Below are 56402 nucleotides of genomic sequence, written 5' to 3'. Positions count from 1 at the left end.
CAATGCGTGCCACCTTCGCCGCGAACTGTGCCGCTGTCCAGCTGGCAGCGGACTGTGTCACGGTCGCGACCGTGGAGGACCCGAACGAACCGACCCCACCGTGCGGGGATCTGGAGCATCCGACTCCCGACGGAACTGTCTCTTTCGTGCGGATGTCGCCCGTCCCGCCCTCGGCCGGGAGTAGTCCGGAAACAATCAATTCGGGCGAGACGCTGACCGTCTTCACCAGGAAATGCCGCGCGGAGGACACCGAGAAAATCCCGCCGCCGGTGGTGACGTCGGAGGAGCCGCCGCCGGTGACAACGACGACAGCCGCACCGGTGACGACAACGACGCCGAGTACAGCGGCCCCGGCGGCAACGGCTCCGAAAGCCACTGCGGCCCCGTCGGATACGATGACGGAGCGCAACGGTGGCTGACACCGAGCCGACAGGTCGACGCGAGGACGACGGCTCGGTGTTTGCGGGCCTGCCGCAGATGGCGCAGGTGGTCGGCCAATTCGTGGCGCCAGCGACACTGCTTGCCGGGCTGCTGTTCTACTGGGGGTTCTTCCACGCGCGTGGGTTCTGCGGATACTTCGGCATCGACTCGGCCGTGCTCGGGCTGAGCACCACCGACTACGTCATGCGCAGCGCGGACGGATTGTTCGTGCCCCTCGCGGTCTGCGCGATCGCGACGCTCGCCGTGCTGTGGGGGTGGGTGGCGCTACCGAGCTCGGTTCGGCAAGGCCGTTGGCCGAGGTGGTTCCTGCCGGTGGTGGTCGTCGTGGGTGGACTGCTGGTGCTCAACGGATTATCCCGATTGTGGTTCAGGACGTGGATCAATCGGCCGTTGGGCGTTGCGCCGTCCTGTGTGATCATCGGGCTGTTGCTGATGTGGGGGGTCGTGGTGTCGCGCCGTAGAAGACTCGCGACCGAATCGGCAACGACAGTGCGCCCGACGGCACCGGTCGAGTGGGGTTTGATATTTCTGCTCGTCGGCGGCAGCTTCTTCTGGGGCGCGACGGATTACTCGCTCGCGGTAGGGCGTGGACGCGCCATCGAGTTCGAGAAGGAGACCTTGCGGCGGGCGCCAGGTCTCACCGTGTACACGGAGAAGCCGCTCGAACTGAACGTCGCCGGAGTCAGGAGGATCGCGTGCACCGATGCGAGCGCCGCCTACCGCTACCGCTATGACGGGTTGGTCTTGGTCATGACCGCGGGGGATAACCTGGTCGCGGTTCCGCGCTCGTGGACCCATGACCAGGGCACCGCAATTGTGTTGCCCCACACCGGACCGGGCGCGGTCCGGCTGGAATTCACCGCGCCCTACGCGAGGACGTCACCGGCCGTGTGCTGAACCGTCTCGCCGGACATTCATGACCTGAGGGCAGGTTCACCTACGGCCTCGACGACTACCTCACCGGCGATGACAGCAACAACGTCGGTGCCGAGACCATGGGGCGCAACAAGTTCGGCCCGCACCGCGGACCAGGCAAGCCGCGAGCAGGGCGGCGCGGCTAGAACTCGTCCGCGCAACCGCAGGAACCGCGGGTCTTCAACTCCGCGGCGAGGCTGCGGACGCCCGGCTCGGTGGTGCCGGTGTCGATCTGTTTCAGTAAGATTTCCACTGCCAGCTCACCCATTCGCCGGGTCGGCTGGACCATGGTGGTCAGCCCCGGCCGGGTGTAGCGGGTGTACTCGATCCCGTCGAAGGCGACGATCGCGAGATCGTCTGGGACGCGCAGGCCCGCGTCGTAGGCTGCGCGGAGCATCCCCATTGCCTGGAGGTCACTTGTCACGAATACCGCGGTCGGTCGGGGAATGCCGTTCATGATTTCGCTGAGTGCGCGATAGCCTGCGGCGCCACCGAATTCGGCGCGCACGATGACATTTTCGGGCAAACCGGCGTGCTGCAGCGCCTCGCGGTAGCCTGCGACCCGATCGTCGGCGGTCGACACATGCGGTCCACTGAGGCACGCGATATCGCTGTGCCCGTGCGAGATCAGATGGTCGACAGCGGTTCTGGCTCCAGCGAGGGAGTCGGACATCACGTGCGCGCAGCGTGCCGGGTCGATGATCCGGTCCACCGCGACCAGCGCCATGCCGGCGGCCGAGCACGCGTCGGCGATGCCCGATTCCCAGTACGAAGAGATCGCTAGTAGCCCTTCGACACGACGGTCGATGAAAGCGCTCACGTACGCCCGTTCCCTGGCCTCGTCGCCGGCGGCATTTCCGACGATCAGCGGATATCCCCTGGCGAACGCCGCTGCTTCGACTACCGCGGATAGTTCGGCGAAGAACGGATTGGACCCGTCGGGGATGACCATGCCGAGTGCGTGTCCGCGGTTCATCCGGAGGCTGCGCGCCGACATGTTGGGCCGGTAGCCGAGTTCGGCGATGGCGGCTTCGATGCGGGCGCGTGTCGCCGGTGCGACCTGCCGCGGACCGCCGTTGAGGACGTAGCTCACGAGGGCGGGGGAGGTGCCCGCGAGCCGGGCGACATCGGCTCGGGTGACTGCCATCGAAACTCCTAAATCCTGATAATTCTCGCGAGCTGCCGGAGAACCCCTTGACAGCTGGTGAGTCAGGTCACACACTACACATCAATTCGAGTTGTCAACACGAGTTGAAACTCAGTCCAGGATAGGTCGAACAACAGATGAACTCTCGATTCAGGTATGCCACCGCCGGCATGGCCCTCGTCAGCGCCCTCGCTCTCACGGTCGGCTGCGGTCGCGGCGACAGCGAGTCCGCGGACTTCAAGATCGCGGTCGTCACTCGCAACTTCACCAACCCCTATTGGGCGGCGCTGCGTGACGGCGCGCTGGCCGAAGGCAATCGGCTCGGTGTCAAGGTCGCGGTGCAGGCCGGACAGTCCGAAACCGACGCCGACGGCGAGAATGCCCAGATTTCCACGCTGGCCGCGCAGGGCTACGACTGCTTCGCCGTGGTGCCGGTCAACGGCACCAACGTGATCACGCCGCTGGTTCCCGTGGCGCGCAATAAGACTCCGATTCTGAACCTGGACACCCAAATCAACGTGGATGCCTCGAAGGAAGCCGGGGTCGACTACGCGAGCTTCATCGGCTCCGACAACCTGGCCGCCGGCCGGATCGCGGGCGAGAAAATGCTGGAGGCGCTCGGCGGTAGTGGGAAAGTGGTTGTGCTGCAAGGTATCGCGGGCGAGCAGAACGGGATCAATCGCGACAAGGGCTTCGCCGATGCCGTCGCAGGCAAACTGGAGATTGTCCAGCGCGCCCCCGCGGACTACGAACAGGACAAGGGACTCACGGTCACCGAGGCGATCCTGAAGGCACACCCCGACATCACCGGTATCTTCGCTGCCAACGACACCATGGGACTCGGTGCGGCACAAGCGATCAAGAACGCGGGCCGTACCGCGCAGGTCAAGGTGATCTCGGTCGACGGTATCCAGTCGGCTCTGGCGGCGGTGAAGGCGGGCACGCTGTACGGCACGGTTACTCAATACCCTTACGCCGAAGGTGAACTCGCGGTTCAGGGCTGCCTCGCACTGCATCAGGGCAAGAGCATTCCGGCTCGTGTGGTCGCACCGATCGCATTCATCGGCCCGGACAACGTCGAGCAGCAGATCGCCGCATTCCCCAAGCCTGTCGCGGCTTTCGACAACCCGTTGGCGGGACTGGTGAACAAGTGAGCGAGCGTAGCGAGGGAGCCATGTCGCAGTGCGTGTCGCGCACGGTGGAACCGAGCGTTGGCGAGGTGGAAGTGTGAGTGACACCGCCCAGGTCGCGCAGGGCCGCAGGGCCGACCGGCGCATTCCCGCCAAGCTGGCCGACTTCGCCGCGCCGATCGCCTTGGTCGTCGTGTGGCTGGCGTTCTTCATCGCCACCCCGAATTTCTTGACCGCCGACAATATCGACGACTTATTGGTCGCCTCGACGATCCTGACGGTCTTGGCACTCGGACAGCAGTTCGCGGTCGTGGTGGGTGGTATCGACCTCTCGGTCGGCGCCACGCTGCCGTGGTCGGCGGCATTGCTGGGTTATCTGACCAGTCATGGATATCCGGTGACGGTCGGCATCGTTGCCGCGATTCTGGGCGGCTTGGTGGCGGGGGTGGTCAACGGCGTGCTGATCGGTCGCTTTCAGATGACCGACTTCGTCGTCACCCTCGGCACTTTGAGCGTGCTCAGTGGGTTGACATTGCTGCTCACCAGTGGCAACAGCATCCCGGTGAACTCGGCGTTCCTACAGAGTCTCGCCTTGGATGGCGCCGGACCCTTCCGCTGGTTCTGGTTGTTCGCACTGGTCGCCGCGCTCGGGGTGGCGGGCATCTTGTTCCGCACCAGGGTCGGGACACACCTGCTGGCCACCGGTGGCAATATCGACTCGGCGCGTGAGACCGGAATTCCGGTGCGCCGCATCCGATTACTCGCCTACGGCGCATGTGGGTTGTTGTGCGGTGTCGCGGGCGTGATGCTCGTTGCCCGCAACGGCGGCGCCGACCCGTCCCTGCAAACCACCTATCTGTTGAGTTCGATCGCGGCAGTGGTGCTCGGAGGTTCCTCGCTCAGCGGCGGCAAGGCTTCGGTGCTCGGCACCGTGTGCGGCGCGATACTTTTCACCTCGCTGATCAATGGGTTCACCATCCTGGGCATCTCGCAGTACTACCAACCGCTCGCGGTCGGTGCGGTGTTGCTGCTGGCGGCCGCGATCTCGCGATTCCGGAAGTGAACGCCATGACGAAACCGATGCTCGAGGCATACGACCTCACGAAATCGTTCGATTCCGTCCGCGCGTTGGATGGTGTCTCCCTGACCATTCCTGAGGGCGAGGTCACCGCGCTGGTCGGCGACAACGGGGCCGGGAAGTCCACGCTGGTGCGCTGCCTGACCGGCGTCCACCCGCCCGACTCTGGAAAGATCCTGTTCCGCGGGGAGCCGGTTCGGCTCGGATCGCCGGAGGACGCCCGAAAGATGGGTGTGGAGACCGTATATCAGGATCTCGCTCTCATCGACGATCTGACGGTCTGGCAAAACCTGTTCCTCAACCGGGAACTCGTGTACCCGTTCTGGCCGATCAAGGTTGTGAACCGTAAGGAGATGATCGCCAAGAGTGGCGAGATCCTGAGTGATCTGGATGTGGACGTGCCCTCGGTCCGCACTACGGTTCGGCGGATGAGCGGTGGCCAGCGGCAGAGTATCGCCATCGCCCGCGCAGTGGCCTGGGGCAAGGCGATGGTGATCATGGATGAGCCGACCGCAGCACTGGGCGTGCGCGAGACCGCCGCGGTCGAGAAGCTGGTTCGGGGTCTGCGCGACCGCGGGGTCACTGTCCTGATCATCAGTCACGACCTGGCCCAGGTCATGCGCATCTGCGACAACGTAACCGTCCTGCGTCGTGGCCGCTCGGTGGCCGCGCACAAGGTGGCCGACGTCGACGGCGACCGCTTGGTCGCGCTGATCACCGGCGCCGCACCGGGCAACCTCGAGGCGATTTCCGCTGCGGAAAGAGAGGTTTCGTGATACGCGGCGGGCGAGTCGCGGTCATCGGTTCGGTCAACCAGGACGTCGTCTGTGAGGTGGCGCGGTTGCCAGGACCGGGAGAGACGGTGCTGGCGAGCGCTTCTCGAACGAACCTGGGAGGCAAGGGATCCAACCAAGCGGTGGCCACGGCGAAAGCGGGCGGGTCCGTGCAGTTCATCGGCCGAATCGGTCGTGATCCGGTCACCGAGTCGTTGCGAGGGGCGATGACCAGGGCCGGTGTGAAAACGACCGGATTGCGCGAGGTTCCGGATGTGCGAACCGGCACGGCCTATATCGCGGTGGCCGCGGGTGACAACCAGATCGTGGTCGATCCCGGCGCCAACTTCGTGTGGGAATCCGACGCCGAGTTGACTGCCATGGCCGAGGCCGAGTTGCTCGCGGCGGCCGACGTGGTGGTAGCTCAGTTCGAGATCCCGCTGCGGGTGGTCACCTGGGCCGCGGGCCTGGCCGGTCGGTTCGTGCTCAACGCCGCCCCCGCCGCGCAGTTCGATGACGAGCTGCTGCGCCGATGCGATCCACTGGTGGTGAACGAGCACGAGTTGTCGGAGATCAGTGGAATGCCGACGGGAAGCCGTGAGCAAGCCGGCTCGGCCGCGCACTCGATGTGCCTGCGCGGGGCTCGATCTGTCGTCGCCACATTGGGTGCGGCGGGTTCGGTGTGGGCTCGTCGCACGGACGGACCGCACGAGGTCGAGGTTGTGTATCAGCAAGCACCACAGGTTGTCTCGGTGGATTCGACCGGGGCCGGCGACGCGTATGTCGGTGCCTTGTCGAGCGCACTCGCCGCCGGGCTCGATCTCGGCGAGGCAGTTGGCTTCGCCACCGCGGCCGCCTCGATCTCCGTCCGGTCGACGGGCACCCACACCTCATATCCCACGCACGCGCAGGTTGCCGCCGTACTGGCCGAGGTGCCACCGGCCCGACCGATCCGACTGCCCTATCTCATCGAGACACGCTTTACCGCAATATGATTGGAGCACCTCAGTGCGCACCAGTGGACTGATCCACGCCGAACTGATATCGGCACTCGTCGCTCTCCGTCACACCGACACCTTCGCCGTGAGCGACTCCGGCCTACCGGTGCCGGCCGGAGTCCGCGTGATCGATCTCGGAATCAGCTACGGATTACCCAGGTTCTTGCCGGTGGTCGAGCTGATTCTCGATGAAGTCACCGTGGAGGCCGCCTGGGGAAGTGCCGATGTCGCCACCGCGAACCCGGAGGCGGTCGACTTGCTCACCAACCGCCTCGATGCCGAGCTGATCGACCACGAGGAGTTCAAGCGTCGAATCGGTGACTGCCGCTTCGTTGTGCGCACCGGCGAGGCGAAACCCTATGCCAACGTGCTGTTGCGCGCAGGCGTGCCATGGCTGCGCTGACGGCGAGGGTGCTGATTCGTCAACGGTCAACCACTGAGTGAGAAAGGGAGATTCGGCAGCATCGCCATTTGTTGTCCCGGTTGAAGGATGACCGACCGGCCGTGGCAGTCACCGGTCTCCCAGAATGTCTGCGGAACAGTGCTGTTGTTGGCAGCCGACCCGGCCCCTTTCGGCCCAAGACTCCTGACACCGAGTTCCAGGCAACTTCCGGGTGCGATGGGGGGTACTTCACCGTGCGGCAAAGAGGGCAGCAGGTCCTTGAAGTCGAACATGTCCCACCAGCACACGATGCCGTCGGGGCAGCGCTGTGCCAGAACCTGTGTCGGTGGTATTTGTGTCGGTGTGGCAACCGCCGCCGATGGTGCGGGGGTGATGGAAATTCGAGACATGCCGGCTTGGACGGTCGATGTCGATATCGATTGCGCGTCCGCGTTCAGATTGTCGCTTCCGTGGCCGGACCACGGCGCCGCGTAGATGAGCGATGCGCCGATCACACCGGCGATGAGGAATCCGCCCGCCATCGCGACCTTTACGGTGCGTCTCTTCTCCTTCGTACCCGCACGGCTTTCCTCCGTGTCGCGTTTCCATACGCCCAAGTTGGTCGTGGACCGGACCTGGCGGGTGTACGACTCGTTTTGCTTGCTGTGCTGCTGGGCATCCAGGTTGGCCTGACCCTGGATGTGCCCCTTCGGGTCTCGCTCGCCGGATGGGAGGTCTCCGCTCACGGATAGAGGCTAGCCCTTATCCGCGTGTACGGGCACCGGAACCGGGGCTCACTCAGCGGGAAGTTCAGGTAGCAGGGTTTCGATGATCCGAGTTATCCGGGTAGCACGATTGCTCGGTGATTTCGCCTTCATCAGGTGCAGGAGCAGACCGTATCGATGGGTGCGGTCCAGCAGTTCGAACTTCTCTCGCGCCCGCTCGTTGCGCGCGAGTGCTGCCGAAAGATCGTCCGGCACTGTGGCGTTGCGCTGTGACTCGTATGCCGCATCCCATCGTCGGTCCGCTCGAGCGGCTCGGATCGCGGCGTATCCTGACTCTTGCATGCGTCCGGCGGCGATCAGTGCCTCGGCCTTGTCGACGTTGACCCGCGACCAGTGGCCGTTCGGGCGTCGCGCGGAATACCGCTGCAGATAGTAGTCGTCGTCGAAGGCTTTGCGGTGGCTGTCGATCCAGCCGTAGCACAGGGCGACATCCAGTGCGTCGATGAGAGCGATCGTCGCCTTGTCCGAATGCTTCTTGGCGATCTTCATCCACACGCCGTTGCTGTCGGCGTGATGGGCTGCCAGCCAGGACTCCCATTGTCCTGGATCGGCGAAGGTGAACGGGTCGGCGTGCTCGAGGTGTGCCATGAGATCTCCGTATTCCAGCATTTCTGTCTACTTCGTCAGCTCGTTGTCGTTGATAAACAAGTATCTCAGTCAAAGTGCTCAATGAATGAGCACTTTTCTGAGGAGTTGTTCTCCGAGCGGTGGGCCGTCCGAACCGAGTTGGATCCCATGAAGATCGCCGTGCCACTATGGGACCGCTGACCACTCGATAACCGTCGGGGTCACGTGCTTGCGCAGATACCACCTCGATATCGGACGGGCAGAAACGGTGCAGGATATGGAAAGCGGCGATAGCAACGGCGCGGCCACGCCGTCCCGCGCTGTGACCGGGTGGACGGTGGGTCTTACCTGTGTGGCGATCGTGGCGGCCGGTGTAATCGTCGGTGGGCTGCTGCACGAGCCGCAGCTGGAACTGACGACCGCACCGCTTACCCCGACCGCGTCGGTGCCGCCGGAGCCGGTCGAATACTCGTATGTCACTGCGCCTGTTACATTTCCGGCTCGGATCCCCGGCTGTGATGTCGTCGAGCCCCCCGGGAAGGGGCGATCGTTCATGTCGGCTTTTTCCGACGAGTTCGGATACGACAATCCGTCCTATCCGTGGTTCTCCGGCCGCAAAGCGGTCGCGATGACGCAGGCACTGCGTGACGCGCTGCCCGAAGATGTGGTGGTCGCCTTCGCATCCGTGGATCAGTCGCTGTTGTTCCAGCCGATCCTCGGTAATCCCACGGAGTCCGAGGGATTCGGCGGTTGGACAAATGCGCACGCCACGCTATTGCGCGGTGCCCGAGCGGGCGCGCTGTCGGTGACCGTCCGGCAGTCCACCGCGCCGATCCCACCGTGTGTCGCAGGCGATCTCGACGAACGGCGCCACCTCATCGACGGCACAATCGTCGACACTCATGACACCTGGTCCGAGACCAATGGGGTACGGACCCTCGCACGCACCGCTAGCGCATATCTGCCCGACGGCTCCATCGCCCATGCCAACGCCGACGATGTTGCCGCGGGCGGCGCCGGCCACACCGGCGCCGTCCCGCTGAGCGTTGATGATCTCGTCGCCCTCGTCACGGCCCCCGGGCTCGCGGTCACCGCCTCGGTTGCGCCTGGGACGCCGAATCCACCCGAGTCCTGCAACGCGGGCTCGGAGTCCTCCGCTGCCGTCGATCAGGCGGATGCCGATCGGCTGGACGCGGTGCTGGCGCGGATCCCGCTCGACGGCCTCACCCTCGACCAGCCGCTGGGCGCACTGCGACCCACCGACGAGGGTGGGGTATGCCAGGCTGTCCGAGTCACTACGCCCGGACGGCAATCGCGGTTGAGCATTGCGATTACCACCGGACAGGTCCTCCCATCGGAGTCCGACACTTCACCGGATAACGGCGCGGAACACGCGACGTCACGGCGGTTAGCGGACGGGTCGGTCGTCGAGAACCGGGAATGGCGGACCACGATGGCGGATCCGACGGCCCAGCCCTCATCGCAAAGCACACGCATCGTCATCGTCACCCGCAGGTCGGGTACTCGGGTCCAACTCGCCTCCGCCGCCGACGCTCTCGCGGAACCTTTGTCGTTCGCGCTACTCGAGGCGATTGCCCTGACCCCGGGCCTCGAGGTGCCGTGATGACATCGATCCCTGGCCTTCGTAACTTGGTGCTCGCCGCCGCGGCCGCCGTAATCACCAGTGCCGGTGCGGTTATCGTGCTGCTGAACCCAGATGACAGCACGCGCAAGATCACCGGTACCAATGACTCCGCTCCTGGGCTCGCATGGTCGGTCGACGCCGCTGCCACCTACGGGCGGGGGTTCGCGGAGTTCCGCGACCCCGCTTCCGGTACCGAATACGACATGGGCGGTCCAGGATTCGTCGATGCCGGTGACACGCTCGTGACTGTGATCGGTGTGTCGAACGGCGGCATGTCCTTGCAAGGTCCGATGCTGGTCGGCATCGACGCGGCCACCGGCGCGCAGCGCTGGCAGACTCCCGCCGCGGACCTGGGCGGTTGTGGTTCCACCCCGGTCGATGGTCGGCTCGTATGTTTCACCTCCGCGCCGGAGCTGATCGGCTACGACATCGCCACCGGGAAGATCACTCGTACGCCGACGGATTGGAATATCTTCGCCATCGCGACGGCTGATGATCGCGTGTATCTCGCCGAGGGCGACGTCGAGTCCGATGATGTGCGCGTCCACGCCGGAACCCTCGCCGATCCGGATGCCTATTGGTCCCGTGCGTTCACCATGGGCACCGCCTGGGAAGACCTCCCCGCCAACGCATTAGAGGTGTCCCACGGGCAGGGCGTGCTGGCTCTCGGTGCCGATCTCGCCGGATTCGACCGCGCCAGTGGCGATCCCCGCTGGACCGTCGGCCTGGACGGGTGTTCCGACGCCACCGAAACCAGCGGCGCATTAGTCGTGCGCATCCGAACCGAATGCCGCGGTTACCGGATCGTCGGCAGCGACTTGATCGACCGCACAGGCCGCACCATTGCCACCACCGACAGCGAGATCGCCCATACCCTTTCGATCGATCTGCCGGTCGACGAAACCATTCCCGTGCTACTCGGCGACAGCGCCCACGACCGTCACACCGGGAACCGGATGTGGACCAGCCCTGATCTGATCTCCACGCCCCGCGAGACGAACGACCACAACGTCGATGCGACGGTCGGCACCGCGACGGCGATTCTCGGCGACGTCGCGCTGCTGCGGGATACCGTCGCACACACCACAACTGGCCTCGACATGCGCACCGGACACCGCTTGTGGCAGGCCGAGACCGACCGATCCGGCACGATCCACGGGTGGGACGGGCACACCGTTGTCCTCTCCGACTACACCGGACTGTGGGCGGTAAACCCGTGGACCGGCGAAACGGTGTGGGATATCCCGTTTCTCGCCGTGAACGCCGACCACGCCGCCATCACCGACGGCGGTCGGCTCGCCGCGCACAGGAGTGGTCGCTACACCTACGCCTGCGCCCGGACGATGATCGGGCTGCGCCCCCTCAACCGCTAGGGCGGTAAGCCCCAGCCGCTCAGAGCGGAACCGGTCGTCGATTCACCGAGGCCGGGCGGTGTGGATGATCTCTCGGGCCAATGCTCGGTATTGCTCGGCACCGACAGATTTGGGTGCCCAGGTAGTGATGGGTTCGCCTGCGATACTGGCGTCGGGGAACCGGACGGTTCGCGAGATCATCGTGTCGTAGACCCGCTCGCCGAAGGTTTCGGCAACCCGTGCCAATACCTGACGCGAATGCAGGGGGCGGGCATCGAACATGGTGACCACGATTCCGAACAGGCTCAACCGCGGGTTCAGCCTGTCGCGAATCTTGTCCATGGTGTCGATGAGCAGCGCGAGCCCGCGCAGCGAAAAGAACTCGCACCGCATCGGGATGATCACACCGTCCGCGCAGGCAAGCGCATTCACGGTGAGCAAGCTCAATGCGGGCTGGCAGTCGATGAGAATGTAGTCGTAGCGGTCACGAATCGGATCCAGCACGCGCCGTAGCGATTGTTCCCGACCGACCTCGTTGACCAGTTGGATCTCCGCCGCGGACAGATCGATATTGCTGGGAAGAAGATCCATGTGGTCGACGCTGGTTTTCATCAGCACCTCGTCGATCGGCGGCGCCGCCCTGCCGAGCAGGTCGTATAAAGTCCAACTCACGTCATGGGGAGCACCCAACCCGGCAGACAGCGCCCCCTGCGGATCGAGGTCGACCACTAGAACACGCCGACCGCATTCTGCGAGCGCAGCGCCCAGATTGATAGTCGAGGTGGTCTTGCCGACGCCGCCCTTCTGATTACACAAGGCAACAATCTGTGCTTCGCCTCGGGATACCTCGGTCTCCCTCGAGGCTGCGGACGCATCGACCACACTCAGCATCCGCCGACGCTCCTGCCGGTTGCTGTCTTCGACTCACTTTGACTGCGGGGCAGTTCAATAGGTGACAGATCGGTTGCTGACATGTCGCTAGGTTAGCCGGAGGTTCCCAACGGCGGATCAACAGGGCGGGTGAGTGTTGCTCACGAATCACTCCCTCGAACTTGCCTGGAGTGTTGTCGCCCTCAGTGTTCTCGGTGGCCACCGGCGCTCAGGCCCGCCTCTTGTGACCGCGCGGGTAGTTGCACCGTGACACGTAACCCGCCGGCGGGGCGGGGGATGAGGGTGAGAGTTCCGGCGTGTGCTCGGGTGATGCTGGGTGCAGGACTACGCGTACTTCCGCTAGCCAGGATGTGACGGCCTGGACCAAGGATCAGCCTGCACGCCCGGGAACCGGGCAGGCGTCGGCCGCCTCGGCGACGACCTGGGGTTCGATGGATGCGGCCGGGCGTTCGCCGCGTTCCCAGCTTTCGCCGGTCACGGCCGCGACAGTGGCTAGCGCGTTCAGCTCTGTTGGCTCGAAAACCCTTCCACGACTGAGGAATCGGAGCCCCTCCGGCGACTCCAGGCTGAAGCCGGAACCTCGTCCCGGCACGACATCGAGCACGAGCTGGGTGTGCTGCCATGCGGCGAACTGCGGGCCCGAGATCCACACCGCCGCGATATCGTCGGGTTCGGGCGGCGTTTCGGAAAGTTCGCCGACCTGCAACCGAAGATCGAGCAGTCCGAGCAGCACATCGCGATCGCCGATCACGAATTCGCCTGCGGGATAGCACATCGGGGCCGAACCGTCACAGCAGCCGCCGGACTGGTGCAGCATCAGCCGACCGTGCATGCCGCGGAGGCGACGGAGTAATTCCATCGCCGCCGCGGTCGCACGCACACGCCGGGGAATGGCGTCGGCCATCAGAAGAAGCCTTGCGCCTTGGACGCGTAGCCGACCAGCAGGTTCTTCGTCTGCTGGTAGTGATCGAGCATCATGCGGTGGTTCTCCCTGCCGATACCGGACTGCTTGTAGCCGCCGAACGCCGCATGCGCGGGGTATTGGTGGTAGGTATTGGTCCATACCCGTCCGGCCTGGATATCGCGGCCAGCCCGGTAGGCCACCGCGCCATCGCGCGACCACACGCCCGCGCCGAGTCCGTAGAGCGTGTCATTGGCGATCTTGATGGCGTCGTCGTAGTCCGCGAACGGGGCCACCGAGACGACGGGACCGAAGATTTCCTCCTGGAAGATCCGCATCGCGTTGTTGCCCGCGAAGACTGTCGGCTGCACGTAGTAGCCGCCGGACAGGTCGCCGCCGAGGTCGGCACGCTCACCGCCGGTGAGCAGCGTCGCGCCCTCGCCTTTGCCGATCTCGATGTAGGACAGGACCTTTTCGAGTTGGTCGTTGCTGGCCTGCGCGCCGATCATGGTGTCGGTGTCGAGCGGATCGCCCTGCCGAACGGCCTTGGTGCGCACCACTGCCGAGGCCAGGAATTCGTCGTAGATATCGGCTTGGATGAGCGCGCGCGACGGGCACGTGCAGACCTCGCCCTGATTGAGCGCGAACATGGTGAAGCCCTCGAGTGCCTTGTCTTGGAAGTCGTCGTTCGCTGCGAGCACGTCGGAGAAGAAGATGTTGGGGCTCTTGCCGCCGAGTTCCAGGGTGACCGGAATCAGGTTCTGCGAGGCGTATTGCATGATCAAACGGCCGGTGGTGGTCTCGCCGGTGAAGGCGATCTTCTTGATCCGTGGGCTCGACGCCAGCGGCTTGCCCGCCTCGACGCCGAAGCCGTTGACGATATTGAGCACGCCGGGCGGCAACAAGTCACCGATGAGGCCGATCAGGAACAGGATCGAGGCGGGGGTCTGCTCGGCGGGCTTGAGGACGACGGCATTGCCCGCGGCGAGGGCGGGTGCGAGCTTCCAGGTAGCCATCAGAATCGGGAAGTTCCACGGAATGATCTGGCCGACCACGCCGAGCGGTTCATGGAAGTGGTAGGCGATGGTGTCGACGTCGATCTCCGACAGCGAACCCTCCTGGGCGCGAATGGCGCCCGCGAAGTAGCGGAAGTGGTCGACCGCGAGTGGGATGTCGGCGGCCAGGGTCTCGCGTATCGGCTTGCCGTTGTCCCAGGTTTCCGCGAGGGCGAGGGCGTCGAGGTGTTCCTCCATCCGGTCCGCGATCTTGTTGAGGATGACCGCGCGCGCGGCGACCGAGGTCTTGCCCCAGGCCGGTGCGGCGGCATGCGCTGCATCGAGAGCCAGTTCGATGTCCTCGGCGGTGCCTCGGGCGACCTCGCAGAACGGCTGACCCGTGACCGGGGTCGGATTCTCGAAGTACTGACCCTTGACGGGCGCTACCCATTCGCCGCCGATCCAGTTGTCGTATCGGGCCTGGAAGGACATGGCGGCATCGGGTGTTCCCGGGCGGGCGAAGACAGTCATCGAGGGCTCCTCGTTCTGCGGACATTTCCTGTATCAGGTGTGATCCGGAACACTACGAGCCAGCATGTTGCACGACAGTTGCAACAAACTGGTCAGATGCCCAATTTGCGATCCAGTAGCGTCAGCTGCGTTCTGACCTGGGCATACATCGAGGACCGCCGGTCGAGTGAGGCAAGGTAGGCGGTCCACGCCGCAATATCTTCGCGACCGTCGACCGAACTGGTCCAGCGGCGGAGCAAACGGCGATCACCCGCCCTCAGCAGGGCGGCGCGCAGGCGACCACGCAACTCGACGCGACGTTCCTCGATGCCGGGTGCGAGCGAGCGGGGCAGAATCGGGCCGGAGTAGGCGCGCAATGCCGCCGATGTATCGCCGCGTGCCAGTGCCCGCTGAACCTCGCCGACATCGGTGTCGAGATCCATCAGCAGTCGGTACGGGCGTGAGCCGAGAGCATTGGCGCCCAACATCTTTCGCACCCGGGACAGCTCCGCTCGCACCGTCACCGGGTCCAACTCCGATTCGTCGAGCAGCATGGCGAGGTGGTCGGCGCTCAGGCCCTCCGGATGGTCGGCAAGAAGCAATAGGATCTCGGCATGCCGCTGCGAGAGGCGGATGCGCTCGCCGCCACGAGTCAGCGACGGGCGGTCCGAACCGAGCACCTGTAGGCGTGCGGCCGCCGGGTGGGGTGGTTTCGGCGAGTTGAGCAGGTGTAGCCGGAGCTCGGATTCCGCGGCGAGCACCGTGGCCCTGATCAGCGAAAGTACCTCGGGCACAGCGACTCGCGGGCCACCGGTGATGTCGATGGCGCCGATGATCCGGCCGCTGAGCGGATCGTGCACTGGGGCCGCGGAGCAACTCCACTCGTGCACCGCGCGGCTGAAGTGTTCGGCTCCGAAAATCTGCACGTGGTGATCGAGGGCGAGTGCCGTGCCGGGTGCATTGGTGCCTACCCGGTCCTCGCTCCAATCGACGCCTTCGACGAAGTTCATGGCCAGCGCCCGATCCTTGACCTTCGAATCACCCTCCACCCAGAGCAGCCGCCCCTCGGCATCGCTGATCGCGACGAGTAGCCCCGCATCGGCAGCATCTTCCACCAGCAATTTCCGCACCACCGGCCGAATCAGCGCCGTCGGATGCGCGGCCCGATACCGCTGGAGTTCCAGACCATCGAGATCCACCGCATCGCCGAACCCGTCCGGGTCGACGCCATTGTCGCGACTGCGATGCCAGGAATCGAGAACCACCGAGCGCACCGAGTCACCATCGGAGCGCAGCGACGGCAGCCGGTCGACACCTTCGACGAAGGAACGATGCGCGAACGACACCCGCCGCGCCAGCTGCGCGACGTCATCGCCCGGTCGCACGGCGACCCAGGGATTTCCGTGCGCTGCTGTGCTCAATCGGTTTCCTTCACCTCTGCCCCGCAACCACTGTAACGCCGGTCACATCCGGTGTATGCGAGGGTGACAAAGATGGACCGTGGCCACCGGTTTCGAGCTAGTCCCGGATGGGGTTCGGCGGCTCGTCGCGGATCGATGCGCCGGTGCTCGCGAGAATTGTCCTGGCGACCAAGTCCGGATTGTCGATCATCGGGACGTGTCCTACTGCGGGCAGGATCTCGAATCGCGCTTGCGGCAGTCGTTCTCGGGCGATTCGGCCGTTGACTTCGGCGGGCACGATGGCATCGTGCGCCGACCATGCCAGGGTGATCGGGCAGGGGAGTGGGTTCAGCGGCGCTATCTGCTCGGAGGTTGTCAGCAAGTCCTCGGTGATCGAGCAGTGCAGCAGGTCGGTCGCGGCATCGAGTGCGCGAGCCGGTGTGAGTCGATCGGCGTGTATGGCGATGTCGCGCATGGCCAGCCGCCGGATTGTCGCGGACTCGAGCGCGAGGGGTTGTATCCGGCGCGTGATTCGGGTGAGAGCGGCTATACGTCGCAGCCTGCCGACGCCGCCGGTTTGCCCGTGTGTGCCCGCGTCCCAGAATCCGGCGGGCGAGAGTGCGCAGACACTGCTCGCGCGCCCACGCCTGGCCAGTTCGATGCCCATCCATCCACCAATGGAATTGCCGGCGATGTGCGGTCGGTCGAACCCTAGGTCGTCGAGCATGCGCTGTGCGGCGTCGATCAGGTCGCTGACCCGAGCCGGGCGCCGTGTCGGAGGGGGGCCGCCGCGATGCCCGAGGGCGCTCAGCGCGACAACCTCGTGATGTGGCGACAGCAAAGGAATGAGCTCATCCCATACCTTCGCGGACATGGTGACGCCGTGTAGCAGAACCAGTGGAGCCTTACCGGAGACCATAGCGGAGTTTGGCATGCCTGCCGCACGCGTGTACGGGGTGACCTCCGCACATCGATGGCCGCCGGTGCGATGGTCCGACGCTCGTGCATGGTGCGCCGGTACCGTGTGAGCATGGCCCTCAGTTTGCAAGAGCGACAAGAGTTCCTCGCGCAGCCGCATATCGGCGCGCTTTCGGTTTCGGCCGGTCAGGACCGAGCTCCGTTGACCGTTCCGATCTGGTACGAGTACGTCATCGGCGCCGAATTGTGGGTGCTGACGGGCGTCGGTAGCAAGAAGATGAAGCTGCTCGAGCAGGCTGGTCGATTCAGCCTGATGGTCGACACGGTGAAACCACGTGTTCGCTATGTGACGGCGTCCGGTCCGATCACGCGGGTCACGCCGATCACTGACGAACAGCACCGCGAAATGGCGGCGCGTTATCTACCTGCCGACAAGGTCGAGGCCTACCTCGCGGAGGCCGCGACCTTCGGTGCACAGGTCGCGGTCTATATGCGCCCGGAGCATTGGTTGTCGGCCGATCTCGGCAGCGGGTAGGCGGCGGTAATCGTCATCGCCGGTCCGAGCCGACGATGTGCAGAGCGAATCCGCTGGTGCCGGGAGATTCTCGACCCGATACCAGCTCCGAACCGTCCTGGTATGTCACGCCGGTGTAGTCGCCGCCGGACTCCTGGCGGTACGGGATCGGTTCGGCGGTGAATGCGGTCGCGAGTCGTTGCCGGTAACGTTCGGCGATCTCGGTGTAGCGCTGGTCGTCCAGATGGGCCGCGCTGTGCTCGACGAACGGCTTCAGCACATCGAAGCCGGTGAAGGACAGCACGCCGTGGTTGATCGGGAAAAGCAGGTCGTCGATGGAGCCATTGACTCCCCGCTCGGTGTAGTGCCCGATCCTGCCGCCTGTGATGGTGGCGACCAAGGCGCGTTTGCCGGCGAACGGCCCCGCACCATAGCGCGGCATCTTCGCGCCGTACGCGAAGTCGTAGGTGAATACTCGGTCGATCCACCCTTTGAGGATTGCGGGCATAGTGAACCACCACAGCGGGAACTGCAGGATGACCAGGTCGGCGTCGAGCAATTTTTGTTGTTCGGCGCGGATGTCCTCGATGAGTCGCCCGGATCGGTAAGCCTCTCCCGAGGCATGCATGAAATCCGGACCGGTGATGCCGTCGAAGTCTGTGAAGTCGGCCGCTGCCTGCCATTTCATGGCGTACAGGTCGGTGACAACGACATCATGGCCGTCCGCGCGCAGGGTGCTGACGGCGAGGTCCTTCAGGGAGCCGGTCAGCGAGTTCGAGTCGGGGTGTGCGTAGACGATCAGTACGTTCATACTGGCGATCCTGCGCCCGATGCCGGACACCGACCAGAGACTGATTGTCCGCCGGACACGGATTCCTGGGACTGGCAGGACCACCATCGTCACGACCGATCCGATTGGCCCATGAACGCCCGCACCCACCGCCGACTCGGTTCCAGATATCGCTGTCGAGCCTCGGCGAACAGGTGCACACTGGCGGGGCCAGGCCAGTCGGGTGGCAGCATCTCGTCGGGGAGGCCGGGGTCGATGTAGGGGATGATGCGCCACTCGTCGAGCACGGGGATGAAGTGCGCGAAGGCATTCTGGTCGGTGGTGTCCTCATGGTCGAGGATGTCGCGGTGACGCTGGTGGAAGGTTCGGTGCCGGGCCGCGAGATCCGCGAGGTCCCACCATTGCGCGGCCGCTTCCCGCAGGGTGCCGGGCACGGCAGGGTCGGTCGCGCGAAACGATGTCACGTAGTCGTCGAGGTTCAGTGCCGCGACGATCGCGGCTGCTTCTGCCGCGAGATATTCCGGGTAGATCCACAAACCCGCCGATACCGTACCGCAGCCGATCGACGAGAGGCGTCGCCGAAGTTGGTGCCGGGCTGCGCGTTCGGACTCCGGAATGCCGAAGGACATCAGTCGCCAGGCGTCGCCGGGGGCCATGTGGCGGAAGCCGAAGATGCGAGGATCGCCGCGCGAGTACATCGCCAGCGCGGCTTCGGTCAGCGCGTAACCGTTGCGCCCGCAGCGACTCTCGGCGCGCAGCACGCCTCTGCTCTTCAGGCGCGTGACCGCGGTCCGGGTGTTCTGTGGCGGAACACCCAGCAGGGCAAGCAGTTCGGTGAAATCAGCGATCGCGATCCACCCGCCGAGGTCTCGGACGTATGCGCCGAGCACGGTGCGGGCCAGGGAGGTCGCGCTGCCCGGGCGCGAATCGAGGTCGTCGAGAACGGCGCCCGCGAGCGCGGGCCGCCGATCAGTGTGTGGTGAGTTCATCGCGGATGGCCCGTACTCCGGCGAGGACCTCGCCGAATGTCGTGCTCAACGGGCTCATGCCCAGTCGAATCCCTTGGGGCGGACGGAAATCGGGAATAATGCCACGCTGCCACAGCCGTGCGGTGATCTCCTGGAATCGGGGATGGTCGATCGTCACGTGTCCGCCTCTGCGTGCGGGGTCCAGTGGTGACGACATCCGGACCTCGAGCGGGAGCAACCAGGTCTGTGCGAGTTCGACGGCGAATTCGGTGAGCGCGACCGACTTCGCTCGAACGGCCGCCATCCCGACCTGCTCGATCAGGTCGAGGGTGTCTTGGATCGGGATCATTCCGACGATCGCGGGAGTCCCGCTGATCACCCGTCTGATCCCCGCGGCGGGGACGTAGCCCTGCGCCATCTCGAACGGCTTCTCCCGACCCATCCACCCCCAGATCGGCTGCGTGAAATCGGCCTGGTGCGCGGCAGCGACATAGGCGAACGCCGGTGCGCCGGGACCGCCGTTCAGGTACTTGTACGTGCAGCCGACCGCGAAATCGATAGCCCACCTGTCGAGTTCGATCTCCACCGACCCCGCCGAATGGCACAGATCGAGGAGCAGTAGAGCCCCGGCCGCATGCGTGGCCGCGCACACCGCGGCGGCGTCGAGCAGGTATCCGGACCGGTAGGCGACGTGACTGAGCACGACGAGCGCGGTGTGTTCGGACACGGCATCGCCAACGGCCCGTGCGGTGACGCCTCCTGCGAAATCGGTCTCGATCCACCGCAGCGTCAAGCCCAGGTCGCTCGCGATGGACTCGAGCAGGTAGCGGTCGGTGGGAAAGTTGTCCCGGTCGAGGACGATCTCGGTGCGGCCGGGCCGCAACGCCATGGCGCCGCGGGCGAGCTTGTACAGCAGCACGGTGGTGGAGTCGCCGACCGTGGTCTGCCCGGCGGCCGCACCGAGGACCGCTGCGCCTATCCGGTCGCCGATCGTCAGTGGTAGATCGAACCACTGCTCTTCCCAGCCGCGAATGAGTCGACCACCCCACCCCTCGGTGAGGAACGCCGCGAGTCGCTGCGCTGTCGCCCTGGTCGGTCGCCCGAGGGAATTGCCGTCGAGGTAGGCGACGATCTCCGGGTCGTCGCTGCCGAGGAACTCGGCGGGATAGTCGCGCAGCGGATCTGTCTCGTCGAGTTGGCTCGCACGCGTGGCGAAGTCGGACATCATGGTCACAGGTTCAGCGACCTGTCTCGGTGCGCACGGCGAACAGTTCGGGAAAGAAGGTGAGATCGAGTGCGCGTCGCAGGAACCCGGCGCCGCTGGATCCGCCGGTGCCGCTCTTCATTCCGATCACGCGCAGCACTGTGCGCATATGCCGGAACCGCCACAGCTGGAAGTTCTCTTCGAGGTCGACCAGCTCCTCGAACGCCTCATAGGCCGACCAATGTTCTTCCGGGGCTTCGTAGATGGACTTCACCAGCTCGAGCAGATTCGGGTCGAGGACGTAGGCCTCGGTGACGTCTCGATCCAGTGTCGAGCGGGGCACGTCGAGCCCGACGCGGGAGAGGTGGCGCCAGAACGCGTCGTAGAGGGTCGGCTCGTGCAAGAGCGTTTCCAGCTCGTCGTGTGCGAGGGGATCTGATGCGAAGACGGGCAGCATGGCGGCGTTCTTGTTGCCGAGGATGAACTCGATGGCACGGTACTGATGGGACTGGAAGCCCGACGAGTCGCCGAGGAAGTCACGGAACTGGGCGTATTCGGTCGGCGTCAGGGTCGCGAGCACGGACCACTGTTCGGTCAGGGTCTTCTGGATGTGTTTCACCCGCGCAATGCATTTGAGCGCCACGCCGATGTCGTCGGCGTCGAAAGCCGCACGGGCTGCCCGTGTTTCGTGCAGGACGAGCTTGAGCCACAGCTCGGTGGTCTGGTGCTGAATGATGAACAGCAACTCGTCGTGATGAGCCGGTCGGCTGACGGGGTGCTGTGCGCTGAGCAGGGCGTTCAGGTCGAGGTAGGTGCCGTAGCTCATGCGGGAGCTGAAGTCGGTGACGATGTCTTGCTCGAGCGCGCGAGTGTTGCTGTGGAGAGTCATGGGTGTCCTCGTCGTTGCGCTGCGATCTATATGTTCATCGTATGGCATTATCATGACGGACGCTACGGTAATGTTATACGCATGGTTGGGACGAGTCGGCGTGCGCTTCGCGTTGTCGCCGGTCCGGATGCCGTCACGGACCTGCGGACCGCCGATGAACTGCTGTCGCGAGCGTGCCGAGCCAGGGGAGTGGCAGGCGAACTGGTGTCGACGACAAGTGCGGCGGAGTTCTACGCCGCCGTCGAAGCCGCCGTACCGTTCGGTGAGTTCGTCGTGGTGCCGGGTTCGTTGTCCCGCAATTTCGCCGATCTAGAAGTCATCCGGGTGGATTTCGGGCAGCGCGAGCCCGATCGCAGCGCCGGAGTGCGCGTCCACATCCGCGGGCGCGGGCTGGACGGTCTCCGCTATGCCGTCGACAGCTGGTACTTCCATCGCTTCCATCCGTCGACCACCGTCGCGTACGGGCAGCACGCCCAGCAGCGTGTGGAGATGCGAATCCCGACAGGCCGCGGTCCGTTTCCGGTGGCCGTGCTGATTCATGGCGGATACTGGAAGCCGTGGTGGGACAGCGATCTGATGGACGCGATGGCGGTCGATCTCACCGCCCGCGGCTACGCCACCTGCAATATCGAGTACCGCCGTCCCTCTGAATCCAATTGGGCCGCAACAACAAGCGACGTCGAATCGGCTTTCGGCAGCCTTACGACAACGCCGGAGGCGCACCGCCTCGACCTGGATCGTGTTGTCGTGATCGGCCATTCAGCCGGTGGGCAGCTGGCGGTTCGCATGGCGGCCGACACCGCGGCCGCACCATTGCGACCAGCGTTGGTGGTGAGCTTGGCGGGGGTGTTGGACCTGCGGACCGCGGACCAGCGCGGGCTCGGAGACGACGCGGTATCAGCGGCACTCGGAGGCAGGTACTCGCCCGCGTCCGAGATCCACCGCCGGGCATCGCCGATCGAGCGGCTGCCGATCGGTGTGCCACAGCTGGTGGTGTGCGGGCTCGACGATGAACCTGATCTGCTGGAGATCAGTAGGCATTACAGCGACCGCGCGCGACTATCGAACGATCGGGTCGCCACCCTCGAGTCGCCCGGCGACCACTTCGCAGTGATCGAACCGCGCAGCGAGATCTGGCAGCGGACCGCGGAGTGGGTAGCCGGAATGGTGTGAAGGCCAACGTTGGCAGGCATGCGGTGTGGTCGAGAGCCGAACTGGCCGAAGGCACGTGAATGGCGCGGCGCGGGTGGTGCCGGATCAAGCGATGGCTGATGTCTCGGGTTGGTGGACGAGGTTCAGGTGCATCTGGATGGTAGTGCCGTGCTCGCCGGTGTAGATGCGGACGAGATCGATGAGGTGGTTGACCAGCAGCAGGCCGCGGCCTCCTGGTCGGAGCGGATCCGCGGGTAGACGGCCTGCCAGTGGATCCGAGATGTGCCCGGCGTCGCGGACTTGGCAGAGCAGTTGGTCTGCCTCGATCCAGATCGCCATTGTTCCCTGCCCGCCGCCGTGGACCACGGAGTTCGTGGTGGTCTCCGCGACAGCCAACTCGATATCGATGGTGCGGTCGGTACTCAGGCCCATGCTGCGTGCGATTCCGGCAGCGAGGTGCCGAGCATCGGGGAGGGTCGCCGCATCGAAAGCGAGGACCGCGGCTGCCGCGGGCGGTTCGGGCAGCGGTTGGTTGTACCGGTCCACGATGTGGTCGGGATCGTATGTGCGGCTTGCTCGTTCGCCGTCGGCGTCGATCACGAGTGGGTGGGTCGCATACGCGTCGGCCAGTACCGAGAGTTCGAGGCGTTCGGTGTCATAGGGGCACAGAATGGTGACTTCGCGGCCGGTGAAGGCGGCGTTGATCAGCGCTTCGTGCTGCGCGCAAGCCGGATATTCCGTGGCTGAGCGTTCGGCCCAGATGGGTTCGCCGATGATCCGAACCCGCCCGGCCGGATGGCTGTCGGCGAAGGCGCGAAGGACCCCCGGGATAATTCTGCCGGGATTGCGACCTTCGACGGTCATGTCCATCAGCCGGACCTCGGCGGCATCGGATCCGAGTTCAGTGCGAATCAATGCCAAATTGGGTCCGGGCACCGATACCGCGACCGGCTCGTCGGCGGCCAGTCCCGCTCTGATAAATCCGACGGTTCCCGCGAGATACTCCTCGGTGTCGCGGTAGAACAGCGCCGGATGCACAAACGGTGCTGCGAAGCCGCTGGGAAGAGTGGCGGTCATGTGCGGTGTGTACCTCGATCGTCTGCCGGCCGTGGAAGTGGCATGTCCGTGTGGGCCCGGGGAGGCATATCGACCGATCCCGGCCGTCATGGCGCTGTATAGCCGTGATGGCGCTGTATAAAGGCCCTCCGGGCCCACAATATCGAGTACCCAACCTCATGGTGCCCACACACGCTCGCGTGGCGGCGCCCATGCGGTGCCGGACGCCGCCACGATGAGGGTCACGAATCCAACGCCTTCCTCACTCCAGGGTGAGCACCTTTGCCTGTCCGGACACCACGACGTCGCTTTGATCGACCAGAGCCGCCCGCACCTGCACACCCGCACCCTGCGCCAACGGCGGCTCGCCGCCGGCCGCGGTCAAGGCGACGGTGGCGACCTGTTGGGTGCCGTCGCAGGTGAGGTTGTTCTGAGCACCGATCGCCGCGGGACGGTCCGTGGTGGGTTCCCCCGCCATCACTTGAAGGCTCGTCACCCCGGCGGTGGCCTCGCAGTTGTAGTCGACCTCGACACTGCTCGGCGCGGCGCTGGTGATATCGACGGTGTTGGCGGCGTGGGCGGGAGCGGTGGCAAGTATCGAGGCCGCCGCTATCGCTGCGAGGGCAGTCGCGGCGCGGGCACAGCGCTGAGAATTCGGAGCAGTCACCATGGTTCGTTCCTCCTGGGTGGCAGAGACGGATCACTGGACACAACGGAAAAGAACGCGGCCATCGGTGCGCCGCGCCATCCATGGTCCAGCCCGCCGGCCGCCCGCGTGGGAGAACCGCTCCAACTGGTGCGCCGCGGACGAAGTAGAGTCGACGCGAATCGGCAATCGCCGCAGGTCCATGCGCCGGAGCCAGTCGCCCTCGGCCGCCGTCGAGACCGGATTCGACGTCCGGGACACCGGATCGAGGCGGGGGCCACATCTACCCGCGTGGAGTCGGTTATCTCACAAGCTGCGATATTCGGTAGGAAGATCGGCCGATCCATGGCATGGTTGAGCAGTGAGATCAGGCTTATCGCAGTGATCCGCTTGGCTCATCTACAGAAAAGAATTAAAAAGCAATGACTCAAGGCAGTGTGAAGTGGTTCAACAGCGAAAAGGGCTTCGGCTTCATCGCACAAGACGGTGGCGGTCCTGACGTCTTCGTTCATTACTCCGCCGTGTCCGGCTCGGGATTCAAGTCCCTTGAAGAGGGACAGCGCGTGGAGTTCGAGGTCGGCCAGGGACAGAAGGGGCCGCAGGCCCAGGACGTCCGCGCCATCTGATCGACGCAGCGTGTAAGACCCCGTGCCCTTTGGGTGCGGGGTTTTTGCTTTTTCGGTCGATGACGAAAGTCTGACGCTGGTGCCCGGCTCCAGGGCAAAACGCCGGTGAGCAGGCAAGATCAGATCATGACTGCAGCCCCGACGTCGAACCCTGTGTTCGCGACTTCCGTCGTCCCCGCCGAATCGATATGAGCGCCGTGCGGGTCTTACTGACCGGCGCGGCCGGTTTCATCGGATCGCACATCCACCGCGATCTGATCGCCGCAGGCCATGACGTAATCGCGGTGGATGTGATGCTGCCTGCCGCACATGGACCAGACGCGCCGCCGCCGGACGGAGTGCGGCGCGTGGACGTGCGCGACGGCGACTCGATGCGGTCATTGCTGCGTGGGGTCGACGTCGTATGCCATCAGGCGGCGGTCGTCGGCGCCGGGGTGAGCGCCCAGGACGCGCCCGCCTACGCCAGTCACAACGACCTGGGCACCGCGATCCTGCTGGCGGCGATGGATCGCCTCGGGTGCCGCAGGCTGGTGCTCGCGTCGTCGATGGTGGTGTACGGCGAGGGCGGCTACCAGGGGGCGGGGTGCGGTCCGGTCGAAGTCGGGATCCGCCATCGCGAGGATCTCGACAACGGCATGTTCGAGCACCGCTGCCAGGAGACCGGCGAGGTGCTCAGCTGGGCCCCGGTCTCCGAAGACGCTGCGCTGCGACCACGGAGTCTGTATGCGGCGAGCAAGGTTTCGCAGGAGCACTACGCGCTCGCGTGGGCGGCATCGACGGGATCGACCGTCACCGCACTGCGTTATCACAACGTGTATGGCGACGGCATGCCAAGGGACACACCGTATTCCGGCGTAGCTGCGATTTTCCGGTCGGAGCTGGAGGTGGGACGACCACCGCAGGTGTACGAGGATGGCAGGCAGACAAGGGATTTCGTGCACGTCGCCGATATTGCCGCCGCGAATGTCGCCGCGGTGGAGCAGCCGCTGTCAGGGTTTGTCCCCCTCAATATCGCCTCGGGACGTCCGATCACCATCGGCGAGGTCGCCTCGGCCCTCGCCGCCGCGCGCGGCGGTCCCGCACCCGTGGTAACGGGCCACTACCGAGCAGGCGACGTGCGCCATATCGTTGCCGATCCGGATCGGGCACGGCGTGCCTTGGGATTTACCGCGCGGGTCGATCCGATCGACGGGCTCACCCGGTTCGCGTTCGCGCCGCTTCGGCCTACCGCCGGAGTGGGAGCGCCGACGATCTAGTGGCGCTGTCAATTCTCGGTCAGTGGTAGGCGGACTTCGAAACGGCAACCCGTGTCACGGTTTTCGGCGGTGATGTCGCCGTGGTGGGCTTCGACCAAACCCGCGGCGATGGCCAGGCCGAGGCCGCTGCCGGTCGGCACACCGTCGGCGGCGACCGGGGAACGCGCGGTGGTGCCTCGGTAGGCGACCTCGAAAATCCGTGGCAAATCCTGTTCGGCGATCCCCGGCCCGGTGTCTTCGACTCGGGCCCATGCCTCGCCGTTGGAGCAGCCTGCGGAGATCGCGACCCGGCCGCCGGGTGGGGTGTGCGCGATGGCATTCGAGACCAGGTTGGTCAGCACTCGTCCGAGCGCGTGATCGTTCGCCGCCACCACGATTCGAGTGTCGGGTTGCTCCGCGTGCAGGGCGACTCGAGCTCTTTCCGCGGTCGTACGGTTGGCGGCCAATACCTCGTCGATCAGCTCGCGCAAGTCCACCGGCTCCAGCTCGAGGCGAAGAGCACCGGAGTTGATCTTCGACATTTCGAACAGGTCGTCGACCATCCGCGACAGCCGATCCGTCTCACAGCCGATCTGCTCGGCGTACCGCGCGAGGTCGGCGCTGTCGGTGACGACGCCGTCCAACAGCGCCTCCGACATCGCGCGAATCCCGGCGAGCGGGGTGCGCAGATCGTGGCTGACCCAGGCGACGAGCTCGCGGCGGGAGCGTTCGGCAGCCCGTTCCTGCTCGCGAATCTGCTTTTCCCAGACAGTCTTTCGCGCCTGCTCCCGCCCGAGCACGATGGCAGCGGGTACCGTGACAGCGGCGACGACAGCCAGCACGACGGCGGTGCGCTGTAGTTCGTGAGTGAACATCAGTCCGCTGACCCCGATGATCCCCGCGAGGGTCGACAGCGTGGGAATCAGTACCAGCACCGCCATGCTGGTAGTCAGTGAGCGATTACTGGTGGCGCGCAGGATGACCGCGCCGATCAGCACCACCGGTACCGAACAAGCCAGCGCGAAGAAGATGAGCTGCATAGTGTCCTCAGGCATGGCAGGCTCCGTTTCCGTCACGGCCCCAGGCGTATCCGCGTCCCCACACCGTCTCGATCCGGTGCCGGTCGCCGAGCTTGGCCCGGAGTCGTTTGATGTGCACGGTGACCGTGGACAGGTCGCCGAAGTCCCAGCCCCACACCTGCGACAGCAGTTCCTCGCGGCTGAATACCTGTTGTGGATGGCGCAGTAGGAACACGAGTAGGTCGAACTCGCGTGGGGTCAGCTCCACCGGCAGGTCGTCCACCAGCACCAGCTGAAACGCCGGTCGCACCTCGATACTGCCATCGCGCAACGTGATTCGCGTTGTGTCGTGCGTCTGCGTCGCTCGGCGCAACACAGAGGCGACCCGCAGCGCGAGTTCGCGTGGGCTGAACGGCTTGGTCACATAGTCGTCGGCGCCCGCCTCGAGGCCGAGTACCCGGTCGTCTTCGTCGCCGAGCGCGGTGAGCAGGATGATGGGCATCTGCGGGCGTGGTCCTGATCGGACCGCACGGCAGATATCGATACCGTCGGGGGCGGGCATCATGACATCGAGCACGGCAAGCTCGACCGCCCCGTCCGGCAGATCGGCACCGGCCAGCGCGGCCATGGTGGCGGGGCCGTCGCCGGTCTCCACAACGGTCAGCCCGTCGCGTTCGAGATAGCGCCGCACCACTTCCCGGACCACGGGATCGTCGTCGGCGATCAGGATGCACATCGAAGTCACCAATTCGTCAGGATCGTATGGGCTATGAGCAGTGTTCCAAGCGCTTGCACGGCCAGCCAAGCTCTGGCGCCGGATTTCGGCAAGAACGCGGTCGCGGCAACCAGCCAGATGGCGAACGGCAGCCAGATGCGTTCGGTCTCCGCCTTGCTCAAGCCGCTCACATCGGCGATCAGGATCGCGCACAAGCTCGCGACCACCAACAATGCTGTCGGGTCGAGCGCGCGCAGCGCATTCCGGGACAGTGCGCGATGCAGTGCACCCACGGTTGCCGCGCCGACCGAGCACACGGTCGCGGCGAGATTGCCCCACGACCAGTACACCAACGGCCGCTCGGAGGCGATGCCTTGGTAATAGCGTTGCACCACAAGGTGATAGCCGTCGACCCACCAGAACCCGGACATCGTGAACGCAACGCAGACCGCGAGCGCACCGGTGAGTGCCGGTAGTAGTGGCCGCATGGTTCGTCCTGCGATGAGAACGGCCACCGCGGGGATCGCCATCAGCACCAGCCCGTAGCTGAGATAGATGCCGAAGCCGAACAGCATCCCGGCCGCCGCCGCGACGATCGGCCGACCCGATGGCCGGGCGGCAATGGCGAGCAACGCGACCGCCCAGGCGGTGACGCCCGCGAAGATCGCATCCGCGGACACGGCGAGCCAGAGCGCGGCCGGTGCCAGCGTCAGGAACGGCAGCGCCGCGCGGGCCCGGTCCTCGGCGCCGAGCGCCGACAGCGCGACGGCAACGGCGACTACCGCACTGCATCCGATCAGCATGCAGGCCAGTCCCGCCCAAGCGCCACCGCCGAGGCCGGCACGATCCAGCAGCACGAAGAACAACAGCGCCCCCGGTGGATGTCCGGACACATGTGTGGTCCAGGAATCCGGCTGGAAGTCGAGGATTCGGTCGGAGAATCCGCGCAGCATGGCCGGAATATCGGTGACACCGCCGACCTCGTGCAGGTATTCGTTGGGGTCGGTGAGCCGCCCGGCGAATCCACGCTGCCAACCGTCGACCATCGCGAGGCAGAACGCCCACCCGATCGTTGTCACCCAGGCGAGTACGAGCAGGCGTCGAAAGGGGAGACGCGCGGCCAGCTCCGCGCCGTACATCACCACTATGGCCGCGATAAGCAGTGCGGGCACCGTGCCCCAGCCGATGTGCGGCAACCAGTCACCGAAAAGGGGCGCCGCCCCAGCGTAGAGGGAGTCACGCCATTGTTTGCTGGCAATTCGCGGAACAACGAATGCCGCGGTGACCAACGCCGCGCCCGCGACGGCGCCGATAATGTCGCCTCGGATTCCGGCGCGCGGCGGGTTCGCGACCTCGGTGACGTCATGCACGCCTCCAACAATAGGCAGGCGATCCGCCGGTAATCGCAGATCAAGCCACTATCTCGGGGACCGTCACTGTTTTGTCACAGGTTTTTCGGTCGCCGGAAGGTCGCCGCGGTTTAGCGTCGAAAGCATGACAGAAGCTCTGGCTGATCCAGGTAGCGTGACTGTGGTGATCCCGTGCCGGGACGAAGCTGATGCGTTGCCTGGAGTGCTGGCCGCTATCCCGCCCGGCTACCACGCGCTGGTAGTCGACAACGGCTCGACGGATGCGACCGCAGCGGTCGCGCTGGCTCGCGGTGCGCGCGTGGTGTCGGAGAAAAGACCAGGCTATGGCGCCGCGGTCCAAGCGGGGATCGCCGCCGCGAGCACCGAGCTGGTCGCTGTGCTCGATGGTGACGGCTCGATGGACCCCGCCGAATTGCCGGGCCTTGTCGAACTGGTGCGGGCCGGTGCTGATCTTGCGGTCGGCCGCCGCGTTCCGTCGCAATCCGGTATCTGGCCGTGGCACGCCCGCCTCGGCAACCGGCTGATCGCCCGTCGACTGCGCCGCAAATATGGTCTGCCTGTGCACGATATCGCGGCGATGCGGGTTTCCCGTCGCGCCGCGATGCTGTCGCTCGGGCCGCTGCACAACCGCTTCGGGTACCCGTTGGAGTTGCTCGTGGGTGCGGCCGGTGCGGGCTGGCGGGTCGTCGAACGCGACATCACCTACGGGCCGCGCACCGGCGGGGTCTCCAAGGTGTCCGGTTCGTGGCGCGGATCGTTGATCGCCACGCGCGACTTCTTGACGGTGCTGCGATGACCGACGGTGCAGAGATAACACAATGCGGCATGACGACCCAGGCCGTGACCCTGCTCGTGATGGCGAAGGCCCCGGTCGCGGGTTTTGTGAAGACTCGGTTGACACCGCCGCTGACGCCGAGGGAGGCGGCCCGAGTCGCGGCGGCCGCGCTGCTCGACACGCTCGAATCGGTGCTGCGTTGCAATGTGATCCATCGGGTCGTCGCGCTCACCGGAGAACTTGCCGATGCGGAGTCTCGGCACGAATTGGCCAGGGCGCTAGGCGAATTCGATGTCATGCCGCAGCGGGGGACCGGGTTCGGTGCACGGTTGGCCAACGCGCACGCCGACGCCGCGCGCCTCGGGTTGCCGGTGTTGCAGATCGGGATGGATACCCCGCAGATCGGACCGGCGGTGCTGACCACGGCGGCCCGGCGGCTGGCGGCGGGTGCGGAAGCGCTGCTCGGCCCCGCCGAGGACGGCGGCTGGTGGGCGCTCGGGCTGCCGGAGCCGCAGGCGGCACGGGTGCTGGCCGAGGTGCCGATGTCGACCGACCGAACCGGTCTGCTGACACGGGAAGCATTGCGACAGTGTGGTAATCGGGTCCGATTGCTACCGGTATTCGGCGACGTCGACACCATCGAAGACGCGCTGCGGGTGGCGGCCCATTGCCGCGGCCGCTTCGCGGAAGTCATGGCCGAGCTGCGTGATCGACGGCTGGTGCGGCAATGAGCACGATGGAGTCCGAGGTTTTCGATCGGGCATTGGCGGGTGAAGAATGCTGGGTGCGCGCCACCGATGGCGGAAGGCATCGGCTGCATGCCCGACAGTGGCTGGGGCTTTCCACCGCGGATGCCGGAGACCGTCGCGCCGATATCGCGTTGACCTGCTGTTGTGACGGACCGACCGTGGACCTCGGTTGCGGACCCGGCAGACTGGTCGCCGCTCTCTTGCAGCGCGGCATCGCCGCGCTCGGCGTCGATATTTCGCCGATGGCGGTCTCCGTCACCCGATTTCGCGGCGCTCCCGCGCTGCGGCGTGACCTGTTCGGGCCACTGCCAGGCGCAGGTCGGTGGTCGTATGCGATCCTGGCCGACGGCAATATCGGCATCGGCGGCGACCCGGTGCGGATTTTGTCCCGCGCAGCGGAACTCCTCGCCCGCGACGGCGTTGCCGTCGTCGAGTTCGCAAGGCCGGGAACGGGTGTGGTGAACCGGACGATCCGGCTGGAAACCGCTACAAAGGTCGGGGAGTGGTTCCCATGGACGCGCGTCGGTATCGACCATGCGGGCCAGGTGGCGGCGGCCGCGGGGCTGCGGGTGCTCACAACGGCCGACGTTTCGGGGCGACATATTGCCTGGCTGCATCGCGGTGACTATGGGGATCGGCCGCAATGAGCGAACAGGCCAATGCCGAAACGGACTCGGTGCACACCGCGCGCGGTCCCGAGGTGGCGAGCCGCGTCGGTATCGCGCTCGGTACCGCGTTGCTCATCTGCTTCGTGACCGGGCTGATCAGCCATGGGATTCAACATCCACCGAGCTGGTTCTGGTGGCCCGCCAACCCGGTCTGGTTGTATCGGGTCACCCAGGGCACGCATGTCATCTCCGGCGTGACCGCGATCCCGCTGCTGCTGGTGAAGCTGTGGGCGGTGTATCCGAGGCTGTTCGAGCGGCCGTTGCTAGGGTCGCCGATGCGCGCGCTGGAACGCGGGTCGATCGCGGTCCTGGTCGGGTCGACAATCTTCGAGTTGTCGACCGGGCTGCTGAACATCGCGCAGTACTACCCGTGGAAGTTCTTCTTTCCCACCGCCCATTACGCGATGGCCTACGCCGCACTCGGGGCACTCGCGGTGCACCTGGCCGTCAAGCTACCGGTGATACGCGAGGCGCTCGGCCGCCCCGTGAATTCCAACGCAGGGTTGGCCGACGCGGATATCATGGCAACCCGGCATGTTTCACGCCGCGCAATACTTACCGCGGCAGGCGTCTCGGCAGCCGCGGCCGCTCTCGCTGTTGCCGGGCAAACCGTGCCGTTCCTGCGGTGGGCGGCTGTGCTCGCTCCGCGCAGTGGGCATGGGCCACAAGGGGTTCCGGTCAACCGATCGGCTGCGGCGGCGGGGGTCGGTGACCGCGCACGCGATCCCGGCTACCTACTGACTGTGGCGGTGGGGGAGCGGCGGCGACAATTCAGCAGGGACGAGCTGCTTGCCTTGCCGCAGGCCCGTGCTCGGCTTCCGATCGCCTGTGTCGAAGGGTGGAGCGCTTCGGCGGACTGGTCCGGCGTGCGTCTTCGTGATCTGCTCGCGGTCGTCGAATCCTATTCGGGCGGAGATGTCCGGTTCGAGTCGCTCGAGGGCGGCGGCATCTACCGCAATTCTGTTCTCCCGCAACGACATGTGGTGGACGACAGAACCCTCATCGCGCTGTCGGTGAACGGTGAAACACTCGACCTCGATCACGGCTATCCGTGTCGTCTGATCGCACCGAACCGTCCCGGCGTGCTCCAGACGAAATGGCTCTCGACGATCGAGGTAGTGACATGACCGCGGTACGTGTCCTATTGCTGCTGATCGGCCTGACGTCGGGGTGGTACGGGATCACACTGATGCTCGACTTCGACACCTCCGACCTCATGTCGATCGCGCTGTGGTTCGGCGGTGGAATCCTGTTGCACGACGCGGTATTCGCACCATTGTGCGCCGCCGTCGGTATCGGCGCACGCCACCTGCTGCCGCCCACCTGGTGGGCGCCTGCCGCCTGCGGGGCGGCCGGCACTGTAGCGCTGGCGTTGATCGCCGCGCCGGTCCTCGATCGCGGTGGGGCGATGCCGGACAACCCCTCAGTTCTCGATCGCGACTATGTGACCGGGCTCGCGCTCGCCCTGGTCGTGGTGTGGGCACTCGTTGTCCTCGCCATCGTTACCCGCCGCCGTATGGAACGAGGGTTTTCGCGATGACCTACTAGATCTGTGAGGAGTTCACTCTCATGACACAATTCGACGACCTTCGGGCGCTGTTCATCAACTGCACACTGAAGCGCTCCCCCGAGCCGAGTAACACCGCGGGCCTCATCGATGTGAGCGCCCGAATCATGGAGAAGAACAATGTCTCGGTCTCCCACATCCGCGCCATCGACCACGACATCGCGACCGGGGTGTGGCCGGATATGACCGAACACGGCTGGGCCGCCGACGCGTGGCCCGCGTTGCAGCGGCAGGTCATGGACGCCGACATCCTGGTTTTGGCCGGGCCGATCTGGTTGGGGGACAATAGTTCCGTCACCAAACAGGTCATCGAACGGCTTTACGGCAACTCCTCGGTCCTCAACGAGCGCGGCCAGTACGCCTACTACGGCAGGGTCGGCGGGTGTTTGATCACCGGTAACGAGGACGGTGTCAAACACTGCGCCATGAATATCCTCTACAGCCTCCAACATTTGGGCTACACCATTCCGCCGCAAGCCGACGCGGGCTGGATCGGCGAGGCCGGACCGGGCCCGTCCTATCTGGACCCCGGCTCCGGCGGACCCGACAACGACTTTACCAATCGCAATACCACCTTCATGACCTGGAATCTGATGCACCTTGCCCGGATGCTCAAGGACAACAACGGTATTCCCGCGCACGGCAATCAGCGCTCCGAGTGGGACGCCGGGTGTCGGTTCGACTTCGAGAACCCTGACTACCGCTGAGCCCGAAGCAGCTGAAATGCCTGGTCGAACGCTTCTCGAGGTTGGGAATAGTCAGTTTTACGGCATCGGGCAGGGACCGGCTCGGTAGTCGAACGCTTGCGTGAGTTCGTGCCTCGTAATTCGGCGCTGCGAAATTGGTTGGGTCCCATTGCTTTCACTGTGCTGCGCAAAAGGGGAGGGCGTCGATAAATGATCTTGATTACTGGGTCACTCCGCCTGATGCGAAGGTTGCGGATACGCGCAATGCGCGTATATCGGGCGTAGGCTCCGCCCACGTTGCAAGCAATAGGGCTGGCTTTCAGTCTCGGCAAGAATGGAGGAAGGTCATGGCTGTAGGGACCTTCAATTATCAAAACGCTTCCGGATACTCTGAACGGATCGAAAACCCGGCTGAGTATCAGAACTACAACCTGATCGTCGGTAATGGATTAGTGGACAACCAGACGAGTGCCACCGTCACGCTCTACTCCGACCTCGATGGCCGAGGGGACTCCGACTATCTGTACCCGAATAGCAGTAGATATCTCAGCCGGGGCTATCGGAGCTTTAAATTCACCAGCTAGTTGTTCGCCTGACGTCCATGTGCGCCAGCGGGATTCGCCCGCGCCGTCTGGTCGTCGACGCGACTCGACGGGACCTCGCGCGCGGTGCGGCACTGTGGGCTCGGTCACCTGGATTGTAATGATAATCATTTTCATTATAGAGTGACCGCCATGGATTGGCGGCTCGCCCCGTTCGCGGTGGCTTCTGTACAGCGGGCGCTGTTGGTGCCCGGACTCATCGCATCGGCCGTGGCCCTGAGTGGTTGCGGCACAGACGATTCCGAGTCCGCACAGGCACCGGGCGGTAGCCCGATCGCGGTCACCTATGACGGCGGCATCTATGTCTTGGATCCGACGACGCTCATACAGACCGGCGAGGTTGAACTCGACGGCTTCAATCGATTGAACCCGGCAGGGGACGATCGTCACCTCATGGTGTCGACCGAGAACGGCTTTCGGGTTTTCGACGCGGCGGACGCGGAGTTCACCGGCGCCGAATTCCCTGCTGTCGAACCAGGTCACGTCGTGCGGCACGCGGGCCGCACGGTGCTGTTCGATGACGGTACCGGCGAAGTCACCTCCTTCGACCCCGACAAGCTCGGCGACGGCAAACCGGAGACCGAGGTCTACCGCGCTGCCGCACCGCATCACGGTGTTGCTGTCGAACTGGCGAACGGCGAACTCGTCGTCACTCTCGGCACCGAGGACAAGCGCGTCGGCATCGCAGTGCTGGACAAGAACCGTGTGGAGATCACCCGCAACGAGGATTGCCCCGGCGCGCACGGAGAAGCCGCCGTCAAGGACGAAGCCATCGTGATCGGCTGCCAGACCGGAGTTCTCGTCTACCGCAACGGTGTCATCACCAAGGTCACCAGCCCGACCTCCTATGGCCGTATCGGCAATACGGCAGGCAGCCCGACCTCATCGATCGTGCTCGGCGACTACAAGCAAGACAAAGACGCAGAACTCGAACGCCCGCAACAGATCTCGCTGATCGACACCTCCAACGGCACCCTCCGCCTCGTAGATCTCGGTACCAGCTACACCTTTCGATCGCTGGCCCGTGGTCCGCAGGGGGAGGCGCTGGTCCTCGGCACCGACGGCCACATCCACGTAATCGACGCGGTAACGGGCACCTTCATCCGCACCATCCCGGTCATCGACCCGTGGCAGGAACCCCTGAAATGGCAGCAGCCGCGCCCCGCGCTGTTCACCCGTGGCGCCATGGCCTATGTCTCCGATCCGGCCACCAATCAGGTGCACCGAATCGACCTCGCCACAGGCGCGGTCGCGGCAACCACCACATTGGCCGCGGCCCCGAACGAACTCAGCGGCGTCGCCGGGCACTGACGTGAGCGACCCTGTCGGGGCTGCGTAGCCGCGCCGCCGCCGTTATCGTGCGCGCGGCCGGTCTGCCGATCGGCTCGCAGGGCACCCGGACTGATCGCCGCGACCGTGCGCGATGCTGTGCGGTCATCGCTCGATCGCAGGGCCTGCGGTGCCGTGAGCTGCGCGTTCGTCGCGGCCCGCACGTCGGTCGGGAAGGTCTCGAACTGTGCGAGTTCTCGGGGGAGACTCAAATGCTGCTCAGCGAGACCTCCAGTTGTTTGAGTCCGCAGCGGATGCGGCTCTTCACCGTCGGCAACGGGATGCCGAGGAGCTCGGCGACCTCGCGATAGGTGCGATCACCGTAGTACGCCATGGTGATCGACTCGCGTTCGCGCGCGTTCAATCTCGCCAGGTGGGTTCGAAGGGATTCGGCATCGAAGTGCTGGCCGACCTGTTCGGCGACGTCGTCGTGTCCTGGTCTGAGCTGGGTGCTGCCATAGATGATCTCCCGCTCTGTGATGGCTTGTTCGGCCCGCACCACGTCTACCGCGCGTCGATGGGTGATCATCATCAGCCAGGTCAGCGGGGCGGACCGGGTGCCGTCGTAGCGATCGGCGGTGACCCATGCCTGTAGATAGACCTCCTGGGTGATCTCCTCGGCAAAGGTCCGACTGTGCACGATGTGGACCGCGAGCCCGAATACCCGTTGGCTGGTCGCGTGATAGAACTCCGTGAAAGCCGCCCGATCTCCCGCGGCGATCGCGTCGAGTAACTCACCTAGGTAGTGTCGAGAATAATTCTGGGAGCCATTGTACGGCGGTGTCGTGATGACCATCGCTGTCTCCTCACTCCGGACGGTGCGGATTCAGCTGGTGCGTGCGGCGGCAGTTGCGCAGCCTGCTACTACGCGCCGACGCAAAGCGCTCGAGGGCCGTCCGCAATTCAGCCCGACATGACGCGAACGGAAAGCGCGCGCCCGAATCCAGCGGATCGCACGAGCGATCACACATCAGCGGGTCATCGCTCGAATGGGTCTCAGTAACCGAGGATTAGCACATTACTCAGCTGATGTAGCTCAGTATGGCGTATTCGATCACGATTGGGGGCTATCTGCGGGCATTGCGAACTGAAAGTACGAAAGGTGTGAACATACAGACTTGTAATTCGATGCGCCGCCACGGTCGTTCATTATTCGTGAGTATTGTCCGTTGTCGAGCAGCGAAAGCGACGACGAGATGCTGTTCGGGGCGTCGAGAAGCCGCCGAGATCGAGTATGGCGACGTCGGGCCGTTCGCCGCCGATCGCGGTGGCCGCCGGCTGGTCCGAGCCCGGCCCTCCCAGTCGAGCAACCCGAGGGCCTCGATCCGCAGGGCCGGGGAAAGAGTGCCACGGCGGCACATGATGTGCGGCTCTCATGCCGTTGGCGACGTGCACAACAGGTCGGAGCGGAAGTCTGTTGGAATGTGGATAGCGTCGTAGCCCGCTCGAGCTGTCTACTTGTCAACAGTCTGGTGATCGCTGGATCACGCACATCGAGGTGAGGGCTGTATGTTCGGGATTTCCCGTAGGTTCAAGTGGGTCGCGGTGCCGTTGACGGCGCTGTGCCTTTCGGTCAGCGGTCTTTCGGTATCCGCGGGCGTCGCCGCGGGCGATCCGTTTCCCACCTTTCCGCCGGATCAAAATCAGTTGCCGCAGTTGCCTGCCGAACCGCCGCTCTACGACATGCTGCCGATTCCGGTACCCGACGAGGATCCCTGGTACAACGATCCGACGGATTTGACGTCCTTCGAGCCGGGGCAAGTCATTCGTACCCGCACCGTGCAGACGCGGGTACTCGGTATCCCCTTTCCCGTCGACACCGAGCAGCTGCTCTTTCGCAGCAACGACGTGCACGACAACCCCATCGTGACCGCCACCTTGGTGATCACGCCGGGTATTCCGTGGACCGGCAGCCCCCGCCCCGTTGTTTCGTTTCAAGAGGCGATCGACTCGACCGACTCGGCGTGTAATCCGTCGTACACGCTGCAAACGGGCATCATGAAAGAAAGCCTGCTTGTGCAGTACTGGTTGTTGCAGGGCTTCGCGATCAACGTGCCGGATTTCGACGGCAAATTCAACACCTTCAATACCTTCGACGAGGGCAAGATGGTGCTCGACAGTCTTCGGGCCATAAAAAGCGATGCGGCACTGGGGCTTACGAATTCCGGAATCGCGCTGTACGGCTACTCCGGCGGTGGCTCCGGTTCGATGCGTGCGGCCGAGCTGCGCGAAACCTACGCGCCGGATGTGCGACTGCTGGGCACCGCTGTCGGCGGCACGCCGGGTGACCTTCAGTTGCAGGCGCGCTACGCGACCATGCAGCAACCAGGGCTCACCGGGATCAGCAACTTCACCATGTGGCTCGGCTTCGCTGGTCTTTCCCGCGAGTTTCCCGAAGCGTTCGATGCGACGAAGCTGCTGACCGAGGAGGGGCAAAGCATTCTGCGAGACGTGCAGAGCCGCTGTGTCTACACCATCGCTCTGACCGGAATGTACCGGCCGATCAGCGACTACTACCAGCAGGGCAAAACCCTGGAAGCCATTCCCGAGGTCATGCAGGTGCTGCGGGAGCAGAGCCTCGGCCAGCATATTCCGGACAGTCCGATCTTCTGGTGGCACGGGATGTGGGACGAGCTGATTCCGCCGTCGGTGGTGCTGCCCGTGGTCGACGAATACTGGAATCGCGGTGCTGATCTGCGGTTCTACACGATGCCGCTGCCCGAGCACATCACCAACGCGGTCGTAGGGTGGCCGCCCGCGGTGGCATGGACCAGCGCGATTCTGCGTGGCCTGCCGCCGGGCCCGCGATTCAAGGCCGATTTCCAGATCCCGGGCAGTCCCGCGCTTCCCGGTAGCTAGCGAGCCGCGGCTCGCTTGCCCGTTATCCGGCAGCGCGGGGTGCGAGTGTGTCCGCGGCTCGCAACAGGGTGATCAGGCTTTCGCGGGCCCGCGCGACCCTCGAACGGATGGTGCCGCCGGTGACCAGGCAAGCTATCGAATCGGCAGGCACGCGGGCCGACCGATGCTGCGTAGATTCCCCGCAGGAACGAAGCGGCACAGGGCATTCGGCTGGGTCACCGGTGTGCTGGAACGCCGTGGACCGGTCTTCATCGTGATCGGCCGCTTCCTGCCCGGCCTGCGGTCGATCATGACGCTGGCGGCAGGCGCGGTCGCCGTCCCACCGCGAATCTTCCTCGCATTCGACACCCTCGGCGCGTTGCTCTGGGGCGTATCGGGCGCGCTGCTCGGCTATTTCGGCGGCAACACCTTCCAGGACTCCCCGCTCGCGAGTCTCGCGTTCGTGGTCGTCCTCGTGACGCTGGTGATTGTCCTCGGAGAAGTGGGCCGCAGACTTCAAGCGCCCTCCACGCGGACCAGAAATCCGCACAGGGGCAGCATCTATGACAGGGCTCGAAGGCGTCAGGGCCGACCCGCGCGCTTCGGCGAAACCTGACCTGCTGTGTGGCGAGCGGACTTACACCAACTTCGCCGGGCGATCACCTGTTGTGGTGGTCGCGCCTGCGGACTTCCTCTTCGTGTTCGGCGATGTCGCGCTCCAGCCCGTGCTGAACAACGCCGGTGCTGCGTGATCTGCGCAGGGCCGCCAGATCTCGCATCAACTCTAGATAGTCTTTTTCATCTGTTCGGCGCATCACACACCCGGACGAGGTGGGTCGCGCAGACCAACCGAAAGCGGTGCGGCGTCATAGTCGACGGTCCTACCCTCGGCCGCGAGGCGGGCCGAATATTCCTCGGAGACGTCGTGGTTTCGGCTATCCGCGAACGAAGTGCCTCCGAGTCCCTCAACACTACATGCAGCCGGTGTCCGAAAACCGCGTGATTTCGCGACGGCGGTGATCTACGTTCGGGTGATGGTGCGAGCTGTTGGGTCCGGCGATCGGAAGGCGGTCGCAGCGGCCGCCGTCACGGTGGTGCTGTGGGCTTCGGCCTTCGTGTTCATTCGTGCTGCGGGAGAGGACTTCTCGCCGGGTGCGTTGGCGCTCGGTCGACTGTCGACAGGGGCTATCGCGCTGGTGGCGATCCTGATTGTCACGGGGGAGGGTTTGCCCGCTCGGGCGGCGTGGCGCGGCATCCTGATTTCCGGTGTGCTCTGGTTCGGGGTCTATATGGTCGCGCTGAACTGGGGTGAGCAGTACGTCGATGCGGGCACCGCGGCGATGGTGATCTCTATCGGGCCTGTGCTGATCGCGGTGTTGAGCGGGTTGGTGCTCGGTGAGGGTTTTCCCGCGCGGCTGATGGTAGGGATCGCGGTGTCGTTCATCGGTGCGGTCGTGGTCGGGTTGTCGAACTCCGGTGGTGGCCGCAGTGCAATTCTGGGTGTCGTCCTCTGTTTGGTTGCTGCGGCCACGTGGGCGATATCGGTGGTTGCGCAGAAACCCGCACTCGCCCATGCCTCGGCACTGCAGGTGACGACCGGCGGCTGCGTCATCGGAACGATCGCCTGTTTGCCGTTCACGAGCCAACTGGTCCGCGAGGCCGCGCACGCGCCGGTCTCCTCGACGTTGAGCCTGGTGTATCTGGGTGTGTTTCCAACGGCTTTGGCGTTCACCGCATGGGCCTACGCCCTCGCCCGCACGACCGCGGGAAAGATGGGCGTGACAACCTACGCGGTCCCGGCGCTGGTCGTGCTGATGGCGTGGATCGCGCTCGACGAGGTCCCCGCACTGCTTGCCATCATCGGCGGATTGCTGTGTCTGTCCGGTGTGGCGATCACCCGGTCGCGACCTCGACGGCCGAAAGATGCCGCGGCGCAGGATGTGGTGACCGCGGTTTAGGGCGCCCTCGGCCGCGCTCGTCCAACTGCGGGTTTTTGACGGGCCCAGCCTGTTACGCTGCGCTAAGTAGGTAGAACGTGTTCCAGAAAGTGGTGATGCCGTGACGCAGGTGAAGTTGGTTTTCGCGCTGTGGGGTGTCGGTGATCTGCTGGCCGACGAACTGGCGGCGCGGCTGAGTGCGGCGGGGGCCGAGGCGGTCCAGGTCAATATTTCCGATGCCGTCGTCGCGAAGGCCATGGTGCGGCTCACCGCGTTCGACTCGCCCGTCGCGGCGGTGGTCAGCGTCTGGACGCGTGCGGATCAGAGCGTTGACGGCGTGATCGGAGCGCTCGGATCGGTCGCGGATCGGGTTGTCGGGTGGCGGGTCGAGGCCGTGTCGCCGATCGAGCTACCCGTCGTTCCGATCGGGGAGCGTGCGCCGGGTCTGTCGAACATCGCCTTCCTGCGGCGGCCCGAGGAGCAGCCCTACGACGAGTGGCTGGATTACTGGCGCAACCAGCACACCGAGATCGCCATCGCCACCCAGGCGACGTTCGGATACGTCCAGAACCGGGTGCTGGGCGCGGCGACCGACGGTGCGCCCGAGGTCGCCGCCGTGATCGAGGAGTTGTTCCCGATCGAGGCGCTCACCGATCCGCACGCGTTCTACGGCAGCGGCGGCGACAGCGCCGAGCTGACCCGCAGGTTCCGTCGATTGATGGACAGTGTCGCCGAGTTCGGTGCGAACAAGAACATCGACGTGGTGCCGACCAGCCGCTACCGCATTCTCTGAGTGCCGAACGCCTCGGCGGCTGTGTGGTGCCGAGGTCCTCGATCCGGCTGTCGGGCGATCAGCGTGCGGCGAGCGAGCGGCTGATGACCAAACGCTGAATCTGGTTGGTGCCCTCGAAGATCTGCGTGATCTTGGCTTCCCGCATGTACCGCTCGACACGGAAATCGCGGGTATATCCGTACCCGCCGAAGACCTGCACGGCATCGGTGGTGACCTTCATGGCCGCATCGGTGGCGATCAGCTTGGCGACAGCCGCGTTGCGGGAGTAGGGGAGTCCGGCGTCGCGGCGGCGGGCCGCGTCGAGATAGGTCGCGCGCGCCGAATCAACCGCGGCCGCCATGTCGGCGAGCAGGAATCCCAGTCCTTGGTGATCGATGATCTTCTTTCCGAACGCGGACCGTTCCTGTGCGTACGCGACCGCTTCGTCGAGCGCGGCCTGCGCCAGCCCCACCGCGACCGCAGCGATGCCGAGACGGCCGGAATCGAGTGCGCTGAAAGCGATTTGCAAACCCTGGCCCTCGGCGCCGATGCACCGCTCCGCAGCGACGAACGCGTCGTCGTAGTGCGCCGAGGTGGTGGGAACCGCGGTCAGGCCCATCTTTTCCTCGGGCTTGCCGAAGCTCAGCCCGGTGGTGTCCTTGGGTACGAGGAAGCAGGAGATGCCGCGCGATCCCTCGCCCGTTCGCGCGAAGAGGTTGTAGAAATCGGCGATGCCGCCGTGCGTGATCCAGGCCTTGGCGCCGTTGATGACGTAACCGCCGTCGGTGCGGGTGGCCTTGCAGGTGAGCGCCGCCGCATCGGAACCCGCCTGCGCCTCGGACAAGCTGTAAGCACCAATGGTGTTGCCGCCCAACATCTCCGGAAGCCAGTTCTGTTTCTGCTCGTCGGTACCGAAGGCGAACAGTGGATAACAGGCGAGGCTATGGACGCTGACCGCCACGGCCACCGCCGCCCAGCGTGCCGCGATTTCCTCCAGAACCTGTAGATACACCTCATAGGGCTGCCCGCCGCCACCCCATTCCTCCGGGTACGGCAGGCTCAGCAGTCCCGCCTCGCCCAATGTGCCGAAGACGCCCTCCGGATAGGTCTCGGCCTTCTCGTGCTTGTCGACGATCGGCCCGAGAGCCTTGTCGGCGACTTCGCGCGTGAGCTGGATCAGGTCGCGGGCTTCCTCGGTGGGCAGCAGGCGATCGACGGCCACGGGTTCTCCTTCGAGGTAGCTCCGGAAGGTAGTACTGAATTACTTGTCACAGTACTGTCGAGTGGGCAGTACTGCAAGGCGCCCGTCAGTACTATTCAGGAATGGACCAGCTCACCCGCCAAGGTTTCGCGACCCAGCGGCGCACGGAACTGTTCGACGCACTGGTCGATCTGTTCCTGACCGAGGGCTTCGCGCAGCTGACCCTCGACGACATCGCGTCTCGGCTGCGTTGCTCGAAGTCGACCCTCTACACCTTGGCGGGCAGCAAGGAGCAGCTCGTCCGCGCGGCGACCGTGCACTTTTTTCGCAGGGCGACCAACGATGTCGAGACCCGCATAGAGTCGGTCTCGGGCTCCCGTGCGCGCATCACCGCCTACCTTTCGGCCGTCGGCGTAGCGCTTGCCGCCGCATCCGACCAGTTCATGGCGGACCTGGATGCTTTCTCCCCGGCCCGCGAGGTGTACGAGCAGAACACCGGCATCGCGGCACGTCGAGTCCACGAGTTGATCACCCAGGGCGTCGCCGACGGCGATTTCCGCGATGTGCACGCGGCCTTCGCGGCAGACCTCGCTGCCACGATGATGGTTCGTATCCAGCAGCGCGGCGTCCGTGACAGCACCGGCCTCGCCGATACCGACGCGTACCGGGAACTAGCCGCCATCCTCACTGCCGGAATCGCCGCCTGATCTGATCCGGCAGGCTCGAGGTATCGGTGCTCGGCACCGGAAATTCCGGGGCCGAGTCGTCGGAGCAGAAGTGTTACCGGCCAAGAGATCTCGACGTGTTGATCTCTACACTCCGACCGGTGCGATAACGCCTGAACATCCCCGGCGTCAGCGCTTGTTCGATACGCTAACTGCTGGAACAGCTCCCGCTGTGATGTTATCGGGGGTCCTACGGCTCGAGCGGTGATGCGTCCGCGAGTGTCGTTATGCGGGAAGGATATCGACGGATGACGATGTGGCGAACAGCAACGGGGGTCATAGCGTCGGTAGGTATCGGTGCGTTGATGTGCGGCACGGTGGCGACGCCTGCGCAGGCGGATCCGTTACCGCAATGGGCGCCGTTCGGCACCACGCTCTACACCTTCGGCGACGCGAATTTCTGTACCGGGGCGATCGGTGTGGTGGTCGAGGCCGCGCCACATATGCCAGGCCACGTGCTGGCGCACGTGACACCACTGGGTTATCAGCGCGGGCCGTGTGGCAATCACGTGATGCTGGGGTGGGTGGGCTCAGCGGGCGCGCGGGCCCAGGATGTGTATGTACACACCGGTGCAACGCCCGGCCGGACTGTCACCATGGACCTATGGGTGGGTATGGGTCCGGCCAAGATCATGGCCGACACCTGGCCGATCCAGGGGCCGTTCGCGGAGTGGTATCTGCTGGTGCCCTGACCCCACGCCTGGTTGCGGGGCGTCTGGTGAGACAAGGGGGCTCGGCCTCGGTCGAGCCATGCCCCGCTTGCGGCCATTTCTTTGTGGACACGAGGCGGCCCACATGTGCGACCGCAACCCGGTCGGCACCGTCGCCGTCATCCTGACTCTTGTCATCCGGCATGCCGCAGATCCAGCGTCTGGAACGGGCGAACAGCTGGTCAGGGAATAGACGCCGCGAACAGGGTCGGCGAACGGCCGTCCCGGTAACAATTCGGCCATGCCGCGTGTGCGATCCACAGGCTCGAGCGCACCCAGGGTGGGACTGTGCCCACCCCTGGGGTAGCTGGGTGATACCTGAGGGCTCTTTCCTCGCGGGCGCGAAGAGCGCAGAGTCATAGACATCACCTATAACGATCTCCATCGCAAAGGACATACGAAATGCAGCCGAGTTACGTTCATCACGTCAGGCAGCAAGTTTCCGCATACGGGGATACCCGGTCGTACACCTATCTTCGCGAGGCCGGACGCGAGCTCACCGAGGAGACCGTCACCTACCGCGAACTCGATCGCGACGCCAGGTCTGTCGCCGCGTGGCTGGCCGCCCGTCCGGAATCGGCAGAGCCTGTAGTGCTGCTCTATCTCGATGGAATGGCGTTTCTGCGAGCCTTCCTCGGCTGCCTGTACGCGGGCGTCATTGCCGTTCCCGCGCCGGTGCCGCACGATGAGCGCAGCACGCAGCGGGTAGCGGCCGTGATCGCCGATTCCGGTGCCCGGTTGGTGCTCACGACCAGCAACGTCCAGCCACTTGTCGCGGATGCCACGACCGCGCTCGTGGTGTCGACCGACAGCGTGCTCGGCGACCCCGGCGCGTGGCGGATGCCGGATATCGACTCGGGGACCATCGCATTCTTGCAGTACACGTCCGGTTCGACCGGCACACCGAAGGGTGTCGTCGTGACGCACGGCAATCTCATGCACAACGAGGCCGCGATCACCGCGATCGGCTTCGAGGACGGCGCGACCGGCGTCAGCTGGATCCCGCAATTCCATGACATGGGCCTGATCGGCTCGCTGCTCGGCTCTATTTACGGCGGAGGGAATTTGGTGTTCATGTCGCCGACGACCTTCCTCAAGCGCCCGGTCCGCTGGTTGCAGACCATCGACAAGTACCGTGCGACCTTCACCGCCGCACCGAATTTCGCCTACGAGCTCATCGCGCGACGAATCACCGACGAGCAGCTGGCCGGCCTCGATCTGTCCACCCTCGAGGTCGCGCTGTGTGGTGCGGAGCCGGTCCGCGAACGAACCATCGCGGCCGTGGCCGAGCGGTTCGCGCAAGCGGGGTGGCGGCCGAGGGCGTTTTTGCCTGCCTATGGCCTTGCCGAGGTGACGCTGCTCGCCACCGCGGGCCCGATCGACGCGGCACCCGTCCTCATCGACCGCGAACACGATGTCCGACTCGTCGGCTGTGGGCAGGCAGCTCGCGGTCTCGATATCCGCATCGTCGACCCGCACACCCGGCGAGAGACACCGGAAGGCGCCGTCGGCGAGATCTGGATTCGCGGCGAGAGCGTCGCCGCCGGGTACTGGAACCGTCCTGAGGAGACCCGCGAGACATTCGACGCCCATATCGGTACCGAGGGGCCGTTCCTGCGCACCGGTGACCTCGGTCTGCTGCGCGACGGCGAGCTGTTCGTCACCGGACGTCTCAAGGATCTGCTGATCATCAACGCCCGCAACCTCTATCCCCAGGACATCGAGGAACTGGTCGGCGAGCTGCACCCGGCGCTCACCGCAGGGGTCGCGGTATCCGTCGACGCGGGCGGACGGGAACGACTGGTCTTGGTGCAAGGTGTCAAGACGGCACTGCTGCGCGGTACCACGTTCGCCGAACTCACCTCGATCATCAAGATCGCGGTTGCCCGCGGATTCGATGTGCCCGCGCCGAATGTCGTTCTCGTAGAAAGCCGATCGGTGCACCGCACCACCAGCGGCAAGGTCCAGCGCAGCTCGATGCGCACGGCGTTTCTCGAGCACCGCATCGGCAGTGTCCTGCACGAAGATCTCGAACCGGCACTGAGCCGGTCACTGACTGTCTGACCGTCCGATATCAGCCGAGGAGACGAATATGTTCAGCACCATCGCCACCCCGCAGACGACAATCCGCGATTGGCTCATCGGGCGCATCGCCGACTACACCGAGCGCGCGTCGCATCAGGTGGATCCGACAATCCCACTCGCTGAGCTCGGCCTCGACTCCGTATCGGCGGTGACCCTGTGCGGCGAAATCGAGGACCGGTGGTCGCTGGATCTGGAGCCGACCCTGGTCTTCGATTACCCCACCATCGTCGATATCGCCGCGTATCTCGCCGCCGAGTCGGCCCTCGCGGCATGACCGATATCGCCATCGTCGGTATGGACTGCCGATTCCCGCAGGCCCCCGATCCGGCCGCGTTGTGGCAGTTGCTGATCGATGGACGTGATGTGATCTCGGAGGTGCCGGCAAGTCGCTGGAACGTCGACGACTTCCACGACCCGGCCGGCGCACCCGGCACGATCAACACCCGCAGCGGCGGATTCATCGACGACGCGGACGCCTTCGATCACGAATTCTTCGGCATCACCCCGCGCGAGGCCGAGGCGATGGATCCACAACAGCGACTGCTGCTGCAAGCCACCTGGCGGGCCTTCGAGGATGCCACGCTCGACCCGCGCGCCCAATCCGGGTCGCGGACCGGGGTTTACGTGGGCGTGATGGCCAATGAATGGGCCAACCTGCAAATGAGCGACTACGCCGCGATCACGCCGCAGCACGGATCGGGCAACGGATACTTCATGACCGCAAACCGGCTGTCCTATCAGTTCGATCTGAGGGGCCCGAGCATGGCGGTCGACACGGCCTGCTCATCCTCGCTGGTAGCGGTCCATCTCGCCTGCGCCGCCCTGGCTTCCGGGGATTGCGACCAGGCCGTCGCCGGTGGTGTGAACCTCGTGCTGACACCGGCCGTCGGTGTGTTCTATACCCAAGCGGGACTGTCCGCACCGGATGCCCGGTGTAAACCGTTCAGCGGCAACGCCGACGGGATCGTCCGCGGTGAGGGTATCGCGGTGCTCGTGTTGCGCCGCCTTGCCGATGCGCAAGCGGCAGGTCTGCCGATCTATGCGGTGATCAAAGGCAGCGCGGTCAACTCCGATGGGCGCAGCAATGGCATCACGGCACCGAATCGGTGGGCGCAGCAGGAAGTGATCGGCGAGGCATATCAGCGGGCCGGAGTCGGACCCGACGAGGTGGACTTCATCGAGGCGCACGGCACCGGAACGGTGCTCGGCGACATGATCGAGGTCAAGGCGCTCGGCAAGCTGCATGCGAAACACCGTGTCCGGCCCTGCGGGATCGGTTCCATCAAAGGCAATCTCGGCCACACCGAGGGCGCCGCGGGGGTCGCGGGCCTCATCAAGGCTGCCCTGAGCCTGCACCACGGCGTTGTGCCGTTGTCGAGGTTCGCCGACCAGGAGAACCCCCGCCTGCGGATGGATGTGCACGGCCTGCGTCTGCTCGCCGAACCGATGCAGCTCGACGCGCCCGCACACGGCGGTGTCAGCAGCTTCGGCATCGGCGGCACGAACGTACACATGGTGCTGGCGAGTGCCCCCACGGACTCGGCGTCAGCAAGCGGCGTGCACGCCGCCGAGCACTCCGCTGCCTGTGTGGGCGTGCTCACGCTGTCGGCCAACAATGAAGAAGGGCTGCGGCGCAACGCGCTTCGGCTGGCGGAGTTGTTGGAGTCGGTGCCGGCGGATCGGTTCGCGCAGCTCTGCTGGATGAGTAACCAGGTCAAATCGTCCGGCCGCAGCAGGCTCGCGATCGCTACGAACCATCGCGACGATGCGATCGCACGCCTGCGCGACGGTGCGGAATCCGGTGTCGTGCAACCGATCGACGCCGGATGGATATTCACCGGACAGGGATCACAATTCGCCGGTATGGCAAGGGTATTGGATGCGGCGAGTCCGCTGTTCCGGCGTGCTCTCGCGATGGTCGATGACACCATGACGGCCCACCTCGGCCGTTCGGTGCGGGAGTTGCTGCTCGACGAGCACGCCGAGGTCGATCGCACCGAACTCGCACAACCGGCGATCTTCGCGATGGAATACGCACTGGCCAAGTCTCTTGCCGACGCGGGCATCCGGCCCGTCTGGCTGATCGGGCACAGCATCGGCGAGTTCGCGGCCGCCGCGGTGGCGGGAGTGTTCGACCTCGGCGACGCGTGCAAGCTGGTTGTCGCACGAGGCCGACTGATGCAGCGTTTGCCCGAGGGTGGCGCGATGCTCGCCGTGCGAGCCGCGACGGCGCAGGTAGTCGACCTGCTCGCCGACGAGCCACTGGTCACGATCGCAGCGGTCAACGGCCCGAAGGATCTTGTGCTCTCCGGCGACGCCGAGGCGATCACGCGAATCCGGGCAGAGCTGCGCAGGCGTTCGGTGATCGCCAAGGCGCTCACCGTGTCCCATGCGTTCCACAGCCCGCTGATGGAGCCGATGCTGGCGGAGTTCGAGTCCCTCGCCCGCGCGTGCACCTACCGTGCGCCCGCCCTTCCGATCTACTCGACCGTGCGCGGTCGCCTCCTCGAGACAGGGGAGGCGATGGATGCCGCCTACTGGACCGAACACGTCCGTGCCACCGTCCTTTTCGGCGCTGCGCTCGAGGCCGCACTCGGCACCGACCCCACGCACGTCGTCGAGATCGGTCCGCGCCGTGTCCTGCTCGCACTTGTCGGTCGGATCCGGCCCGACCTGGCCGCGCGCTGTCTGGCTCCGAGTCCGGGTCCCGGCGCGACCGGCAACGAACTCGCCGAGGTCCTCGCCACGCTGTATCGCGACGGCGTCGACCCGGTCTGGGACGAACTCTACGAACCGGCACAGCGCATCCGCCATCGCCTTCCGATGTACGAGTTTTCGACCGAGCATCGGTTCTGGGTCGAACCGCCCGCTCTCAGCTCCGCACACCGTGTCGAACCGGCGAATCCCATGCCGACTTCCGAGCTTCGCACTGAAATACCCGCTTCCGCAACGGCTTCCGCACACACCGAGGGAACCATGATGGACCAACTGATCGCACTTTTCCGTGAGCAGAATGCCGTACTGGCGAGCCTGGCCACGGCACCCGCCGAGGTTCGCGCGCCACAGGCCGTTGCCGTACAACCCGACGTCGCGCGGACTACCTCGGCTCCCGAAGCGGTCGCCGGGATCGTGCGCGCCGAACTGGCCAGGGTGAGCGGATTTCCCGCCGATCGGCTCCGTGATTCCCAAACCCTCAGCGATGGTCTCGGATTCGATTCGCTCATGCTGACCGACCTGTTCGCCGGACTCGTCCGCAAGCTTCCCGGACTGGCCATCGACCCGACCTGGTTCACAGCGGCAACGACGCTGGGTGACGTCATCGCCTACGTCACGGGTCAGTTCGACGCCGCCGCCACGACCACCGACGCGACCGGCGTCGGATCTCGTGCTCCCGGCTCCGATTCCGGCACAACCACTTTCGGTCACGGCGTAGCTGCTCGCGCTGCCGCCGCGCGCGCTGTCGATGGTGCCGGTCACACCCCCGTCGTGGCACCCGAGACCCAATCACCCACCGTCGCACCGGAATACCGAATCTCCGATTTCGCCGAGGTACGAGCGATCGCCGATCGGCTCGCCGGGGCCGAAGCGCTCGGCCTGTCCAACCCGTACTTCCTGATCAACGACGGAGTCACCAGGGACACCTCGATCATCGGCGGTGCGCAGGTGGTCAACTTCTCCAGCTACAACTACCTGGGCATGTCCGGCCACCCGGCGGTCGTCGCGGCCGTTCAGGACGCTGTCGCCCGTTACGGCAGTTCGGTCTCGGCCAGTCGTGTGCTATCGGGCGAGAAGCCGGTGCACCGTGAGCTGGAGGCCGAACTCGCTGCCCTGCTCGGCACCGAGGACGCGATCGCGCTCGTCGGCGGCCACTCCACGAACGTCACGATCATCGGCCATATCGTCGGACCGGAGGATCTCGTGATCCACGACAGCCTGGCACACGACAGCATTTTGCAGGGTTGCACGCTGTCGGGCGCCACCCGTAGGCCGTTCCCGCACAACGACCATGCCGCACTGGACCGGCTGCTGACCGACATTCGGCACCAATTCCGCCGCGTCCTCATTCTGATCGAGGGTGTTTACAGCCAGGACGGCGATATCCCGGACCTGCCCGCGATTATCGAGGTCAAGAAGAAGCACAAGGCAATCTTGATGATCGATGAGGCGCACAGCGTCGGGGTGCTCGGTGCGACCGGTGGCGGCATCGGCGAATACTTCGGCGTCGATCGTCGCGATGTCGAATTGTGGTCCGGCACAATGTCGAAGGCGCTGGCCGGATGCGGTGGCTATGTCGCGGGCAGCGCGGAGCTGATCCGCTTCCTGAAGTACACGACCCCCGGCTTCGTCTATAGCGTCGGCATGACACCGATGAACGCGGCCGCCTCATTGGCCGCGATGCGCCAATTGCGTACCGACCCAGAGCCGCTCGACCGCCTGCGGCGTAACTCGCGGCTGTTGCTGCGGCTCGCCCGCGACGCCGGAATCAACACCGGCGACAGCCACGACACCCCGGTCATCCCGTGCATCGTCGGCGACTCGCTGAAGACACTGAAACTGTCCAACGCCCTGCTGACGTGCGGCATCAACGTCAATCCGATCATTTACCCCGCGGTCCCGGAAGACCTCGCCCGCCTTCGCTTCTTCGTCACCGCCTGCCACACCGAGGACCAGATTCGCGACGCGGTCAAGGTCCTGACCCGCGAATTCGGGCTGCTCGCCGAGCACTGACGACGCGACTTCGTCTCTCGTTAATTATTCGCCGGGAGGCACACCCATCACCAACCGAACGAGGGTTCGTGGGAATCCCTGCAGTCGTTCCCGGGGATAGTGACCCGGGTCGCTGACCGCCAGCCTGCCGAGCATTTCGGCGACGGTCAGCAGCGAATTGGCGAGCAGCGAGGAATCCACATCGGCCCAGCGGGGTTCCAGCGCCAAGCCCATGCGCACCAGCATCTCGGCGTGATCGAGGATGATGGAACGCGAATTCCGCAGCGCCTCGCGGTATTCACTGGGAGCTCCTCCTGGGGTGGCGAGAATCAGCCGCCATCTGGTCGGGTTCTCCAGGGCCATGCCAACGAATGCTTCCACCGTCGCCGACGCCGCGACAACGGGATCGGATCCGATCAAATCGGTCGGAAATGCCGCGACAACCTGGTCCAGTCCGCGTTCGCGTTCCCGTTCCAAGAGTGCGGCCACCAACTCGGCACGCGTCTTGAAGACGGTATAGAGAACTGGCTTCCCGACGCCGGCTTCCTGAGCTACCGCTTCCATGCTCAGCTCCGGCAACTCCAGGCGATGTAGCACCGCGAAGGCGGCATCGAGCACCTGCGCTCGTCGCTGTTCAGGTGGCAGGCGGGGGGCGTAGCGCCGTTTCGGCTGGTTCGGCGGTGTGTGCGATGTCCCCACTACCGCTTCACCTCCACCGGTTCATAGTGACAGATCCGATTCTGATGTGGAATTTGTTCGACCGCAAGAAGATTCGACCGCAAGATGAAACGGAAGTGTTGTATTCGCCGGACAGAATTGCTACGGTTGCGTTGTATTTGCTGCCACGGGCTTGCATGGCACCGAACACTTCCACGGGTACGCGACAGAACGGGACATGTCGATGAGACCGACACCAACCGCGATCGGATACATCCGACAGGATGTGTCGGGCATCTCGCAGGCTTGGGATACCGCCCAGATTCGCAAACTGGCAAAGCGTTTCGGGTATGTACTCGCCGACATCGTTTTGGTGGACTGCGCTACTCCTAATCTTGCCGAGACATTGTGCGACATTATCCGGGAGGTGGACGCGGAAGCGGTGATTACACCGAATCTCGCACATATGGACCACCAACGACCCGATGAGGTGCTGCGGGCGTGCGACGTGATCACCGTGAACCCCACCAACACCTACGTTCGAACTGCGCTCTCTTCGATGTGGATGCAGGCCGAGTAGTCGAAGTGCTTCGAGGGCATTGGTTTGTCGGGCGACCATTTGATTCCTGTTCGGCGATGTCCGAGCGATTCGCCCAGGTCGACACCATTGTCGGCCGTCGCCGGGGTCGCGATGAAGTCCGGTCGACTACGTAGCTGGGGCACGCATAGGTAGGCGACCGGTTCAAGTGTTCCGAACTACCTACGTAGAGATCCGACAGCATCGACGATTTGGACCGGCAACTCGGGTAGGGTCTGACTACTCGACAGCAAGAGCGCTGTTCGGCGAGTGCGCCTTCAGGACGGGACGCCTGCTCAACGCGATGGTTGTCGACGGCGAAATCGTGTGGTAAGTAAGGAGCTTGACCTCATATGTCGCGTGAGCACCGACAAGATCCCGGTGATTTTCCAGCAACCGCGAGTGATTTTGTCGGCCGGGGTCCGGAGCTGGATCGGATCAGGACGCTGCTGTTGAGTTCGGCCCGGTTGATCACCCTGACCGGTATGGGCGGTATCGGGAAGACTCGGCTGGCGGCGGAAGCGATCGGCCGGTTCCGCAAGTCGACGCGGATACCGGTGCACTGGGTTCGACTGGCAAGACTGGCCAAGGGATCCGACTTCACCGCGGTGGAAGAAGAGGTCGCGCACGCGGTGCTCGATGCCGACTTCTCGGGACGGTCGGCGTGGAGCGCGCTTGTCGACAAGCTCACCAACACGACCTCGATGGGGCGGATCCCGCAGACCCTCGTGGTGTTGGACAACTGTGAGCATGTGCTCGCTGAAGCGGGTTCGATCATCGCGGCGCTGCTGGAGGCGGCGCCGGGCCTTGTCATCGTGGCAACCAGCCGCGAGCCGGTGGGGTGGGTCGACGAGCACCTGGTTGTGGTTCCGCCATTGTCACGACCGCAGGCCCTGGCATTGTTCCGACAGCGCGCGGAACTCACCGGTCACGCTGTCACCGACGCAGATGCGGTCGCGACAGCCGAGCTGATCTGCCAGCACATGGACAACCACCCGCTCTACATCCGGCTTGCCGCCGCGCGGCTGCGCCGTCAGCCACTGGCGACAATCCTCGAGGAGTTGAGCGGTGGCGCGAACGACAAACGGATGCGGTGGTCGCCTGCTTGGCAGGTCGGGACGGATGCTCGGCATCAGCGGGTACCCGACGTTATCGCCTGGTCATATGATTTGTGCACGGACATGGAACGCTTGCTCCTGGCACGAATGTCGGTGTTCGCGGCAGGGCACGACACCGACCACGAGCAGGGCGACAATCTCGAGCTCGATGTGGGGGCCGACCTCGAAGCCATCGAGGCGGTCTGCGCGGACGAGGACGACGGAGAGGGCACCCGAGACGGCACCGTGAGTGTGGTGAAGGAGGAGATCGAGGGACTGCTCGAGCGCCTTGTCGACCAGTCGCTCGCGTCGCTACACCGCAGCGGGACCAGCGTCCGATACTCCCTGCTGGAGACGATTCGGGTGTTCGCTCATCAACGGCTGCAAGAATATTCGACCGGCGGGACGGGCGAACCGGAGCGGGTCGCGACGCGGCATCGTCAGTACTACCGCAACAAAGTCCTACAGGCCTATGTCGAGTGGTTCGGCCCGGCGGAGCTGGACCTGCTGAAGTGGGTGCGCGCGTCGTGGGACAACATACTGGTGGCCATCGAGGGCAGTCTCACCGCGCCCGACGAGTCGGCAACGGGTTTGGAGATCTCGGTCGGGCTCATCGCGCTGCGAGTGCCGTTCTTCAACGGCTCGTTGCGGGAAACCCGGCAGTGGGCGGAACGCACGCTAGAGGCGAGCCACACACTCACACCGCAACCCACCGATCTGCAAGTAGTAGCAAGGTCTTTGATCGGCGGGGTGTCCCTGTGGCAGGGGCATAATGCGAACGCCGAACGGATGCTCGACGAGTGCGTGGCCACCTATGCCGCCGATTCGGCAATCCGGCAGAACTGGCGACAGACCCCCGAGATCGACCTCGGCCTTTCCGCTGCGGTCGACTTCCTGTGGGGCCAGGAGCTGATGCTGGTGCATCGCGACCCGGCAGCTATTTCGGTGCTGGCGCGCGCACGCGAGAAGTCCCGCACCGTCGGTGATCGCGGCGGCGAGGCAAATTGCGGGATCATCGAGTCCATGGCTGCCAGCTTCTTGGGAACCCCGGAACAGGCATTGGAGATCGCACAACACAATGTCGAGAATTTCACCGCGTCCGGGGCGCAGTGGCTGAAATCCTGGGCGGAGCTGATGTGGGCGCTCGCACTGACCAAACACGGTGATTCCAACGCGGCGTTGACAGCTGGGCGTCAAGCGCTGGCAAACCTGCTATCCATTCGCGACCCGTGGGGCGCGGCCTCGGCGGTGCATGTTCGGTGCTGGGCATTGGCCAGGATCATCACCGAGTCGATCGCCGCGGGCAGCGCCGATGGAGATGAGCTCGCCGCGTTGGCGACCGAAACCGCTCGGCTCCTGGGAGGCGCCAGGACGCTGCGGGCGGACCTGGGAACCGACATCGGAGCGCTGAAGCCCTTCGCCGACGAAACCGACATAGCCATCGACGTGGCCAGGAGCCTGCTCGGACCCGAGGCGTTCGCCGCCGCCGAGGAGGAGGGCTCGCGCCTGCGTTCCGAACTGAACGAGGTCGAGCGGTTGGCGTTGGGAACGCTACCCATGAACGATGTTTCGACAGAAGATGCCGACGCGACCGACACCTTGTCGGAATGGGACGAACTGACGCGGTCGGAACAGGAGGTTGCCACGTTCGCCGCGGCAGGCTGGACGAATACCGCTATCGCGACACATCGGGGAACGTCGTTCAGGACTGTCGACGCGCAGATGACCGCGATCTTCCAAAAACTGATGATCTCCTCCCGGGACGACATAATCCGGTTTGTTCCCGGCGATTTGATCGACCAGGTTCGGAAACAGTCGGCGCGTCGGCTACACCGCAGCGGTGCACGCCCGCCCCGGCCACGGCGAGGGTGAGCCGGGGAAAGTGACCGACATCTGAGGCTGCGATTCGGATAGGTTGCGTACCAGCATCATTCGAATCCGGTGGCGATCGAGCCGCCATGTTGCTTGTGGGCCATTGACCTCACGCAGCATCTTCACAAGTAAGGACAGCGACGGCAATCCGCCGCCTCGTTCCGGAAGGCGTTGCGCGCCTGCGGGTCTTCGCCACCTCTGCCACACCGAGGGCCGGATTCGCGACACCGTCGAACCCCGGCCGAGGAGCTCGCACCGCTCGCGCGGTGCCGACTCACCAACTTGTTTCGCACCCCTCGATTCCGGGTATCTGTGTCCGATCTGTCTGTTCTGGTGCAGCGGATACGCGCGTACCGGCGTACTTCTCCACGAGGATGAGGCCCGCTCGGCCGGACGTGAAATGATCTGCGCGAGTGGATTATCCGGGCCTCGGCGCAGAGCCCGTCATTGTCGGATCGAGGGAAGCAGGAACGTGTGCTGAACGAGGGACTCGTCGTAGTCGTTCTCGTTGTATTGTTGGTTGCGGGGCTACTGTTCGCGGTAGCCGCTGCCATGAACTGGGACCCGGAGGGTCGCCAGGACGAAGAAGATTATCTAGATCTAGACCCGGACGAGCGCGGCCGTTCGCGCGGACGAGTCGCGCAGCGTCAGGGTGGCCAGTGGCCGCAGACCGAAGACCTGTACTGAGCGGCTATCTCAGGTGACGATCGAGCTCCGGAAATCTGTTCCGGAGCTGGTCCAAGCAACGGTGAACCTCTTCGAGCTCTCGACGGAACAGCTGTGCCTCGGCGGTCGATCGGAGCACTCCGCGCCGAGTCGTCAAGGCTCGGATCGTGGTGGTGAGGGTCGCGGCCTCATGGCTGAGCAGGTCGTAGAACACCTGGGCCTGCGCTACATCGGATTCGTCGAGCACTTGCTGCTCGGATCAGTCCGCCTGTGTCGGAAGGTGTTCGGTCGTTTTCGTGTCGTACACCTCGTCGTTTCCCATGATTCATGATTGCTTCCCGGCCTGCCATCAGTCAATGGCACGTCATACGACGGGTTGGGAAGCCTTGCGCATAGGCATGTAGGGGCCGGGGCGAAGTTCGGAAGTGTCAGCACGGACTTCGCCCCATGAGCAGGGTTACCGGCCGGTAGCGGCCATGCTCGCCGCGCTGCCATGACCGGATCACGAGGAATCGATCCTCGGTGAGTAGCGTCGGTCGATATGGGAGCGCCTCGATCCGCCTTATCCACGGTGGGCACGCGGAAGCTCGCCGCGGAATGCATCACCGATATTCCGGTGCTGACCCGACGCCTGCTTGCCGCGATTTTCACCGACAACCCGGAGTGGACCGACTACACGTCGGTGCCGCGTGCGGATCTGCGTGATGGCTGCCGCCGCTATCTGACGCGAATTCTGGAACTGCTGAGCGGTGTGGCGACCGATCCCGAGCGTGACGACGTCGCGGCGTCGATCGGCAGGCATCGCGCCGAACAGGGGGTGCCGCTGGAAGCGATGCTGCGCACCTTCCGGCTCGGTGGGCGGATTGTATGGGAAGCATTGCTGGACAACGCCGAAAGCGTCGGCTCGCAGCCGCACGAGATCCGCGAGGCGGGGACCGCGATGTGGACGGTGATCGACGGGTTGTCCTCGGCGCTGTCCACGTCCTATCGCAATACGGAGCTCGAGCAGGTGCGCAGGGATGAGCGACGCCGACATGCGCTGATCGAGGATCTGCTGGCCGGGCGTGCCCAGGATGCCACCTTCGCCGCGCGGGCAGCCCGTGAGCTCGAGCTGCCCGCACACGGCGCCTACCTGGTGGTTGCCGCGGATGTCGGGGCCGACGGTCGGCC

55 protein-coding genes and 1 pseudogene (2 of these 56 running past the window's edge) are annotated in these 56402 nt (G+C 65.0%); 34 read left to right on the top strand and 22 right to left on the bottom strand.

What is annotated here, in order from left to right; all coding sequences use genetic code 11:
- Nucleotides 1-376 carry the 5' portion of a hypothetical protein gene (locus ACLMAJ_RS13840; protein ID WP_412014039.1) on the bottom strand. Its footprint begins 26 nt before the window's first position, so 376 of the gene's 402 nt are visible here — the first part of the coding sequence; the start codon lies at nucleotides 374-376; its stop codon lies beyond the left edge, outside the window.
- A gap of 35 nt (nucleotides 377-411) precedes the next feature.
- Here ACLMAJ_RS13840 and ACLMAJ_RS13835 point away from each other — a divergent pair, with 35 nt between their 5' ends.
- Nucleotides 412-1338 carry a hypothetical protein gene (locus ACLMAJ_RS13835; RefSeq protein ID WP_412014038.1) on the top strand — a complete coding sequence of 309 codons (927 nt, stop codon included), beginning with the start codon at nucleotides 412-414 and terminating at the stop codon, nucleotides 1336-1338.
- Between the two features lie 44 nt (nucleotides 1339-1382).
- Nucleotides 1383-1472, top strand: a pseudogene (locus tag ACLMAJ_RS13830) (dihydrofolate reductase family protein); the annotation flags it as partial.
- A 26-nt stretch (nucleotides 1473-1498) separates the two neighbouring features.
- Here the strand turns inward: ACLMAJ_RS13830 and ACLMAJ_RS13825 are convergent.
- Entirely contained in the window at nucleotides 1499-2503 is a 1005-nt protein-coding gene (locus tag ACLMAJ_RS13825) for a LacI family DNA-binding transcriptional regulator (RefSeq protein ID WP_412014037.1), read from the bottom strand.
- Between the two features lie 137 nt (nucleotides 2504-2640).
- On the opposite strand from ACLMAJ_RS13825, the gene ACLMAJ_RS13820 reads away from it, so the two are divergent.
- The 5 genes from ACLMAJ_RS13820 to rbsD all read left to right on the top strand — a co-directional run bounded on the left by ACLMAJ_RS13820 (nucleotide 2641) and on the right by rbsD (nucleotide 6885).
- Entirely contained in the window at nucleotides 2641-3657 is a 1017-nt protein-coding gene (locus ACLMAJ_RS13820) for a sugar ABC transporter substrate-binding protein (protein ID WP_412014036.1), read from the top strand.
- Nucleotides 3658-3730: 73 nt separating this feature from the next.
- Nucleotides 3731-4696, top strand: coding sequence for an ABC transporter permease (locus ACLMAJ_RS13815; protein ID WP_412014035.1), 966 nt, complete (start codon nucleotides 3731-3733; stop codon nucleotides 4694-4696).
- Between the two features lie 5 nt (nucleotides 4697-4701).
- A complete protein-coding gene (locus tag ACLMAJ_RS13810; RefSeq protein ID WP_412014034.1) occupies nucleotides 4702-5487 on the top strand; it encodes an ATP-binding cassette domain-containing protein in 786 nt (261 codons plus the stop codon).
- Nucleotides 5484-6479 (top strand): ribokinase, encoded by a 996-nt coding sequence (locus ACLMAJ_RS13805; protein ID WP_412014033.1) that lies wholly within the window; start codon nucleotides 5484-5486, stop codon nucleotides 6477-6479. The genes ACLMAJ_RS13810 and ACLMAJ_RS13805 overlap by 4 nt, the downstream gene beginning before the upstream one ends.
- A 13-nt stretch (nucleotides 6480-6492) precedes the next feature.
- Nucleotides 6493-6885, top strand: coding sequence for a D-ribose pyranase (gene rbsD / locus ACLMAJ_RS13800; protein ID WP_412014032.1), 393 nt, complete (start codon nucleotides 6493-6495; stop codon nucleotides 6883-6885).
- Nucleotides 6886-6911: 26 nt separating this feature from the next.
- Here rbsD and ACLMAJ_RS13795 read toward each other — a convergent pair whose 3' ends face one another.
- Nucleotides 6912-7610 (bottom strand): hypothetical protein, encoded by a 699-nt coding sequence (locus tag ACLMAJ_RS13795; protein ID WP_412014031.1) that lies wholly within the window; start codon nucleotides 7608-7610, stop codon nucleotides 6912-6914.
- Between the two features lie 48 nt (nucleotides 7611-7658).
- Nucleotides 7659-8258 carry a YdeI/OmpD-associated family protein gene (locus ACLMAJ_RS13790; RefSeq protein ID WP_412014030.1) on the bottom strand — a complete coding sequence of 200 codons (600 nt, stop codon included), beginning with the start codon at nucleotides 8256-8258 and terminating at the stop codon, nucleotides 7659-7661.
- A gap of 235 nt (nucleotides 8259-8493) precedes the next feature.
- On the opposite strand from ACLMAJ_RS13790, the gene ACLMAJ_RS13785 reads away from it, so the two are divergent.
- Together ACLMAJ_RS13785 and ACLMAJ_RS13780 are read left to right on the top strand one after the other, a co-directional pair.
- On the top strand, nucleotides 8494-9840 hold the full coding sequence (locus tag ACLMAJ_RS13785; RefSeq protein WP_412014029.1) for a hypothetical protein: 1347 nt from the start codon (nucleotides 8494-8496) through the stop codon (nucleotides 9838-9840).
- Nucleotides 9840-11234: an outer membrane protein assembly factor BamB family protein gene (locus ACLMAJ_RS13780; RefSeq protein ID WP_412014028.1), complete on the top strand. Its 1395-nt coding sequence runs from the start codon at nucleotides 9840-9842 to the stop codon at nucleotides 11232-11234. The genes ACLMAJ_RS13785 and ACLMAJ_RS13780 overlap by 1 nt, the downstream gene beginning before the upstream one ends.
- 42 nt (nucleotides 11235-11276) lie before the next feature.
- Here ACLMAJ_RS13780 and ACLMAJ_RS13775 read toward each other — a convergent pair whose 3' ends face one another.
- The 5 genes from ACLMAJ_RS13775 to ACLMAJ_RS13755 all read right to left on the bottom strand — a co-directional run bounded on the left by ACLMAJ_RS13775 (nucleotide 11277) and on the right by ACLMAJ_RS13755 (nucleotide 16844).
- On the bottom strand, nucleotides 11277-12104 hold the full coding sequence (locus tag ACLMAJ_RS13775) for a ParA family protein (RefSeq protein ID WP_412014027.1): 828 nt from the start codon (nucleotides 12102-12104) through the stop codon (nucleotides 11277-11279).
- 370 nt (nucleotides 12105-12474) lie between these two features.
- Nucleotides 12475-13011: a DUF779 domain-containing protein gene (locus ACLMAJ_RS13770; RefSeq protein WP_412014083.1), complete on the bottom strand. Its 537-nt coding sequence runs from the start codon at nucleotides 13009-13011 to the stop codon at nucleotides 12475-12477.
- Nucleotides 13008-14531 (bottom strand): aldehyde dehydrogenase, encoded by a 1524-nt coding sequence (gene adh, locus ACLMAJ_RS13765; protein ID WP_412014026.1) that lies wholly within the window; start codon nucleotides 14529-14531, stop codon nucleotides 13008-13010. The genes ACLMAJ_RS13770 and adh overlap by 4 nt, the downstream gene beginning before the upstream one ends.
- A gap of 92 nt (nucleotides 14532-14623) precedes the next feature.
- Nucleotides 14624-15931 (bottom strand): transcriptional regulator, encoded by a 1308-nt coding sequence (locus ACLMAJ_RS13760; RefSeq protein WP_412014025.1) that lies wholly within the window; start codon nucleotides 15929-15931, stop codon nucleotides 14624-14626.
- A 97-nt stretch (nucleotides 15932-16028) separates the two neighbouring features.
- Entirely contained in the window at nucleotides 16029-16844 is an 816-nt protein-coding gene (locus tag ACLMAJ_RS13755; protein WP_412014024.1) for an alpha/beta fold hydrolase, read from the bottom strand.
- A 96-nt stretch (nucleotides 16845-16940) separates the two neighbouring features.
- On the opposite strand from ACLMAJ_RS13755, the gene ACLMAJ_RS13750 reads away from it, so the two are divergent.
- Entirely contained in the window at nucleotides 16941-17363 is a 423-nt protein-coding gene (locus tag ACLMAJ_RS13750; protein ID WP_412014023.1) for a pyridoxamine 5'-phosphate oxidase family protein, read from the top strand.
- Between the two features lie 13 nt (nucleotides 17364-17376).
- Here ACLMAJ_RS13750 and ACLMAJ_RS13745 read toward each other — a convergent pair whose 3' ends face one another.
- From ACLMAJ_RS13745 to ACLMAJ_RS13730, 4 genes are all read right to left on the bottom strand, one after another.
- A complete protein-coding gene (locus ACLMAJ_RS13745; protein ID WP_412014022.1) occupies nucleotides 17377-18153 on the bottom strand; it encodes an NAD(P)H-dependent oxidoreductase in 777 nt (258 codons plus the stop codon).
- An 89-nt stretch (nucleotides 18154-18242) separates the two neighbouring features.
- Nucleotides 18243-19121 (bottom strand): PaaX family transcriptional regulator, encoded by an 879-nt coding sequence (locus ACLMAJ_RS13740; RefSeq protein WP_412014021.1) that lies wholly within the window; start codon nucleotides 19119-19121, stop codon nucleotides 18243-18245.
- Nucleotides 19102-20328 carry a kynureninase gene (locus ACLMAJ_RS13735; RefSeq protein ID WP_412014020.1) on the bottom strand — a complete coding sequence of 409 codons (1227 nt, stop codon included), beginning with the start codon at nucleotides 20326-20328 and terminating at the stop codon, nucleotides 19102-19104. The genes ACLMAJ_RS13740 and ACLMAJ_RS13735 overlap by 20 nt, the downstream gene beginning before the upstream one ends.
- Before the next feature lie 10 nt (nucleotides 20329-20338).
- Nucleotides 20339-21193, bottom strand: coding sequence for a tryptophan 2,3-dioxygenase (locus ACLMAJ_RS13730; protein ID WP_412014019.1), 855 nt, complete (start codon nucleotides 21191-21193; stop codon nucleotides 20339-20341).
- 81 nt (nucleotides 21194-21274) lie between these two features.
- Here ACLMAJ_RS13730 and ACLMAJ_RS13725 point away from each other — a divergent pair, with 81 nt between their 5' ends.
- Complete coding sequence (locus ACLMAJ_RS13725) at nucleotides 21275-22366, top strand: alpha/beta hydrolase family protein (RefSeq protein ID WP_412014018.1); 1092 nt, start codon at nucleotides 21275-21277, stop codon at nucleotides 22364-22366.
- Between the two features lie 84 nt (nucleotides 22367-22450).
- On the opposite strand, the gene ACLMAJ_RS13720 is transcribed toward ACLMAJ_RS13725, so the two are convergent.
- Both ACLMAJ_RS13720 and ACLMAJ_RS13715 read right to left on the bottom strand, forming a co-directional pair.
- Nucleotides 22451-23422, bottom strand: a complete 972-nt coding sequence (locus ACLMAJ_RS13720) for an anti-sigma factor RsbA family regulatory protein (RefSeq protein WP_412014017.1) — start codon at nucleotides 23420-23422, stop codon at nucleotides 22451-22453.
- 241 nt (nucleotides 23423-23663) lie between these two features.
- Nucleotides 23664-24071, bottom strand: a complete 408-nt coding sequence (locus ACLMAJ_RS13715; protein WP_412014016.1) for a hypothetical protein — start codon at nucleotides 24069-24071, stop codon at nucleotides 23664-23666.
- A gap of 398 nt (nucleotides 24072-24469) precedes the next feature.
- Here ACLMAJ_RS13715 and ACLMAJ_RS13710 point away from each other — a divergent pair, with 398 nt between their 5' ends.
- Both ACLMAJ_RS13710 and ACLMAJ_RS13705 read left to right on the top strand, forming a co-directional pair.
- Complete coding sequence (locus tag ACLMAJ_RS13710) at nucleotides 24470-24673, top strand: cold-shock protein (protein ID WP_327114982.1); 204 nt, start codon at nucleotides 24470-24472, stop codon at nucleotides 24671-24673.
- A 188-nt stretch (nucleotides 24674-24861) separates the two neighbouring features.
- Nucleotides 24862-25929: an NAD-dependent epimerase/dehydratase family protein gene (locus ACLMAJ_RS13705; RefSeq protein WP_412014015.1), complete on the top strand. Its 1068-nt coding sequence runs from the start codon at nucleotides 24862-24864 to the stop codon at nucleotides 25927-25929.
- Nucleotides 25930-25937: 8 nt separating this feature from the next.
- Here ACLMAJ_RS13705 and ACLMAJ_RS13700 read toward each other — a convergent pair whose 3' ends face one another.
- From ACLMAJ_RS13700 to ACLMAJ_RS13690, 3 genes are read right to left on the bottom strand one after another with little or no spacing between them, the layout of a single operon-like run.
- Nucleotides 25938-26963 (bottom strand): sensor histidine kinase, encoded by a 1026-nt coding sequence (locus ACLMAJ_RS13700; protein WP_412014014.1) that lies wholly within the window; start codon nucleotides 26961-26963, stop codon nucleotides 25938-25940.
- On the bottom strand, nucleotides 26956-27663 hold the full coding sequence (locus ACLMAJ_RS13695) for a response regulator transcription factor (RefSeq protein WP_412014013.1): 708 nt from the start codon (nucleotides 27661-27663) through the stop codon (nucleotides 26956-26958). Before ACLMAJ_RS13695 ends, ACLMAJ_RS13700 begins: the two co-directional genes overlap by 8 nt.
- A 5-nt stretch (nucleotides 27664-27668) precedes the next feature.
- Entirely contained in the window at nucleotides 27669-29012 is a 1344-nt protein-coding gene (locus tag ACLMAJ_RS13690; protein ID WP_412014012.1) for a hypothetical protein, read from the bottom strand.
- A gap of 124 nt (nucleotides 29013-29136) precedes the next feature.
- Between ACLMAJ_RS13690 and ACLMAJ_RS13685 the strand changes: the two genes are divergently transcribed.
- From ACLMAJ_RS13685 to aztD, 8 genes are all read left to right on the top strand, one after another.
- Nucleotides 29137-29808 (top strand): glycosyltransferase family 2 protein, encoded by a 672-nt coding sequence (locus ACLMAJ_RS13685; RefSeq protein ID WP_412014011.1) that lies wholly within the window; start codon nucleotides 29137-29139, stop codon nucleotides 29806-29808.
- The gene (locus ACLMAJ_RS13680) at nucleotides 29805-30518 is read left to right on the top strand and encodes a TIGR04282 family arsenosugar biosynthesis glycosyltransferase (RefSeq protein ID WP_412014010.1); all 714 of its coding nucleotides are present in this window, start codon (nucleotides 29805-29807) and stop codon (nucleotides 30516-30518) included. The genes ACLMAJ_RS13685 and ACLMAJ_RS13680 overlap by 4 nt, the downstream gene beginning before the upstream one ends.
- Nucleotides 30515-31183 (top strand): methyltransferase domain-containing protein, encoded by a 669-nt coding sequence (locus ACLMAJ_RS13675; protein WP_412014009.1) that lies wholly within the window; start codon nucleotides 30515-30517, stop codon nucleotides 31181-31183. The genes ACLMAJ_RS13680 and ACLMAJ_RS13675 overlap by 4 nt, the downstream gene beginning before the upstream one ends.
- A complete protein-coding gene (locus ACLMAJ_RS13670; protein ID WP_412014008.1) occupies nucleotides 31180-32331 on the top strand; it encodes a molybdopterin-dependent oxidoreductase in 1152 nt (383 codons plus the stop codon). Before ACLMAJ_RS13675 ends, ACLMAJ_RS13670 begins: the two co-directional genes overlap by 4 nt.
- The gene (locus ACLMAJ_RS13665; RefSeq protein ID WP_412014007.1) at nucleotides 32328-32744 is read left to right on the top strand and encodes a hypothetical protein; all 417 of its coding nucleotides are present in this window, start codon (nucleotides 32328-32330) and stop codon (nucleotides 32742-32744) included. The genes ACLMAJ_RS13670 and ACLMAJ_RS13665 overlap by 4 nt, the downstream gene beginning before the upstream one ends.
- Before the next feature lie 29 nt (nucleotides 32745-32773).
- On the top strand, nucleotides 32774-33478 hold the full coding sequence (locus tag ACLMAJ_RS13660) for a flavodoxin family protein (RefSeq protein WP_412014006.1): 705 nt from the start codon (nucleotides 32774-32776) through the stop codon (nucleotides 33476-33478).
- 326 nt (nucleotides 33479-33804) lie between these two features.
- On the top strand, nucleotides 33805-34041 hold the full coding sequence (locus ACLMAJ_RS13655) for a hypothetical protein (protein WP_412014005.1): 237 nt from the start codon (nucleotides 33805-33807) through the stop codon (nucleotides 34039-34041).
- A gap of 150 nt (nucleotides 34042-34191) precedes the next feature.
- The gene (gene aztD / locus ACLMAJ_RS13650) at nucleotides 34192-35370 is read left to right on the top strand and encodes a zinc metallochaperone AztD (protein WP_412014004.1); all 1179 of its coding nucleotides are present in this window, start codon (nucleotides 34192-34194) and stop codon (nucleotides 35368-35370) included.
- Nucleotides 35371-35596: 226 nt separating this feature from the next.
- Here the strand turns inward: aztD and ACLMAJ_RS13645 are convergent, their stop codons facing one another.
- On the bottom strand, nucleotides 35597-36184 hold the full coding sequence (locus tag ACLMAJ_RS13645; RefSeq protein WP_412014003.1) for a sigma-70 family RNA polymerase sigma factor: 588 nt from the start codon (nucleotides 36182-36184) through the stop codon (nucleotides 35597-35599).
- A 713-nt stretch (nucleotides 36185-36897) separates the two neighbouring features.
- Here ACLMAJ_RS13645 and ACLMAJ_RS13640 point away from each other — a divergent pair.
- Both ACLMAJ_RS13640 and ACLMAJ_RS13635 read left to right on the top strand, forming a co-directional pair.
- Nucleotides 36898-38247, top strand: a complete 1350-nt coding sequence (locus ACLMAJ_RS13640; RefSeq protein ID WP_412014002.1) for a lipase family protein — start codon at nucleotides 36898-36900, stop codon at nucleotides 38245-38247.
- On the top strand, nucleotides 38174-38842 hold the full coding sequence (locus tag ACLMAJ_RS13635; RefSeq protein WP_412014001.1) for a DedA family protein: 669 nt from the start codon (nucleotides 38174-38176) through the stop codon (nucleotides 38840-38842). The genes ACLMAJ_RS13640 and ACLMAJ_RS13635 overlap by 74 nt, the downstream gene beginning before the upstream one ends.
- A 43-nt stretch (nucleotides 38843-38885) precedes the next feature.
- Here ACLMAJ_RS13635 and ACLMAJ_RS13630 read toward each other — a convergent pair whose 3' ends face one another.
- Nucleotides 38886-39008, bottom strand: a complete 123-nt coding sequence (locus ACLMAJ_RS13630; RefSeq protein WP_412014000.1) for a hypothetical protein — start codon at nucleotides 39006-39008, stop codon at nucleotides 38886-38888.
- Nucleotides 39009-39260: 252 nt separating this feature from the next.
- Between ACLMAJ_RS13630 and ACLMAJ_RS13625 the strand changes: the two genes are divergently transcribed.
- On the top strand, nucleotides 39261-40184 hold the full coding sequence (locus ACLMAJ_RS13625; protein WP_412013999.1) for a DMT family transporter: 924 nt from the start codon (nucleotides 39261-39263) through the stop codon (nucleotides 40182-40184).
- A gap of 100 nt (nucleotides 40185-40284) precedes the next feature.
- On the top strand, nucleotides 40285-40956 hold the full coding sequence (locus tag ACLMAJ_RS13620) for a hypothetical protein (protein ID WP_412013998.1): 672 nt from the start codon (nucleotides 40285-40287) through the stop codon (nucleotides 40954-40956).
- A gap of 58 nt (nucleotides 40957-41014) precedes the next feature.
- On the opposite strand, the gene ACLMAJ_RS13615 is transcribed toward ACLMAJ_RS13620, so the two are convergent.
- On the bottom strand, nucleotides 41015-42157 hold the full coding sequence (locus ACLMAJ_RS13615) for an acyl-CoA dehydrogenase family protein (protein ID WP_412013997.1): 1143 nt from the start codon (nucleotides 42155-42157) through the stop codon (nucleotides 41015-41017).
- 101 nt (nucleotides 42158-42258) lie between these two features.
- Between ACLMAJ_RS13615 and ACLMAJ_RS13610 the strand changes: the two genes are divergently transcribed.
- From ACLMAJ_RS13610 to ACLMAJ_RS13590, 5 genes are all read left to right on the top strand, one after another.
- Nucleotides 42259-42843 (top strand): TetR/AcrR family transcriptional regulator, encoded by a 585-nt coding sequence (locus ACLMAJ_RS13610; protein WP_412013996.1) that lies wholly within the window; start codon nucleotides 42259-42261, stop codon nucleotides 42841-42843.
- A gap of 266 nt (nucleotides 42844-43109) precedes the next feature.
- Nucleotides 43110-43553, top strand: coding sequence for a hypothetical protein (locus tag ACLMAJ_RS13605; protein ID WP_412013995.1), 444 nt, complete (start codon nucleotides 43110-43112; stop codon nucleotides 43551-43553).
- Nucleotides 43554-43973: 420 nt separating this feature from the next.
- On the top strand, nucleotides 43974-45635 hold the full coding sequence (locus ACLMAJ_RS13600; protein WP_412013994.1) for a fatty acyl-AMP ligase: 1662 nt from the start codon (nucleotides 43974-43976) through the stop codon (nucleotides 45633-45635).
- 28 nt (nucleotides 45636-45663) lie between these two features.
- Entirely contained in the window at nucleotides 45664-45930 is a 267-nt protein-coding gene (locus tag ACLMAJ_RS13595; RefSeq protein ID WP_412013993.1) for an acyl carrier protein, read from the top strand.
- The gene (locus ACLMAJ_RS13590) at nucleotides 45927-50384 is read left to right on the top strand and encodes an aminotransferase class I/II-fold pyridoxal phosphate-dependent enzyme (protein ID WP_412013992.1); all 4458 of its coding nucleotides are present in this window, start codon (nucleotides 45927-45929) and stop codon (nucleotides 50382-50384) included. The genes ACLMAJ_RS13595 and ACLMAJ_RS13590 overlap by 4 nt, the downstream gene beginning before the upstream one ends.
- A gap of 24 nt (nucleotides 50385-50408) precedes the next feature.
- Here the strand turns inward: ACLMAJ_RS13590 and ACLMAJ_RS13585 are convergent, their stop codons facing one another.
- Complete coding sequence (locus ACLMAJ_RS13585; RefSeq protein WP_412013991.1) at nucleotides 50409-51062, bottom strand: TetR/AcrR family transcriptional regulator; 654 nt, start codon at nucleotides 51060-51062, stop codon at nucleotides 50409-50411.
- Between the two features lie 202 nt (nucleotides 51063-51264).
- On the opposite strand from ACLMAJ_RS13585, the gene ACLMAJ_RS13580 reads away from it, so the two are divergent.
- From ACLMAJ_RS13580 to ACLMAJ_RS13565, 4 genes are all read left to right on the top strand, one after another.
- Entirely contained in the window at nucleotides 51265-51600 is a 336-nt protein-coding gene (locus ACLMAJ_RS13580; protein WP_412013990.1) for a hypothetical protein, read from the top strand.
- A gap of 350 nt (nucleotides 51601-51950) precedes the next feature.
- Entirely contained in the window at nucleotides 51951-54566 is a 2616-nt protein-coding gene (locus tag ACLMAJ_RS13575) for a LuxR C-terminal-related transcriptional regulator (protein WP_412013989.1), read from the top strand.
- A gap of 474 nt (nucleotides 54567-55040) precedes the next feature.
- Entirely contained in the window at nucleotides 55041-55253 is a 213-nt protein-coding gene (locus ACLMAJ_RS13570) for a hypothetical protein (RefSeq protein ID WP_412013988.1), read from the top strand.
- 550 nt (nucleotides 55254-55803) lie between these two features.
- Nucleotides 55804-56402 carry the 5' portion of a PucR family transcriptional regulator gene (locus ACLMAJ_RS13565; RefSeq protein ID WP_412013987.1) on the top strand. 577 nt of this gene lie beyond the right edge of the window, so the window shows 599 of its 1176 coding nt (coding positions 1-599); it begins with the start codon at nucleotides 55804-55806; its stop codon lies off the right edge, out of view.

Origin of the sequence: Nocardia arseniciresistens (assembly GCF_046764875.1) — a bacterium.
Lineage (GTDB): Bacteria > Actinomycetota > Actinomycetes > Mycobacteriales > Mycobacteriaceae > Nocardia > Nocardia arseniciresistens.
This window is presented reverse-complemented; position numbering and strand designations above follow the sequence as displayed.

Bases quoted from the DNA above. Each gene is read 5' to 3' on its own strand.
- ACLMAJ_RS13825 (WP_412014037.1), bottom strand. From the start codon at position 2,503: ATGGCAGTCACCCGAGCCGATGTCGCCCGGCTCGCGGGCACCTCCCCC.
- ACLMAJ_RS13820 (WP_412014036.1), top strand. From the start codon at position 2,641: ATGAACTCTCGATTCAGGTATGCCACCGCCGGCATGGCCCTCGTCAGC.
- ACLMAJ_RS13810 (WP_412014034.1), top strand. From the start codon at position 4,702: ATGACGAAACCGATGCTCGAGGCATACGACCTCACGAAATCGTTCGAT.
- ACLMAJ_RS13790 (WP_412014030.1), bottom strand. From the start codon at position 8,258: ATGCTGGAATACGGAGATCTCATGGCACACCTCGAGCACGCCGACCCG.
- ACLMAJ_RS13785 (WP_412014029.1), top strand. From the start codon at position 8,494: ATGGAAAGCGGCGATAGCAACGGCGCGGCCACGCCGTCCCGCGCTGTG.
- ACLMAJ_RS13780 (WP_412014028.1), top strand. From the start codon at position 9,840: ATGACATCGATCCCTGGCCTTCGTAACTTGGTGCTCGCCGCCGCGGCC.
- ACLMAJ_RS13775 (WP_412014027.1), bottom strand. From the start codon at position 12,104: ATGCTGAGTGTGGTCGATGCGTCCGCAGCCTCGAGGGAGACCGAGGTA.
- adh (WP_412014026.1), bottom strand. From the start codon at position 14,531: ATGACTGTCTTCGCCCGCCCGGGAACACCCGATGCCGCCATGTCCTTC.
- ACLMAJ_RS13755 (WP_412014024.1), bottom strand. From the start codon at position 16,844: ATGCCAAACTCCGCTATGGTCTCCGGTAAGGCTCCACTGGTTCTGCTA.
- ACLMAJ_RS13750 (WP_412014023.1), top strand. From the start codon at position 16,941: ATGGCCCTCAGTTTGCAAGAGCGACAAGAGTTCCTCGCGCAGCCGCAT.
- ACLMAJ_RS13745 (WP_412014022.1), bottom strand. From the start codon at position 18,153: ATGAACGTACTGATCGTCTACGCACACCCCGACTCGAACTCGCTGACC.
- ACLMAJ_RS13740 (WP_412014021.1), bottom strand. From the start codon at position 19,121: ATGAACTCACCACACACTGATCGGCGGCCCGCGCTCGCGGGCGCCGTT.
- ACLMAJ_RS13735 (WP_412014020.1), bottom strand. From the start codon at position 20,328: ATGATGTCCGACTTCGCCACGCGTGCGAGCCAACTCGACGAGACAGAT.
- ACLMAJ_RS13730 (WP_412014019.1), bottom strand. From the start codon at position 21,193: ATGACTCTCCACAGCAACACTCGCGCGCTCGAGCAAGACATCGTCACC.
- ACLMAJ_RS13725 (WP_412014018.1), top strand. From the start codon at position 21,275: ATGGTTGGGACGAGTCGGCGTGCGCTTCGCGTTGTCGCCGGTCCGGAT.
- ACLMAJ_RS13720 (WP_412014017.1), bottom strand. From the start codon at position 23,422: ATGACCGCCACTCTTCCCAGCGGCTTCGCAGCACCGTTTGTGCATCCG.
- ACLMAJ_RS13715 (WP_412014016.1), bottom strand. From the start codon at position 24,071: ATGGTGACTGCTCCGAATTCTCAGCGCTGTGCCCGCGCCGCGACTGCC.
- ACLMAJ_RS13710 (WP_327114982.1), top strand. From the start codon at position 24,470: ATGACTCAAGGCAGTGTGAAGTGGTTCAACAGCGAAAAGGGCTTCGGC.
- ACLMAJ_RS13705 (WP_412014015.1), top strand. From the start codon at position 24,862: ATGAGCGCCGTGCGGGTCTTACTGACCGGCGCGGCCGGTTTCATCGGA.
- ACLMAJ_RS13700 (WP_412014014.1), bottom strand. From the start codon at position 26,963: ATGCCTGAGGACACTATGCAGCTCATCTTCTTCGCGCTGGCTTGTTCG.
- ACLMAJ_RS13695 (WP_412014013.1), bottom strand. From the start codon at position 27,663: ATGTGCATCCTGATCGCCGACGACGATCCCGTGGTCCGGGAAGTGGTG.
- ACLMAJ_RS13685 (WP_412014011.1), top strand. From the start codon at position 29,137: ATGACAGAAGCTCTGGCTGATCCAGGTAGCGTGACTGTGGTGATCCCG.
- ACLMAJ_RS13680 (WP_412014010.1), top strand. From the start codon at position 29,805: ATGACCGACGGTGCAGAGATAACACAATGCGGCATGACGACCCAGGCC.
- ACLMAJ_RS13675 (WP_412014009.1), top strand. From the start codon at position 30,515: ATGAGCACGATGGAGTCCGAGGTTTTCGATCGGGCATTGGCGGGTGAA.
- ACLMAJ_RS13670 (WP_412014008.1), top strand. From the start codon at position 31,180: ATGAGCGAACAGGCCAATGCCGAAACGGACTCGGTGCACACCGCGCGC.
- ACLMAJ_RS13665 (WP_412014007.1), top strand. From the start codon at position 32,328: ATGACCGCGGTACGTGTCCTATTGCTGCTGATCGGCCTGACGTCGGGG.
- ACLMAJ_RS13660 (WP_412014006.1), top strand. From the start codon at position 32,774: ATGACACAATTCGACGACCTTCGGGCGCTGTTCATCAACTGCACACTG.
- ACLMAJ_RS13655 (WP_412014005.1), top strand. From the start codon at position 33,805: ATGGCTGTAGGGACCTTCAATTATCAAAACGCTTCCGGATACTCTGAA.
- aztD (WP_412014004.1), top strand. From the start codon at position 34,192: ATGGATTGGCGGCTCGCCCCGTTCGCGGTGGCTTCTGTACAGCGGGCG.
- ACLMAJ_RS13645 (WP_412014003.1), bottom strand. From the start codon at position 36,184: ATGGTCATCACGACACCGCCGTACAATGGCTCCCAGAATTATTCTCGA.
- ACLMAJ_RS13640 (WP_412014002.1), top strand. From the start codon at position 36,898: ATGTTCGGGATTTCCCGTAGGTTCAAGTGGGTCGCGGTGCCGTTGACG.
- ACLMAJ_RS13625 (WP_412013999.1), top strand. From the start codon at position 39,261: ATGGTGCGAGCTGTTGGGTCCGGCGATCGGAAGGCGGTCGCAGCGGCC.
- ACLMAJ_RS13610 (WP_412013996.1), top strand. From the start codon at position 42,259: ATGGACCAGCTCACCCGCCAAGGTTTCGCGACCCAGCGGCGCACGGAA.
- ACLMAJ_RS13605 (WP_412013995.1), top strand. From the start codon at position 43,110: ATGACGATGTGGCGAACAGCAACGGGGGTCATAGCGTCGGTAGGTATC.
- ACLMAJ_RS13600 (WP_412013994.1), top strand. From the start codon at position 43,974: ATGCAGCCGAGTTACGTTCATCACGTCAGGCAGCAAGTTTCCGCATAC.
- ACLMAJ_RS13595 (WP_412013993.1), top strand. From the start codon at position 45,664: ATGTTCAGCACCATCGCCACCCCGCAGACGACAATCCGCGATTGGCTC.
- ACLMAJ_RS13590 (WP_412013992.1), top strand. From the start codon at position 45,927: ATGACCGATATCGCCATCGTCGGTATGGACTGCCGATTCCCGCAGGCC.
- ACLMAJ_RS13580 (WP_412013990.1), top strand. From the start codon at position 51,265: ATGAGACCGACACCAACCGCGATCGGATACATCCGACAGGATGTGTCG.
- ACLMAJ_RS13575 (WP_412013989.1), top strand. From the start codon at position 51,951: ATGTCGCGTGAGCACCGACAAGATCCCGGTGATTTTCCAGCAACCGCG.